The sequence below is a fragment of the Cryobacterium soli genome (genome assembly GCF_003611035.1).
In the GTDB taxonomy this organism is placed as follows: domain Bacteria; phylum Actinomycetota; class Actinomycetes; order Actinomycetales; family Microbacteriaceae; genus Cryobacterium; species Cryobacterium soli.
Window position 1 is genome coordinate 114,011 of record NZ_CP030033.1, and the last position, 57,107, is coordinate 171,117.

Annotated in this window: 49 protein-coding genes, 7 tRNA genes and 2 pseudogenes (1 of these 58 cut by a window edge); 43 read left to right on the forward strand and 15 right to left on the reverse strand. The window is 67.8% G+C overall.

Annotated elements, in window-relative coordinates; genetic code table 11:
• Positions 1–140: 140 nt before the first annotated feature.
• A complete protein-coding gene (locus DOE79_RS00580; protein WP_066599570.1) occupies positions 141–434 on the forward strand; it encodes a DUF4193 domain-containing protein in 294 nt (97 codons plus the stop codon).
• Between the two features lie 6 nt (positions 435–440).
• Here the strand turns inward: DOE79_RS00580 and DOE79_RS00585 are convergent, their stop codons facing one another.
• Complete coding sequence (locus DOE79_RS00585; protein ID WP_120336852.1) at positions 441–896, reverse strand: DUF3093 domain-containing protein; 456 nt, start codon at positions 894–896, stop codon at positions 441–443.
• A gap of 38 nt (positions 897–934) precedes the next feature.
• Here DOE79_RS00585 and dut point away from each other — a divergent pair, with 38 nt between their 5' ends.
• The 5 genes from dut (at position 935) to dxs (ending at position 8,190) form a co-directional block, all read left to right on the forward strand.
• Complete coding sequence (dut, locus tag DOE79_RS00590; RefSeq protein ID WP_120336853.1) at positions 935–1,444, forward strand: dUTP diphosphatase; 510 nt, start codon at positions 935–937, stop codon at positions 1,442–1,444.
• Entirely contained in the window at positions 1,441–2,142 is a 702-nt protein-coding gene (locus tag DOE79_RS00595; RefSeq protein WP_245977048.1) for a DUF3710 domain-containing protein, read from the forward strand. Before dut ends, DOE79_RS00595 begins: the two co-directional genes overlap by 4 nt.
• Positions 2,143–2,216: 74 nt before the next feature.
• The gene (locus tag DOE79_RS00600) at positions 2,217–3,014 is read left to right on the forward strand and encodes a DUF3159 domain-containing protein (RefSeq protein WP_120340070.1); all 798 of its coding nucleotides are present in this window, start codon (positions 2,217–2,219) and stop codon (positions 3,012–3,014) included.
• A 251-nt stretch (positions 3,015–3,265) separates the two neighbouring features.
• On the forward strand, positions 3,266–6,085 hold the full coding sequence (locus DOE79_RS00605) for an aconitate hydratase (protein WP_120336854.1): 2,820 nt from the start codon (positions 3,266–3,268) through the stop codon (positions 6,083–6,085).
• Between the two features lie 119 nt (positions 6,086–6,204).
• Positions 6,205–8,190: a 1-deoxy-D-xylulose-5-phosphate synthase gene (gene dxs / locus DOE79_RS00610; RefSeq protein ID WP_120336855.1), complete on the forward strand. Its 1,986-nt coding sequence runs from the start codon at positions 6,205–6,207 to the stop codon at positions 8,188–8,190.
• 114 nt (positions 8,191–8,304) lie between these two features.
• Here the strand turns inward: dxs and DOE79_RS00615 are convergent, their stop codons facing one another.
• The 4 genes and pseudogenes from DOE79_RS00615 to DOE79_RS00630 all read right to left on the reverse strand — a co-directional run.
• Complete coding sequence (locus DOE79_RS00615) at positions 8,305–10,485, reverse strand: 3-hydroxyacyl-CoA dehydrogenase NAD-binding domain-containing protein (protein WP_245977049.1); 2,181 nt, start codon at positions 10,483–10,485, stop codon at positions 8,305–8,307.
• Positions 10,482–11,687, reverse strand: a complete 1,206-nt coding sequence (locus DOE79_RS00620; RefSeq protein WP_120336856.1) for a thiolase family protein — start codon at positions 11,685–11,687, stop codon at positions 10,482–10,484. Before DOE79_RS00620 ends, DOE79_RS00615 begins: the two co-directional genes overlap by 4 nt.
• Positions 11,688–11,764: 77 nt before the next feature.
• Complete coding sequence (locus tag DOE79_RS00625; RefSeq protein ID WP_120340072.1) at positions 11,765–12,961, reverse strand: HRDC domain-containing protein; 1,197 nt, start codon at positions 12,959–12,961, stop codon at positions 11,765–11,767.
• A 655-nt stretch (positions 12,962–13,616) separates the two neighbouring features.
• Positions 13,617–14,171: pseudogene (locus DOE79_RS00630) on the reverse strand (DUF3000 domain-containing protein); the annotation flags it as partial.
• A gap of 214 nt (positions 14,172–14,385) precedes the next feature.
• Between DOE79_RS00630 and DOE79_RS00635 the strand changes: the two are divergent.
• Positions 14,386–15,537, forward strand: coding sequence for an alpha/beta hydrolase family protein (locus DOE79_RS00635; RefSeq protein ID WP_245977050.1), 1,152 nt, complete (start codon positions 14,386–14,388; stop codon positions 15,535–15,537).
• A gap of 62 nt (positions 15,538–15,599) precedes the next feature.
• On the opposite strand, the gene DOE79_RS00640 is transcribed toward DOE79_RS00635, so the two are convergent.
• Together DOE79_RS00640 and DOE79_RS00645 are read right to left on the reverse strand one after the other, a co-directional pair.
• A complete protein-coding gene (locus tag DOE79_RS00640; protein WP_120336858.1) occupies positions 15,600–16,046 on the reverse strand; it encodes a SufE family protein in 447 nt (148 codons plus the stop codon).
• A 43-nt stretch (positions 16,047–16,089) separates the two neighbouring features.
• Positions 16,090–16,992, reverse strand: coding sequence for a sulfurtransferase (locus DOE79_RS00645; protein ID WP_120336859.1), 903 nt, complete (start codon positions 16,990–16,992; stop codon positions 16,090–16,092).
• Between the two features lie 253 nt (positions 16,993–17,245).
• Here DOE79_RS00645 and zapE point away from each other — a divergent pair, with 253 nt between their 5' ends.
• The 7 genes from zapE to DOE79_RS00680 all read left to right on the forward strand — a co-directional run bounded on the left by zapE (position 17,246) and on the right by DOE79_RS00680 (position 26,233).
• Positions 17,246–18,292, forward strand: a complete 1,047-nt coding sequence (gene zapE / locus DOE79_RS00650) for a cell division protein ZapE (RefSeq protein WP_120336860.1) — start codon at positions 17,246–17,248, stop codon at positions 18,290–18,292.
• A gap of 300 nt (positions 18,293–18,592) precedes the next feature.
• Positions 18,593–19,813 (forward strand): ammonium transporter, encoded by a 1,221-nt coding sequence (locus tag DOE79_RS00655; RefSeq protein ID WP_066595753.1) that lies wholly within the window; start codon positions 18,593–18,595, stop codon positions 19,811–19,813.
• Positions 19,814–20,273: 460 nt separating this feature from the next.
• Entirely contained in the window at positions 20,274–23,000 is a 2,727-nt protein-coding gene (locus DOE79_RS00660; protein ID WP_120336861.1) for a helix-turn-helix transcriptional regulator, read from the forward strand.
• A gap of 82 nt (positions 23,001–23,082) precedes the next feature.
• Entirely contained in the window at positions 23,083–23,505 is a 423-nt protein-coding gene (locus tag DOE79_RS00665; protein ID WP_120336862.1) for a DUF6325 family protein, read from the forward strand.
• 57 nt (positions 23,506–23,562) lie between these two features.
• Positions 23,563–23,880, forward strand: a complete 318-nt coding sequence (locus DOE79_RS00670; RefSeq protein WP_245977051.1) for an SHOCT domain-containing protein — start codon at positions 23,563–23,565, stop codon at positions 23,878–23,880.
• A 124-nt stretch (positions 23,881–24,004) separates the two neighbouring features.
• Positions 24,005–25,450 (forward strand): flotillin family protein, encoded by a 1,446-nt coding sequence (locus DOE79_RS00675; RefSeq protein WP_162942559.1) that lies wholly within the window; start codon positions 24,005–24,007, stop codon positions 25,448–25,450.
• Between the two features lie 39 nt (positions 25,451–25,489).
• Positions 25,490–26,233 carry a YqjF family protein gene (locus tag DOE79_RS00680; protein ID WP_245977052.1) on the forward strand — a complete coding sequence of 248 codons (744 nt, stop codon included), beginning with the start codon at positions 25,490–25,492 and terminating at the stop codon, positions 26,231–26,233.
• Between the two features lie 33 nt (positions 26,234–26,266).
• On the opposite strand, the gene DOE79_RS00685 is transcribed toward DOE79_RS00680, so the two are convergent.
• From DOE79_RS00685 to DOE79_RS00695, 3 genes are all read right to left on the reverse strand, one after another.
• A complete protein-coding gene (locus tag DOE79_RS00685; RefSeq protein ID WP_120336866.1) occupies positions 26,267–26,932 on the reverse strand; it encodes a class I SAM-dependent methyltransferase in 666 nt (221 codons plus the stop codon).
• Positions 26,929–28,167, reverse strand: coding sequence for an NAD(P)/FAD-dependent oxidoreductase (locus tag DOE79_RS00690; protein WP_120336867.1), 1,239 nt, complete (start codon positions 28,165–28,167; stop codon positions 26,929–26,931). The genes DOE79_RS00685 and DOE79_RS00690 overlap by 4 nt, the downstream gene beginning before the upstream one ends.
• Positions 28,168–28,290: 123 nt before the next feature.
• Complete coding sequence (locus DOE79_RS00695; protein ID WP_120336868.1) at positions 28,291–28,581, reverse strand: antibiotic biosynthesis monooxygenase family protein; 291 nt, start codon at positions 28,579–28,581, stop codon at positions 28,291–28,293.
• Between the two features lie 179 nt (positions 28,582–28,760).
• Between DOE79_RS00695 and glpX the strand changes: the two genes are divergently transcribed.
• The gene (glpX, locus tag DOE79_RS00700; RefSeq protein ID WP_120336869.1) at positions 28,761–29,651 is read left to right on the forward strand and encodes a class II fructose-bisphosphatase; all 891 of its coding nucleotides are present in this window, start codon (positions 28,761–28,763) and stop codon (positions 29,649–29,651) included.
• A 91-nt stretch (positions 29,652–29,742) separates the two neighbouring features.
• Here the strand turns inward: glpX and DOE79_RS00705 are convergent.
• Positions 29,743–29,815, reverse strand: a tRNA-Val gene (locus DOE79_RS00705).
• A 159-nt stretch (positions 29,816–29,974) separates the two neighbouring features.
• Here DOE79_RS00705 and DOE79_RS00710 point away from each other — a divergent pair.
• The 6 genes from DOE79_RS00710 to DOE79_RS00735 all read left to right on the forward strand — a co-directional run bounded on the left by DOE79_RS00710 (position 29,975) and on the right by DOE79_RS00735 (position 30,792).
• Positions 29,975–30,046, forward strand: a tRNA-Gly gene (locus tag DOE79_RS00710).
• A gap of 83 nt (positions 30,047–30,129) precedes the next feature.
• Positions 30,130–30,203: transfer RNA gene (locus tag DOE79_RS00715), tRNA-Cys, on the forward strand.
• Positions 30,204–30,240: 37 nt separating this feature from the next.
• Positions 30,241–30,312, forward strand: a tRNA-Val gene (locus DOE79_RS00720).
• A gap of 181 nt (positions 30,313–30,493) precedes the next feature.
• Positions 30,494–30,565 (forward strand) — tRNA-Gly (locus DOE79_RS00725).
• A gap of 56 nt (positions 30,566–30,621) precedes the next feature.
• Positions 30,622–30,695 (forward strand) — tRNA-Cys (locus DOE79_RS00730).
• A 25-nt stretch (positions 30,696–30,720) separates the two neighbouring features.
• Positions 30,721–30,792, forward strand: a tRNA-Val gene (locus DOE79_RS00735).
• Between the two features lie 144 nt (positions 30,793–30,936).
• Here the strand turns inward: DOE79_RS00735 and DOE79_RS00740 are convergent.
• A complete protein-coding gene (locus DOE79_RS00740) occupies positions 30,937–31,581 on the reverse strand; it encodes a hypothetical protein (protein ID WP_120336870.1) in 645 nt (214 codons plus the stop codon).
• 259 nt (positions 31,582–31,840) lie between these two features.
• Between DOE79_RS00740 and DOE79_RS00745 the strand changes: the two genes are divergently transcribed.
• The 15 genes and pseudogenes from DOE79_RS00745 (at position 31,841) to DOE79_RS00815 (ending at position 47,147) form a co-directional block, all read left to right on the forward strand.
• Entirely contained in the window at positions 31,841–32,485 is a 645-nt protein-coding gene (locus tag DOE79_RS00745) for an RNA polymerase sigma factor (protein WP_220094270.1), read from the forward strand.
• A complete protein-coding gene (locus tag DOE79_RS00750; RefSeq protein ID WP_120336871.1) occupies positions 32,472–33,077 on the forward strand; it encodes a hypothetical protein in 606 nt (201 codons plus the stop codon). The genes DOE79_RS00745 and DOE79_RS00750 overlap by 14 nt, the downstream gene beginning before the upstream one ends.
• 145 nt (positions 33,078–33,222) lie before the next feature.
• Complete coding sequence (gene thrS / locus DOE79_RS00755) at positions 33,223–35,256, forward strand: threonine--tRNA ligase (RefSeq protein WP_120336872.1); 2,034 nt, start codon at positions 33,223–33,225, stop codon at positions 35,254–35,256.
• 2 nt (positions 35,257–35,258) lie between these two features.
• Positions 35,259–35,879, forward strand: coding sequence for an HIT family protein (locus DOE79_RS00760; RefSeq protein ID WP_120336873.1), 621 nt, complete (start codon positions 35,259–35,261; stop codon positions 35,877–35,879).
• Between the two features lie 91 nt (positions 35,880–35,970).
• Entirely contained in the window at positions 35,971–36,873 is a 903-nt protein-coding gene (pdxS, locus tag DOE79_RS00765) for a pyridoxal 5'-phosphate synthase lyase subunit PdxS (RefSeq protein ID WP_120336874.1), read from the forward strand.
• A gap of 10 nt (positions 36,874–36,883) precedes the next feature.
• The gene (gene pdxT, locus DOE79_RS00770) at positions 36,884–37,477 is read left to right on the forward strand and encodes a pyridoxal 5'-phosphate synthase glutaminase subunit PdxT (protein ID WP_120336875.1); all 594 of its coding nucleotides are present in this window, start codon (positions 36,884–36,886) and stop codon (positions 37,475–37,477) included.
• Between the two features lie 31 nt (positions 37,478–37,508).
• Positions 37,509–38,105, forward strand: a complete 597-nt coding sequence (locus tag DOE79_RS00775) for a DUF1697 domain-containing protein (RefSeq protein ID WP_120336876.1) — start codon at positions 37,509–37,511, stop codon at positions 38,103–38,105.
• A gap of 143 nt (positions 38,106–38,248) precedes the next feature.
• Complete coding sequence (locus tag DOE79_RS00780) at positions 38,249–39,013, forward strand: YebC/PmpR family DNA-binding transcriptional regulator (protein ID WP_120336877.1); 765 nt, start codon at positions 38,249–38,251, stop codon at positions 39,011–39,013.
• A 7-nt stretch (positions 39,014–39,020) separates the two neighbouring features.
• Complete coding sequence (gene ruvC / locus DOE79_RS00785) at positions 39,021–39,674, forward strand: crossover junction endodeoxyribonuclease RuvC (RefSeq protein WP_120336878.1); 654 nt, start codon at positions 39,021–39,023, stop codon at positions 39,672–39,674.
• On the forward strand, positions 39,671–40,315 hold the full coding sequence (ruvA, locus tag DOE79_RS00790) for a Holliday junction branch migration protein RuvA (RefSeq protein WP_120336879.1): 645 nt from the start codon (positions 39,671–39,673) through the stop codon (positions 40,313–40,315). Before ruvC ends, ruvA begins: the two co-directional genes overlap by 4 nt.
• A complete protein-coding gene (ruvB, locus tag DOE79_RS00795) occupies positions 40,315–41,349 on the forward strand; it encodes a Holliday junction branch migration DNA helicase RuvB (protein ID WP_120336880.1) in 1,035 nt (344 codons plus the stop codon). The genes ruvA and ruvB overlap by 1 nt, the downstream gene beginning before the upstream one ends.
• Positions 41,350–41,519: 170 nt before the next feature.
• Complete coding sequence (gene yajC, locus DOE79_RS00800; protein ID WP_245977053.1) at positions 41,520–41,936, forward strand: preprotein translocase subunit YajC; 417 nt, start codon at positions 41,520–41,522, stop codon at positions 41,934–41,936.
• Positions 41,937–42,001: 65 nt separating this feature from the next.
• Positions 42,002–43,752, forward strand: a pseudogene (gene secD, locus DOE79_RS00805) (protein translocase subunit SecD).
• A complete protein-coding gene (secF, locus tag DOE79_RS00810) occupies positions 43,752–44,798 on the forward strand; it encodes a protein translocase subunit SecF (RefSeq protein ID WP_120336882.1) in 1,047 nt (348 codons plus the stop codon). The pseudogene secD and the gene secF overlap by 1 nt, the downstream one beginning before the upstream one ends.
• 96 nt (positions 44,799–44,894) lie before the next feature.
• Positions 44,895–47,147, forward strand: coding sequence for a RelA/SpoT family protein (locus tag DOE79_RS00815; RefSeq protein ID WP_120336883.1), 2,253 nt, complete (start codon positions 44,895–44,897; stop codon positions 47,145–47,147).
• Positions 47,148–47,176: 29 nt separating this feature from the next.
• Here DOE79_RS00815 and DOE79_RS00820 read toward each other — a convergent pair whose 3' ends face one another.
• The 3 genes from DOE79_RS00820 to DOE79_RS00830 form a co-directional block, all read right to left on the reverse strand.
• Positions 47,177–47,743 carry a type IV toxin-antitoxin system AbiEi family antitoxin gene (locus tag DOE79_RS00820; RefSeq protein ID WP_120336884.1) on the reverse strand — a complete coding sequence of 189 codons (567 nt, stop codon included), beginning with the start codon at positions 47,741–47,743 and terminating at the stop codon, positions 47,177–47,179.
• A gap of 96 nt (positions 47,744–47,839) precedes the next feature.
• A complete protein-coding gene (locus DOE79_RS00825) occupies positions 47,840–49,072 on the reverse strand; it encodes a DUF349 domain-containing protein (RefSeq protein ID WP_120336885.1) in 1,233 nt (410 codons plus the stop codon).
• Between the two features lie 209 nt (positions 49,073–49,281).
• Positions 49,282–50,082 (reverse strand): peptidylprolyl isomerase, encoded by an 801-nt coding sequence (locus tag DOE79_RS00830; protein WP_120336886.1) that lies wholly within the window; start codon positions 50,080–50,082, stop codon positions 49,282–49,284.
• Positions 50,083–50,298: 216 nt separating this feature from the next.
• Between DOE79_RS00830 and DOE79_RS00835 the strand changes: the two genes are divergently transcribed.
• The 7 genes from DOE79_RS00835 to mltG all read left to right on the forward strand — a co-directional run.
• Positions 50,299–51,636, forward strand: coding sequence for a replication-associated recombination protein A (locus DOE79_RS00835; protein ID WP_120336887.1), 1,338 nt, complete (start codon positions 50,299–50,301; stop codon positions 51,634–51,636).
• Between the two features lie 252 nt (positions 51,637–51,888).
• Positions 51,889–52,518 (forward strand): 30S ribosomal protein S4, encoded by a 630-nt coding sequence (rpsD, locus tag DOE79_RS00840; RefSeq protein WP_066595696.1) that lies wholly within the window; start codon positions 51,889–51,891, stop codon positions 52,516–52,518.
• Positions 52,519–52,624: 106 nt separating this feature from the next.
• The gene (locus DOE79_RS00845) at positions 52,625–52,990 is read left to right on the forward strand and encodes a DUF948 domain-containing protein (RefSeq protein ID WP_120336888.1); all 366 of its coding nucleotides are present in this window, start codon (positions 52,625–52,627) and stop codon (positions 52,988–52,990) included.
• 105 nt (positions 52,991–53,095) lie between these two features.
• Complete coding sequence (locus tag DOE79_RS00850) at positions 53,096–53,317, forward strand: hypothetical protein (protein ID WP_066595691.1); 222 nt, start codon at positions 53,096–53,098, stop codon at positions 53,315–53,317.
• 120 nt (positions 53,318–53,437) lie between these two features.
• Positions 53,438–56,092, forward strand: coding sequence for an alanine--tRNA ligase (gene alaS / locus DOE79_RS00855; protein WP_120336889.1), 2,655 nt, complete (start codon positions 53,438–53,440; stop codon positions 56,090–56,092).
• Between the two features lie 3 nt (positions 56,093–56,095).
• Positions 56,096–56,572 (forward strand): Holliday junction resolvase RuvX, encoded by a 477-nt coding sequence (gene ruvX, locus DOE79_RS00860; protein ID WP_181445841.1) that lies wholly within the window; start codon positions 56,096–56,098, stop codon positions 56,570–56,572.
• Positions 56,573–56,574: 2 nt separating this feature from the next.
• Positions 56,575–57,107: the beginning of an endolytic transglycosylase MltG gene (mltG, locus tag DOE79_RS00865; protein WP_245977054.1), read on the forward strand. The gene runs 1,075 nt beyond the window's last position; 533 of the gene's 1,608 nt are visible here — the first part of the coding sequence; it begins with the start codon at positions 56,575–56,577; its stop codon lies beyond the right edge, outside the window.

A 57,107-nucleotide genomic window follows, 5' to 3' on the forward strand; every position in this document is an offset into this window, starting at 1 on the left:
TTCCGGGGAATACTGCGGGCGTGCCGGAAGTTGCTCCCATTGCCAACCTGAGAGGTTGGTGATTGGTTTGCTATTCCGAACGGATTGTTGCAAACTATGGCCGCCGATTTCGTTTATCGGCGTTAATGAAATGGATGGGCATGGCAACCGACTACGACGCACCGCGAAAGACCGAAGACGACTCAGAGTCGATTGAGGCCCTCAAGGAGCGTGTACCCGACAAGATGTCCGGTGTCGTTGATGTTGACGACTCCGACAACCCCGGTGGTTTCGACCTCCCGGGCGCCGATCTGTCCGACCTCGACCTCGACGTCGTCGTCCTGCCTCCGCAGGCCGACGAGTTCACCTGCGTGGAGTGCTTCCTCGTGAAGCACCGTTCGCAGATGTCGCACGAGACCAAGCTCGGCCCGGTCTGCCTGGAGTGCGACGCCTAAGCGCGCTTAGTTACTTGATGCTGGCCGTCGCGATCGATTGATCGCGGCGGCCATTTTCTGTGGCTGGCGACTGGAGACCAGCCAGTACGGCGCCGGGTCGGTGGGATCCTCGAGCGGGATACGCACGACCCCGGGGACCCAGCCGCGGATCAGCAGCCACGCACGGGCGTCGAGCCGCGGCCCGCGCTCGGCCGTGGCATCCGCCCCGTCGAAGGCAACGGCCTCGCCCAGCAGCGCGGTGTCGATGGTGGCCCGGCCGGCCGTGAGCGTGCCGCCAGAGACCTGCACGGTCGGGGAAGCCAGGACCACCAGCAGTGCACTGCCGAGGTAGAGCCCCGCCGCCGTCAGGACGCCCGCGAGCATCGATATCGGCAGGAAGACCAGCAGGCTCGCGGGAATCACGAGAGCGATGATGACGAACAGCCAGGGGGACGGCCGGAGTTTTTCGCGATATTCGGGCATGGCTCTATTCGACCAGACTTCTGCACTACCCTCGACACGTGTCTGAAAGCGTTGAAGTCCTGATAGCCGCGCCCGTTCTCCCCACTTACGCCCATCCAGGCGACGCTGGAGCCGATCTCCACTCGGCCGAGGCCCTCGTCCTGGCTCCCGGCGAACGGGCCCTCGTGGGCACCGGTGTGTCGATCGCGCTGCCCGACGGCTACGCCGCCTTCGTCGTTCCGCGCAGCGGGCTTGCCGTCAAACACGGCATCACCATCGTGAACTCGCCGGGCACCGTCGACGCGGGCTACCGCGGGGAGATCAAGGTCTGCCTGCTCAACACCGACAGCACTGCCCCCTTTGAGATCCAGGCCGGCGACCGGATCGCCCAGCTCATCGTCGCGCCGGTGTCGCGTGCCGTGTTCGTGCCCGTCGAACGCCTGCCCGGCAGCCTTCGTGGCGCCGGTGGCTTCGGCTCAACGGGCATTGCGCAGCAGGCTGCCGACCTGGCCCCCCATTCCCCAGCGTCCGCACCGGCGGATGCCCACCTGAGCGGAGAAACCCTGTGAGTGACAACGTGAATCCCGGCACGGGCTCGAACAGCGACGGCCCCGAGCCCGCTGAGTCCGAGCTCACCGAGGCAGAGCTCACCGAGGGCGAGCCGGCACCGGACCCGCACGCGAAGTCTGCCCCTGACGACCGCGAGGTCGACGGCCCCCTTGACGAGTCAGAGGCCAACCCCGTTCGCCCGTATGTCGACCTCGGCGGCGTGAAGATCCTGCCCCGCGAGGGCCTGCACCTGCGTCTCGAGATCGAAGAGGGCAGCAAGCGCGTCGTGGCCATCGGCCTGGACTACGCCGGTTCCACCCTGCAGGTCCAGCCGTTCGCGGCACCGCGCTCAAGTGGCCTGTGGCATGAGATCCGCAGCCAGATCGCCGACCAGATCGCCCGCCAGGGTGGTTCGACCACGCCGCGGGAGGGTCCGTTCGGCCCTGAGCTCGTCGCCGAGATCCCTGTAGCCGCCGGCCAGGGCCCGAGTGGGACCACCCGGTTGGCCCGCTTCATCGGCGTGGACGGCCCGCGCTGGTTCCTCCGCGGTGTCATCGCCGGCGAGGGTGCCATCAACCCGGATGCCGCCGCGCAGATCGAAGACCTCTTCCGCAGCATCGTTGTCGTGCGCGGTTCTGCCCCCATGCCGCCGCGTGACCTGATTCCGCTGCGAATGCCGGCGACCCCGGCCGGCAACCCCGAGCCCAGCGGCGCCTAAGCACCCGCTCGGAGCCGACCGGCGTGCGGCCACCGTTCGACACACCGTCCGACACCTCACCGAAAGCCCCCATGATGACGGATTCCACCTCCCGGCCCGAGCCCGACCAGTCCACGCCCGACGATGGGGCAGCCTCCGTCGCCGCAGAGACGCCGGCGGCGGCCCCGACGGAACCGACGGCAGGCAGCGCACTCGCCGACGGGATGGCCGCCGCCGCCCGGCGCGCCGGATTCAGTCCGGCCGCCGACGGCGAGCCGATCAGCGGCCACGCCCTCCTGGCCGCCATGGGCGGAATCCGCGGTCTGGTCGAGGCCGTGCTGCCCGGTCTGGTCTTCCTGGTCACGTATACGTTCACCCGGGAGCTGATCCCGTCCCTGGTCGCTCCGGTGCTCATCGGCCTGGTCTTCTTCGCACTCCGGCTGGCCCGCAAGCAGACCGTCACGCAGGCCGTCGGCGGGCTGGTCGGCATCGCCATCAGTGCGGTGCTCGCTCTGCTCACCGGTCGCGCCGAGGACTTCTACCTGCCCGGGTTCTGGACCAACGGCGTGTACGGCACCGTGCTCCTGGTGTCGGCCCTCGTCGGCTGGCCCCTCATCGGTGTGGCCGTCGGGTTCCTGATGGGGGAGCAACTCGCCTGGCGCTCCGACCCGTCCAAACGCCGGGTGATGACCATCCTCACCTTCATGTGGGCCGGCCTGTTCATCCTCCGCCTCGCGGTGCAGCTTCCCCTGTACTACGCCGGGAACGTCGAGTGGCTGGGCGCGACCAAGCTGTTGATGGGGATTCCGCTCTATGCGCCGTTGCTCGTACTGTCCTGGCTGATGGTGCGCTCGGTCTATGCGGCGACGGCCGCGCAGGAGTCCAGCGACTAGTCCCGCCACACCCGCGCCGGCAAACCTGTTCGGGCGCCGTGTCGCCCGGGCGGGGGACCCCATCGGTGCTATTGTTATCTCGACGTCAAGATAGTTTGGCGACGGTGGCTGCCCCGGTTCGCCCGTGGGTCATCCCAGCGGCGCAGGCACTGCGCGGTAAGGCTACCCTTGCTGGCAGAAGCGGGCGTCACTTGGTCAGGATTGAGGATTGCGGACGGGATCCCGTCGGTTTCCACGAAGGAGAGGACATCGTGTCTGCTGTAAATAGTTTTGGAGCTCGGGACACCCTGCGCGTCGGTTCGACGGACTACGAGGTCTTTCGCCTGGACGCCGTCGAGGGATTCGAGAAGCTGCCGTTCAGCCTCAAGGTCCTGCTGGAGAACCTGCTCCGCACCGAAGACGGTGCGAACATCACCGCGGAACACATCCGCGCCCTCGGTTCCTGGGTGCCGACCGCTGACCCCGACACCGAGATCCAGTTCACGCCGGCCCGCGTGATCATGCAGGACTTCACCGGTGTTCCCTGCATCGTCGACCTCGCCACCATGCGTGAGGCCGTCGCCGACCTCGGTGGCGACCCCAACACGATCAACCCGCTCGCCCCGGCCGAGCTGGTCATCGACCACTCCGTGATCGCCGACCTCTTCGGCAGCGACAACGCCCTCGAACGCAACGTCGAGATCGAATACGAGCGCAACGGCGAGCGCTACCAGTTCCTCCGTTGGGGCCAGACCGCCTTCGACGACTTCAAGGTCGTTCCGCCGGGAACCGGCATCGTGCACCAGGTCAACATCGAATACCTGGCCCGCGTCACCTTCACCCGGGAAGTGGGCGGCGTCCTCCGCGCCTACCCGGACACCTGCGTCGGCACCGACTCGCACACCACCATGGTCAACGGCCTCGGAGTGCTCGGCTGGGGCGTCGGCGGCATCGAAGCCGAGGCGGCCATGCTCGGCCAGCCCGTCTCCATGCTCATCCCCAAGGTCGTCGGCTTCAAGCTCAACGGTTCCATCCCCGCCGGCGTCACGGCCACGGATGTCGTGCTCACCATCACGCAGATGCTGCGGAAGCACGGCGTCGTGGGCAAGTTCGTCGAATTCTACGGCGAGGGCGTCGCCCAGGTCCCGCTGGCCAACCGCGCCACCATCGGCAACATGAGCCCGGAGTTCGGCTCCACGGCCGCCATGTTCCCCATCGACGACGTCACCCTGGGCTACCTGCGCCTCACCGGCCGCAGCGAGGACCAGGTGGCCCTGGTCGAGGCCTACTCCAAGCTCCAGGGCCTCTGGCACAACCCGGAACAGGAGCCCGTCTTCAGCGAATACCTGGAGCTGGACCTCGGCACCGTCGTGCCCTCCATCGCCGGCCCGAAGCGCCCGCAGGACCGGGTCGAACTCAGCAACGCCAAGAGCCAGTTCGAGATCGACCTGCAGAACTACGCCACCCACGACCTGTCCATGGTGGATGCCGCCGTCGAGGCGTCATTCCCGGCGTCAGACCCCATCGGATTCACCGCCCAGGACGAGCAGACCGCTCACCAGATCTCCCACCAGCACGTGAGCCACGCTCCCGTCTCGGTGTCGAGCCCGGTGCCGATCACCACCGCGGATGGTGCTCAGTACACCCTCGACCACGGCGCCGTGGCCGTCGCGGCCATCACAAGCTGCACCAACACCTCCAACCCCTCGGTCATGCTCGCCGCGGGCCTGCTTGCCCGCAACGCGGTGCGGAAGGGCCTCACGTCCAAGCCGTGGGTCAAGACCACCCTGGCTCCCGGCTCCAAGGTCGTCACCGACTACTACGCCAAGGCCGGCCTCACGGGTGACCTCGAGGCCCTGGGCTTCTACACCGTCGGTTACGGCTGCACGGTGTGCATCGGCAACACCGGTCCGCTCATCGACGAGGTGTCCGCCGCGATCAACGAGAACGACCTCGCCGTCACAGCCGTGCTCTCGGGCAACCGCAACTTCGAGGGCAGGATCAGTCCAGACGTCAAGATGAACTACCTGGCCAGCCCGCCGCTGGTCATCGCCTACGCCCTGGCCGGGTCGATGAACTTCGACTTCGACACCGACGCTCTCGGCGTCGGCAGCGACGGCACCGAGGTGTTCCTGAAGGACATCTGGCCCGACTCCGCCGAGGTGCAGGCCACCATCGACAGCTCCATCGACACGGCCATGTTCACCAAGGAATACGGTGAAGTGTTCGCCGGGGACGAGCGCTGGCGCTCCCTGCCCACGCCCGACAGCGAGGTGTTCCAGTGGGACCCCGAGTCCACTTACGTGCGGAAGCCCCCGTACTTCGACGGCATGACGCTGGAGACCACTCCGGTCTCCGACATCGTCGACGCGCGGGTGCTGGCGAAACTGGGCGACTCGGTCACCACCGACCACATCTCCCCGGCCGGCAACATCAAGGCCGACAGCCCGGCGGGCGCGTACCTGATGGAGCACGGCGTCGAACGCGGCGACTTCAACTCCTACGGCTCGCGTCGCGGCAACCACGAGATCATGATCCGCGGTACCTTCGCCAACATCCGGCTGCGCAACCAGCTGCTCGACGGCGTCGAGGGCGGGTATACCCGCGACTTCACCAAGCCGGATGCTCCGCAGTCGTTCATCTACGACGCCAGTCAGAACTACCAGGCGGGCGGAACGCCCCTGGTGATCTTCGGCGGCAAGGAGTACGGCTCCGGGTCGTCCCGCGACTGGGCGGCCAAGGGCACCAGCCTGTTGGGCGTCAAGGCCGTCATCACCGAGAGCTTCGAGCGTATCCACCGCTCCAACCTGATCGGAATGGGCGTTGTCCCGCTCCAGTTCCCGGCCGGCGAAAGCTGGGCGTCACTGGGCCTGGACGGCACCGAGAGCGTCTCCATCACGGGCCTCGAGGAACTCAACGCGGGCACGACGCCCAAGACCGTGCACGTCGTCGCGACCCCCACGGCGCACTCGGCACCGGACAAGGCCGTCGTCGAGTTCGACGCCGTCGTGCGCATCGACACCCCCGGTGAGGCCGACTACTACCGCAACGGCGGCATCCTGCAGTACGTGCTGCGCTCCCTGGTGGCCTAACCGGGAATTCGCAGAGACAGCGGTGGGCTGGCGCGTAGACTCGGGGAATCCGAACTGCGCGCCAGTTCTGCGTTCCGGCGGTGCTCGTTCGGGCTCCAATATCGTGAAAGGCTGGCCACATGACCCTTCTGGAGACGATCCACGGTCCCAGGGACCTCGACGGTCTCACGAAGGAACAGCTCGTCGAGCTGGCCGCCGAGGTCCGCGCCTTCCTGGTCGCGGAGATCTCGAAGACCGGTGGGCATCTGGGGCCGAACCTGGGCGTGGTCGAGATGACCATCGCCATCCACCGCATCTTCGACTCGCCCCGCGACGCCATCGTCTTCGACACCGGGCACCAGTCCTACGTGCACAAGATGCTCACCGGTCGGCAGGACTTCAGCCGCCTCCGCCAGACCGGCGGCCTCGCCGGCTACCCGCAGCGGTCCGAGTCCGAACACGACATCGTGGAGAGCTCGCATGCGTCGAGTTCGCTGTCCTGGGCCGACGGCATCTCCCGTGCGTTCGAGATGACCGGGCAGAGCGACCGCAACGTCATCGCCGTCGTCGGCGACGGCTCCCTCACCGGCGGCATGACCTGGGAAGCGCTGAACAACATCAGCGACGACAACAACCGCCGGCTCATCATCGTCATCAACGACAACGGCCGCTCCTACGCGCCCACCATCGGCGGCATGGCCCGGTTTCTCAACACGGTGCGGCTGCGCCGCAGCTACAAGGCGGCGTACATCACCAGCCGCCAGGCCTTCGACCACATGGGCGCTCCGGCCCGGGCGATCTTCCGCGGCGTGCGCGGCGGCCTGCACGGCTTCCTGAGCCGGTTCTCCAACAACGAGGCCCTGTACTCCAACCTCGACATCAAGTACATCGGGCCGGTCGACGGCCACGACATGGAAGCCATGCTCGAGGCGCTCACCCAGGCCAAGGAGTACGGCGCCCCGGTTATCGTGCACACCATCACCCAGAAGGGCAAGGGCTACGACCCGGCGGTCCAGGACGTGGCCGACCAGTTCCACGCCGTCGGCGTGATCGACCCCGAGACGGGCGAGCCCACCGAATCCGCCGGCGCCCCCTCCTGGACCTCGGTCTTCGCCGATGAACTGCTGAACCTCGCCACCGACAACCCCAAGCTGGTGGCCATCACTGCCGCGATGTTGCGGCCCACCGGACTGCACAAGATGGCCGAGCGCTTCCCCGAGCGCGTACACGACGTCGGCATCGCCGAGCAGCACGCGGTCACCAGCGCCGCCGGCCTCGCCTTCGGCGGCCTGCACCCCGTCGTGGCCCTGTACGCCACGTTCATCAACCGTGCCTTCGACCAGGTGCTGATGGATGTCGCCCTGCACCGCGCGGGTGTCACCTTCGTGCTCGACCGGGCTGGTGTGACCGGACCGGACGGACCCAGCCACCACGGCATGTGGGACCTCGCGATCCTCCAGGTCATCCCGCATATCCGTCTGGCGGCACCGCGCGACTCCACGCGCCTGCGCGAAGAACTCGCCGAGGCCGTCGTGGTCGATGACGGGCCCACCGTGCTGCGCTTCCCCAAGGGCAGTACCGGCATCGAGTATGACGCCGTCGAGCGGCTCTCCGACGGCGTCGATGTACTGCTGCGGAGCGCGCAGCAGGATGTTCTCATCGTGACGGTCGGCCCCATGGCCGGCATGGGCCTCGAGGTCGCCGCCCGACTCGCCGCGCAGGGCATCGGTGCAACTGTCGTCGACCCACGCTGGGTGGTCCCTGTTCCGCAGAGCATCATCGGGCTCGCCGCCGCGCACCGTATTGTGGTGAGCATCGAGGACGGCGTCCGGGTCGGCGGCATCGGAACCCGCATCCGCCAGGACCTCCGCGAAGCCGGCGTGGACACCGCCGTGACCGAGCTGGGCCTGCCCGACGAGTTCCTCGACCACGGCACCCGCGCCGAGATCCTCGAGCGCGTCGGTCTGACCCCGCAGCACATCGCTCGCGACGTCGTCGCGATGGTGCTGGGCAGCAAGCTGCCGCATGCCAGGGCCCTTCCGGCGGATGACGATCGCAGCGAGGCCGGCTCAGACACGGGCTCAGATACGGGCTCCGTCCCCGTGCGGCGCGCCCCCCGCGACTAGTCCCGCTCAGCCCCGCGCGAGGGCAGGTCCACCCGGAGCTGTTCCCGAAACGGACAAATGCGGCCGGTACACCGGCCGCATTTGTCCGTTCGGGCAACAGTTGAGCTGGTTGGGCTAGTTCAGGACGGCCGTGGCGGCGCTCACGCCTCGGATCATCGGGGTGTGGAAGGTACCGCCGAAGACCCGCTCACTCGCTCCCACCCGGTCGAGGTAGGGCGTGACGCCGCCCATCTGGAACGGCCAGCCCGCACCGAGGAGCATGCACAGGTCGATGTCCTCCGGGGCGTGCACCACGTCGTCGTCGAGCATCCGCTTGATCTCGTCGGCGAGGCCGTCCTCGACCCGCCGCAGGATCTGTTCTGCGGTCATCGGCGTGGTTCCGCCCGCCACGATCTTCTGGGCGCCCTTGTTGAACCCGGTGACCTGGCCCTTGGCGTTGCGGTCCAGGATAGTGCCGTGCTCCGCGAGGCGGTGCAGATTGGTGCTTTCGAAGAAGCGGTCGGGGAAGGCCGCGTGGTGGGTGTCCAGCACGTGGGCGCCCACCTTGAGGCCGACCAGCTCGAGAAGCTCGAACGGTGTCATCGGCAGGCCGAAGGGCGAGAGGGCGCCGTTGACGATCTCGAAGGGGGTGCCGGTGTCCACGGCGTGCATGGCCTCGCCGAGAAGCTTGGCCAGCACCCGGTTGACCACGAACCCGGGGGTGTCCCGGGTGATGACGGCATTCTTCCGCAGCTTGGCCGCGATCACCATCGCGGTGGCGAGAGTGACCTCGTCGGTCGCGGGCGTGTTGACGACCTCGATCAACGGCATCACTGCCACAGGGTTGAAGAAGTGGAACCCGACGAGCCGTTCCGGATGCTCAAGCTTCGCCCCGATCTGCTCCACCGAGAGGGACGAGGTGTTCGTGGCCAGGATCGCGGTGGGGGAGATGTGCTTCTCGATCTCGGCGAACACCTCCTGCTTGACGCCGAGTTCTTCGAACACGGCCTCGATGACCCAGTCAGCGTCGGCGAAGTCGGCCTTGTCGGTGGTGCCCGTCACGAGGGCCCGCAGCCGGTTGGCCTCGTCGGAGCTGATCCGGCCCTTGTCCTGCAGGGTCTTGATCTCGCCGTGGATGTAGGCCACGCCCTTGTCGACCCTGGCCTGGTCGAGGTCGGTGATCACGACGGGAACGCGCAGCCGCCGCACGAAGAGCAGCGCGAACTGGCTGGCCATGAGTCCAGCCCCGATCACGCCGACCTTGCCGATCGGTCGGGCGAGCGCCTTGTCCGGAGCCCCCGCAGGGCGCTTGGCGCGCTTCTGCACCAGGTTGAACGCGTAGATGCTGGCCGGCAACTGGTCGCCCGAGATCAGGTCGGCGAGCACGTCGTCCTCCCGGGCGAATGCCTCGGCCTTGCTGCCGCTCTTGGCGGCCTTGAGCAGGTCGAGGGCTGCGTAGGGGGATGCGGCCACCTCGCCGATGCGGGAGGTCAGCATCTTGCGGGCGATGCCGATGGCGGCATCCCACTTGACCAGGCGCTCGATCTTGCCGGGGACATGCGGGCGCGACACGGCTGTGGTACCTGCGATGACACCGTCGGCCCACGAGATCGACTCCTCCAGGAAGGTAACCGAACGGAACATCACGTCGGCGATTCCCAGCTCCAGGGCATCGGCGCCCGTGAGGGTACGGTTGTTCTTGAGCGGGTTCTCGATGATCACCTTGAGGGCGTTCTCGATGCCGACGAGGTTGGGTAGCAGGTAGGAGCCGCCCCAGCCCGGAATCAGCCCGAGGAAGACCTCCGGCAGGGCGATCGCTGGCGCCGTCGCGTCCACCGAGCGGTAGTCGGCGTTCAGGGCGATCTCCAACCCGCCGCCGAGCGCGAGTCCGTTGATGAAGACGAAGGACGGGACACCGAGGGTGCTGAGCTTGCCGAGCGCGTGGTGGCCGAGTTGGGCGAGTAGCTTGCCCACCTCGCGGGAGGGGATCTCACCCACCTTGCTGAGGTCGGCGCCGGCGGCCAGGATGAACGGTTTGCCGGTCACGGCCACTCCGTGGATCTCCCTGCGGGCCGCACGCCCGGCCAGCTCGTCCAGGGTCGCGGCGAATTCCAGCAGGGTGATGGGCCCCAGCGTGTTGGGGCGGGTGTGGTCGCGCCCGTTGTCCAGGGTGAGCAGGGCGAGCGTGCGGCCGCCGGACAGCGGCACGTCGCGCACCAGGGAGTGGGTGACGACCTCGTCGGCGGAGATCGCAACGAGCGGGCTGAAGTCCACGCCGGCGTAGTCGGTGGACATGGCGGAGGAGGTGTCGGTCATCGCTTGGCTGCCTTCTTGTTGAAGTGCGGGTTTTCCCAGATCACTGTGCCGCCCTGGCCGAGCCCGATGCACATGGCAGTCACGCCGTACCGCACCTCGGGGTGCTCCGCGAACTGGCTGGCGAGCTGGTTCATCAGGCGCACACCCGATGAGGCCAGCGGATGCCCGATGGCGATGGCGCCGCCGTACTCGTTCACCCGGGGATCCTCGTCGTCGATGCCGAAGTGGTCGAGGAAGGAGATGACCTGTACGGCGAAGGCCTCGTTGAGTTCGAACAGGCCGATATCGGTGATGGACAGGCCGGCCTTGCGCAGGGCCTTCTCGGTGGAGGGAACCGGTCCAAGTCCCATCACCTCGGGCTCGACACCGGCGAAGGCGAAGCTCACCATCGTCATCTTCACGCTGAGGCCGAGTTCCTTGGCGGTCGCTCCGCTGGCCAGCAGGCACGCGGTGGCGCCGTCATTGAGGCCGGAGGCGTTGCCGGCCGTGATGCGCCCGTGCGGGCGGAACGGCGTCTTCAGGCCCGCCAGACCCTCGAGGGTGGTCTCGGGACGAGGTGCTTCATCGCGGGTCGCCAGGCCCCAGCCGGCGTCGCTGCGGGTGGCAACCGACACCAGGTCGGGCTGGATCTTGCCGGCAGCGTAGGCGGCTGCGACCTTCTGCTGGCTACGAAGCGCATACCGGTCGGAGCGGTCCTTGGTGTACTCGGGGAACCTGTCATGGATCCGCTCGGCCGTGGCGCCCATGTTCAGGGCGTCTTCGCTGACCAGCCGTTCGCTGAGGAACCGCGGATTGGGGTCGACACCGGCCCCCATCGGGTGCCGGCCCATGTGCTCGACACCGCCGGCGATGGCCAGGTCGTAAGCGCCGAAGCCGATCGCCGAGCCCATCGTGGTGACCGACGTCATCGCACCGGCGCACATGCGGTCGATGGCGAAGCCGGGCACCGAGACCGGCAGGCCCGCCAACAGAGCGGCGGTACGGCCCAGCGTGAGTCCCTGGTCGCCGGCCTGCGTTGTCGCGGCTATCGCGACGTCGTCGATCCGTTCACCCGGCACGTTCGGATTGCGTTCCATCAACCCGGTGATCGCCTTGACCACCAGGTCGTCGGCGCGGGTATTCCAGTACATACCCTTCTCGCCGGCCCGACCGAACGGGGTGCGAACCCCGTCCACGAAGACGACATCAGTTCTCTCGGCCACTTTGCCTCCATCACTCAAAACAGGTATCGCACGATCCTAGGGTGAGGGATTAACCGGTGTGAATCCTTTGACTGTTCCTACGAATCCACGTCGGAGGGCACGGCGCTCGTTTGGTGGACTTCCACAAAGGCATCAGCGATTAGTTGTGCGGTGGCCTCAATCTGCCAGGCCCGTGCGCCGAGCAGCGCGAGAGTCTCGCCCACGGTCGCCGCATCGGCGGGTTCCGGCGGCTGCCAGGCGACGCGACGCAGGTGTTCCGGGGTGAGCAGATTCTCGAGCGGAACCATCCGCTCCTCGGACACGGCCAGGAGCGCGGCCCTGGCCGCCTTGAGCCGGAGATCGGCGTCTGGGTTACGATCGGCCCAGGCACGCGGCGGCGGCAGGGCGTCGCCGTTCGGTTTGGCCGACGGCAGGTCGCCGCTGGCCAGGCCGGCCTGAATAGCCTTCCACCAGCGGTCGAGTTCCGTGCGGCTGGCGCGGCCGTTGAATTCGCGGAGCTCGGCCAGCGCGTTCCGCGAGACCGGCAGGATGCGCGCCGCGGCCACCAGGGACGCATCGGGAACCAGCCTGCCCGGTGACACGTCGAGTTCCTGAGCGAGGGCGTCCCGGGCCACCCACAGCTCGCGGGCGACGGCTAGGTTGCGCTGGCCCCGGACGGCGTGCAGCCCGGACAACCGGCGCCACGGTTCGGCACGCGCCGGCTTGGCCTCGCGGGCCAGCACCGCGGCGAACTCTTCGTCGGCGATGGCGGTCTTGTCCGACTCGACGAGCAATTCGGCCATCCGCTCACGCAGGTCAGGCAGCAGCTCAACGTCGAGGGCCGCGTACACCAGCCAGCTCTCCGGCAGCGGGCGGGTCGACCAGTTGGCGGCGGAGTGCTCCTTGGCCAGGTGGATGCCCAGGAGCTCTTCGACGACGGTTCCCAGTCCCACGCGGGGCAGACCGAGCAGCCGCGCCGCGAGTTCGGTGTCGAAGATGCGGGCCGGGTCCAACCCGACCTCACGGAGGCAGGCCAGGTCCTGGCTGGCGGCGTGCAGGATCCACTCCTCGTCGGCCAGGGCGTCATTGAGCTCGCTGAAGTCGCCGATGGGTGGGGGATCGAAGAGGAAGGTGCCCGCGCCCCGGCGATAGATCTGGATGAGGTAGGCACGTTGCGAGTAGGTGAACCCTGAGGCGCGCTCGGCATCGATGCCGATCGGTCCGGTGCCGGCCAGCAGCTCATCGATCGCCGCGAGGTAGGCCGCGCGGGTATCGATGACGCTGTGGTCACCCACGGGCGGCACGGCGGGCCGAGAGATCGGCGACCGCCAGAGTGGGGGCGGCGGGGTGTCCGGCGGCGCTCAGTCCCACGGAGCTCGGCCCAGCGGCCTTCATGCCAGCGGCGTCTGGTTTCACGGCGTTGATTCCCACGGCGTTGATTCCCACAGCGCTGATTCCCACAGTGCTCATTCCCACGGCGTTGCTTCCAACGGCGTTCAGTCCCACGGCGTTCATTCCCACGGTCTCCCTGCCGACACGAAGAGTGCCGAGCGGATCTGGGCCGGCGGTATCGACACCGACCGTTTCCATGCCTCCGGAATCGAGCCCGGTGGCGGTCACTCCCAGCGTAGGGAGTCCAGGGCCGCTTCGCCGCATCGAGGCGCTGGACGGACCGATCGAATCCAGGGGGCCGACGCTTATTCCGCCGGTGCCGTATGCCTCGTCGTGACGGGCGTCGCGTGGTTCCGTCACGTCGTGAGGCGTTCCGGCCTGGTGCGTTCCCGAGCGGTGCGAGCCGGCTTCGTGCGCGCCGGGATGGTGCTCGCTGCCCTGGTGGGTACTGCTTCGATTTGTGCTGCCGTGACTCGTGCCGCCGTTGTTCGTGCCGCCGTCATACGTGCTGCCCGGATTCGACCCCGACGGGTGGCTCCGGCGGTGCAGCGTGGGCAGGTCGCCGGTCGGCGGCAGGCCGGCGAGCATGCAGAGCAGTTCTCCCCAGCCCTCGACGTGCGCACCGAGGTCGTTGTCCAGTGGACTCCACGATGCGCGGAGCTCGATCTGGGCGCCGTCGCCCTGGTGCGCCAGCTCGCCGAAGCCGGAGGAGAGGATCTTGGTGGCCGTTCCGGATGCGGCGGTGTAGCGTGCGCCGCGGGCGTCGAGGGCGTCGACGAGCCAGGCCCATGCCACCTCGGCGAGGAACGGATCGACTCCGATGTCGGTCTCCAGGGGAGCCTGGGCGAAACAGACCACCCGGAAGGGGCCTCCCCAGCTCTCGGGTTCGTCGGGGTCGTAGAGCAGGATGAACCGACCGGTGCCGAAGTCGGAATCGCTCCCGTGGCGAACCGGAGTCACGTCGGCGGAGAGTGCGACGGAGTAGGGCGCAAGGTTTCCCGGCGCTGAAATCTCGGTGACGATCAACTCGGCCCGCGGGGTGGCGTGACGGATAGCGTCGAGCGCCGCGGCAAATTGCGCAGGGCGCTGGGGCTGATCCTCTGAATCGGGCACGTCTGCAGACTAGAGTTTTTTCCGTGCGCTGGTGCGAGGCACGCCGAACAACCGGAGGTCAGGCATGACGGGACGCCAGCTGGGACACTCCCGACCGAGCCGCAGCATCGCAGGGACGGGCACGACGGGGAACGGCGGGACAGGACGCGGGGAATCTGGGCGACGTCCGACACGCGGGCTCGCCTCCGCCGGTCTCGTGGTCGCCGGGGGAGCCGTGGCTGTCACAGCGGCCGGCAGCCTCGCCGTTGCGGTGCTGGCCGGTGTGATGGCCCGGCGCGTAGTGACGCCGTCCTCCTCACGCGCCGACGACACCCGGGTGTTCGACGTCGACCTGGCGGCGGGCACCATCACGCTGCAGGCCACGGCAGACGCTGTGTTGCCGGGCGACTACAGCTTCTGGTTCGCGGCCGAATCGGGCCACGCAAGGCTCGGCGGCATCGTGTCCCGGACGCCCACCACCGTGACTCGGCGCATTCTGGGCGTGGACTTCGGCGACCTTGCCACCGTCCGGTCCGGACGCCTCGGCGGCTATTCCTTTCTGGGCCCCTGGGACCTCGGGCTGGACTTCACGAATGTTTCCGTGGCCACCGACCGCGGCGACGCCCCGGCCTGGCTCATCCCCGCCGCGGAACCGTCCGGGCGATGGGTGATCCAGGTGCACGGGCGTGGTGTGCGGCGGCAGGAGACCCTGCGGGCAGTGCCGGTCTTCCACGCGGCCGGGTACACGGCGCTGCTCGTGTCCTACCGCAACGACGGGGACGCGCCCGCCAGTGCCGACGGACGTTTCGGCCTGGGCGACACGGAATGGCGCGATGTCGAGGCGGCGATCGCCTTCGCCGCCGACAAGGGGGCCACTCAGATCGTGCTGATGGGCTGGTCGATGGGAGGCGCGATCGTTCTGCAGGCGGCCACCCGAGCAGCCCACGACGGCCGGCTCACCGGGATCGTGCTTGATTCTCCGGTGATCGACTGGGCGGATGTCGTGGCGTACCAGGCTCGACTGCTGCACCTGCCGCAGGTCGTGGTCAGGGGGGCACTCGTCGTGATGGGCCGGCGGTGGGGCCGCGCCGTGACCGGTCTGCACTTCCCGATCGATTTCCCGCGACTGGACTTCGTCTCCCGCGCTGCGGACCTCAATCTCCCGATCCTCATTCTGCACAGCGATGACGACGGGTACGTGCCGTCAGCCCCGTCGCGGTCCCTCGCGACGAGGCGGCCGGACATCGTGACGCTGGTGCCGTTCTCGGTCGCCAGGCACACCAAGCTCTGGAACTACGACCCCTCGGCCTGGAACACGGCCATCCTGGGGTGGTTGACCCGCCTCGGGGCGGAACATCCTGCTGTCGAGGCCGCCCACGAGGGCTGACCGGGGCGGGCCACTCCCCGACCAGGCAGCCCCACCGGGCGGCCCTGACGAGGCGGCCCCGATCAGGCTCTCGCGGCCACACGCTCCCGCAGCTGCCGTTTGGTGCGCCCGAGCATGGCCGTCATGCCGCGCAGCCGCAGCGGCGACACCGCCTGGGTGAGGCCGATCGACTGCGGGTAGTCCTCGGGGACGGCCAGGACCTCGTCGACGCTGAGGCCGTCGAGGCCCTGGGCCAGGATCGACGCGAATCCGCGCGTTGTGGGCGACTCGGCCGGCGCTGTGGCGTACAGGTGCACCGCGCCGGCCTCGTCCACTTCCACGAAGATGTAGACGGGTGACTGGCACTCCACTACCCGTTCGAACAGATCGGGGTGGTCGCGGTACCGTTCGGGAAGTTCCGGAAGCGAATTGGAGAATTCGAGCAGGAGGAGCAGCCGGTCGCTCTGTTCGAGTGCCAGGAAGTCCTCGCGGATGTCGGCCAGCGGCTCGGGAAGGTCGGTGGGAGTCATTGCACCAATTCTGCCACGCCAGGCGGGGCAACTGGCCGGGAGATCATCGAGCCTCGGGCACGGGGCCGGGGTCACTGCCCTGCACGATGGGAACCCGCACGGCACTGCCCCATTCTGTCCAGGAGCCGTCGTAGTTCCGCACATCCTCGAGGCCGAGCAGATGGGTGAGCACGAACCAGGTGTGACTGGACCGCTCTCCGATGCGGCAATACGCGATGACGGGCTCCTCACCGGTGAGGCCGGCTTCGTCGCGGTAGATGGCATCGAGTTCACCGCGCGGCTTGAACGTGGCATCGTCCGCCGCAGCCCTGGCCCAGGGCACCGAGACCGCTGAGGGGATGTGGCCGGCCCGCAGGGACCCCTCCTCGGGGTAGGCGGGAGCAGTGGTGCGTGCACCGCTGTATTCCTCCGGCGAACGCACGTCGACCAACGGGTTCCCGAAGTGTGCCAGCACGTCCTCCTTGAAGGCGCGGATCGGGGCGTCGACCCGCTCCACCACTGGGTATTCCACGGACACGGCGGACTCCCGGGCGGTCGTCACCTCTCGGTCTTCGGCGAGCCATTTCTGTCGCCCGCCGTCGAGCAGGCGAACGTCCTCGTGGCCGAAGAGGGTGAACACCCACAGCGCGTAGGCGGCCCACCAGTTGCTCTTGTCGCCGTAGATCACCACGGTGCTGTCGCGGCTGATGCCCTTCCGGCCGACCAGCGCGGCGAAGGCCGCACCGTCGATGTAGTCGCGTTCGACGGGGTCGTTGAGGTCGGTGTGCCAGTCGATCTTGACCGCACCGGGGATGTGGCCGCTCTCGTAGAGGATCACATCCTCGTCGGACTCCACGACGACCAGGCCGGGGGTGCCGAGGTGGGCCTGCAGCCACTCGGTCGAAACCAGACGTTCCGGATGCGCGTAGGCGGCGAACGCGGGGGTTGGATCGGTCGGGACGGTCATGGTTTCCTCCTGGTGGACGGGTAACGGCCGGCTGGTGCTCCGCGCCGCGCCGGTGGCGGCGCGACCCCTGCATGAGTGCATTTAGGCTGGTGGACATCCCGCGACCCGAATCTACCGGCGTCACCCGGCTCGCGCCGGGTCCGGCGCCGAAGATTACCTCGCGAGGCGTATGTCCCCAAGGTTTGCAAGGACGAAAACCCCACCGTTATTCCGCCAGGATGCCGGTTGCACAGACAGGAACCGGATGCCAGACATGGTCGACCAGACCCCGAAGAGCCCCGTTCGGTTGATCGACAGGTCGCCGTCGATCACGGGCGCAGAGATCGTCGCCGAGCTGGTGCCGCCCCCGCAGTTCGAGCACGCCTCCTTCGAGTCCTACCGCCCGGACCTCGACTACCCCTCCCAACTCGCCGCCGTCGAACGGTTGAACTCCTTCGCCGCCTGGCGGGCACGGCCGGGCGGGTTCTTCTCACGCTCCCGCCGCACCAAGGCCGAGCTTCCGGGCGTCTACCTCGACGGCGGCTTCGGCGTCGGGAAGACCCACCTTCTTGCGGCGCTCTGGCACGGAGCCCCTGGCCCCAAGTACTTCGGAACCTTCATCGAGTACACCGCGCTGGTCGGCGCGTTGGGCTACGCCGACACCGTCGCGCAACTCACCGGAGCCAAGCTCATCTGCATCGACGAGTTCGAACTCGACGACCCGGGCGACACCATGCTGATGACACGGTTGCTCGGCGAGCTCATCGCCTCGGGGACCCGCGTTGCGGCCACCTCGAACACGCCGCCGAACTCGTTGGGGGAGGGCCGTTTCGCGGCCGCGGACTTCCTGCGCGAGATTCAGGCGATGTCGGCCAACTTCGAAACCGTGCGCATCGACGGGCTCGACTACCGCCGTCGCGACGCATCGGGGCACGCGCAGACCGTGCTTCCGGAGGAACTCGATCGGATGAGCGCGGCTCTGGCCGCTCGCGGCAACCGGGTGTCCGTCGATGATTTCGGCACCCTGATGAGACACCTCAGCACCGTGCATCCGTCGAAGTACATCAAGATGATCGCCGAACTCGACGTGATCGCGCTGCGAAACGTCTACCTGCTGACCGACCAGACGGATGCCCTGCGTCTTGTCGCCTTCATCGACCGCGTCTACGACGCCGAGATCCCGGTCATCGCCAGCGGTGTTCCCCTGCACGACGTGTTCGACGCCGAGATGCTGCAGGGCGGATATCGCAAGAAGTATCAGCGGTCGCAATCGCGCATGGTGGCGCTGACCACCGGAGAGTTGCCACCGCACGCCGACTGACCGCACGCCGACTGTCCACGGGCCGGCCGTCCACGGGCCGACTGTCCGCGGGTCGCTGAGCGCAAGCGGAGCGGCGGGGCGTCACGCCCGCGCCCGTTCTGCAGGGAGGTTCGCGGCCGCTGGAAACACGTTCTTAACGTTGCGGGCGGTTGCGTAACCTGCCTGAAACACGACGGTGCGGCTCTTGAAACGTCCTGGTCGGAGACTGAGTGGCGTACCCGGGACCGATACAGCACCCAGCACGCTCGTCATGAGGCTTCGCGGTACACCCAGCTAACTCGAGAGGTGTGAGGACAATCTATGGATACGGGAAGCATTGCATGGGGGTTGACGGCAACCGCACTTGTGCTGTTCATGACTCCGGGAGTCGCGTTCTTCTACGGCGGACTGGTCAAGGCCAAGAGCGTCGTCAGCATGATGATGATGAGCTTCGGAGCCCTCGGGCTCATCAGCGTTCTGTGGATCCTCTACGGATACAACATGAGCGCCGTGGACGGGCCCACGCAGTTCGCGGGTAACCCCTTCTCGGACTTCGGTCTCGGAGCCCTCGCCACCGGCGAGACCGGCAGCACCGATCTCCTCGGCGCCACCTACGGCGCCACCTTCGCGATCATCACCGTCGCGCTGATCTCCGGTGCCGTCGCTGACCGCGCCAAGTTCGGCTCCTGGATGATCTTCGCTGGTATCTGGGCCACCCTGGTCTACTTCCCCGTCGCCGCCTGGGTCTGGGGCGGTGGCTGGATCATGAGCCTCGGCGAGACCCTCGGCCTGCCGGGAGTCATCGACTACGCCGGTGGTACCGCTGTGCACATCAACGCCGGTGCTGCTGCGCTGGCTCTCGCACTCGTCCTGGGTAAGCGAATCGGCTTCCAGAAGGGCATCACCAAGCCGCACAACGTGCCGCTGGTCCTGCTCGGCGCAGCCATCCTCTGGTTCGGCTGGTTCGGGTTCAACGCCGGCGCCGAATGGCTCAACGGCCTCGCCAACGTCGGCCTCATCGTGGTCAACACCCTCGGTGCTACCGCTGCGGCCATCCTCGGCTGGATGATCGTGGAGAAGATCAAGGACGGCAAGGCCACCTCGGTCGGCGCCGCATCCGGTGCCGTCGCCGGTCTCGTGGCGATCACCCCCGCCTGCGCCAACCTCGAACCCGGCTGGGCCCTGCTGCTCGGTGTCGTCGCCGGTGCCGTGTGCGCCATGGCCATCGAGATGAAGTTCAAGTTCGGCTTCGACGACTCCCTCGACGTTGTGGGCATCCACCTGGTCGGTGGCATCATCGGCACCCTGTACCTCGGCTTCTTCGCCATCGGCACCGGCCTCTTCGTCGGTGGGGACCTGGGCCAGCTCGCCGTGCAGGCCATCGCAGCCTTCGCCGTGTTGATTTATTCGTTCGTCATCGCGTACGTGCTGGGCCTCGCCATCGAGAAGACCCTGGGCTTCCGCATCAAGAACGAAGACGAAGTAGCGGGCATCGACACCGTCGTACACGGTGAAGAGGGTTACGCGCTGGACCGCGTCTAACCTGACTGCGGCCGACCAGGCCGTCAGGCTCACGCCTCCGGGGCGGTGAGGAAGTGTACGGGTGCGTCACGCACCCGACGCCTTCTCACCGCCCTTCGTCGTTGCCCCGGGGAGGACGAAGGGAAACGACCCCCGGGTTGCGCCCCTTGACCGTGGGCACGGGCCGCGGCATCATCACCTCACTGGCGGTGACCCGAACACCGCGAGAAGCTCCGTCAAGGTCCCGGGAATCCGGGACCTTGACGGTGCCGGTGAGTTCCACGCACTTCCCGCACATCCGCAGCGCCGCAGCCGGCGCCCCCAGGATCGAGACTCGGGCACCACCTACATCCAGGACGCAAATCGAGGGCACTTCCCGATGGATCCCGCACCCACTCCGTTACCCCGTGAGCCGTGGGGACCTCCGGGGCTCGCCTCAGAGCCGGAGTGGTACCTGCACAGGCCGCGTCTGGACGAGCTGATGGTCCGGCTTCAGGGCGCGGATGCCCGCGTTCTCCAGCTCTGGGACGCCGCAGGGTCGGGCAAGACCACCCTGCTCGCCGGCTGGGCGCGCCGGCTGACCGCCGAAGGCGCCGAGGTGCGCTGGTTGACCGGAACGGATCTCGTCGCAGATCCTGACCCGGATTCCGTGTGGACTCTGTGTGCGGCCACCCGGGCCGACCAGGCGCTCAACGAGGCGGCTCACGGCACCGCTCGGCCGGACACGGCTCTGCGCTACGTGTTCATCGATGATGTCGACCGGCCTCGGGGGCCAGCCGAGAGCGGACAGGCGCTTCCGGACGGATGGTGGCCGATGATCTCGCTGGCGCCCCCGGAGCTCCGTGTCATCGTGGCGGGCCGCAGCCGCCTCGGCACGGGTACGGCACCACTCCTGGCCGCCGGAGTGCTGCTCGACTGCCCGGAGAATATGCTCGCCTTCACCCTCGAGGAGACCATCGAATTGGCCGCGCGACGGCATCTGCGGGTGTCGACGGAGGACGCGACCGTCCTGTGGCGCAACACCGGGGGATGGGCGACGGCACTCGCCTTCGCCCTGGCCGGACAGGGACAGGACCGCGACGACACGGGCGCGATCGGGGGCGGTCCTGCCGGGGGCGGTACTGCCGGGGACGGTCCCGCCACGGATGGTGATCCCGGCTTCATCCTGACGGACGTCGATGGGGCCACTCCCGCCATCGCAGACTACGTGGCGACCGAAGTGCTGTGCGGAGTCGACGACGACGAACGAGAGGTTCTGATGCGCTCGGCCCTCTCGGCCCAGGTTCCCCTTGAGCTGGCGGTCTTGGTGACCGCCCGGAGCGATGCCGGCGATGTTCTGGCGCGGGTGGCCCGGAACACGGGGCTGGTCGTGAGGGTGCCGGACGTCTCGCACAGAAGCGGTGCGGCCAGGAGCGGTGCACGGGGGAGCGGTGCGGGCTCGGCCGATTCACCCGTCACCGGCTTGGGCGCCGGTGCGGGAGGTGCCGGCTGGGGCGGCGGGGCCGGAGAGGCCTACGGCTTCCACCCCATCCTGTTGAGCTACCTGCGGTCGGCGGCCCGCGGGCACGACGCCGATGCCGCCAACGCTCGGCACATCGTGGCCTGCCAGTGGTACTCCGCCAGATCCGACGGTGTGGGCGCGCTGGACCAGGCGTTGCAGGCACGCGACGCCACCCTCGTGGGGGAGACGCTCGACCGGTTCGGCCTGGCGCTCGTTCTGGCCGGCGACACCGAGCTGGTGGGGCGGGCACTCCGGCGCCTCGACACCCCGGTCCCGTGGACGGCGGCATTGGCACTGCGCGTGCTGTTGGACGCGCCGGCCTTCGCCGCCCGGCGGCGGGCGCACCAGCTCCTCGCTGCCGCCGGCGACACGTCCGGCTGGTCCGGGCTCAGCCCGCCGCATCGCCCGGAGTTGTGGCCCGCCGTGATCGAGATCCTGCAGGCCCTGCTGGCGACCGAACCGGCCGAGGTGGCGAGACGGTTACACGCCCTGCAGGGCCATCGGGTGGGGGAAGCGGCACGGCTCGATCTCGCGATAGATCTCCTCACCGGAATGGCTGAGGGGCGCTGCCTCGACAGACTCGGCCTCCCTGGGCCGGCGGAGGACATCCTGCGGGACGTCGCCGAAGCAGCCCGGATGGCCGGCTACGGCTGGCTCTTCCTCGTGGCGAGCGACCTGGCGGCCACGGCGGCGGCCCATGCCGGCAGGTGGCTCCAGGTGGCGATGCTGGAGAGCCAGATGGCGGACGCGCCAGCGCTGCCCGGGTCTGTCGACCAGGCCGGTAGCCGGGCCGTTCTCTACACGATGATCCGGCGGTACGAACGCTGCCAATCGCTCGACCTCGACGTCCTGGAGAAGTTGAGCGGGCATCCGCAGCTCGCCTACGATGCCGGCGTCAGCGTGCCGGCTCAGGTCCTGGTGCTGCTGAACGGTTTCGACAGCGACCCTCATTCGCGTCGCACCATGGATGCCCTGATGCTGCTGATGCGCGAAATCGGTGGCGATCATCCCCGCGCGCTGAGCCTGTGCTGTGTGTCCCTCCTCGAGGTGAGCAGCGCCCTCGACGGCCGTGCGGAAACCCACGCTGTGGTGCGGCTGGCCGAATCGGTGCTGGGTGAAGATTCCCTCGAAGCTCTCCTGCTCCGCTTCCTGGTGGTGCCGCCCTCACGGTCCGGGCATCCGGCCGAAGAGCGCTTGCGCGAGGCCGCAATCGACGAACGAACGGCCTGGCGCGGCTCGACCATCGTGAGCGCCTGGATCGCTCTCGCCCAGGTCGCGGAGGTATCGGGCCGGCATGTCGAGTCGGATGCGCGCGTGCTCAAGGCTCTGCGTCTGGCCAGTCAGTTCGGCACCGAGCGGGCGTTCCTCGCCATGGGCGGTCAGGGCACCGCGCTCATCCGGAGCCGGTTGGGCCGGCTCGGCGATCTCGATGAGTTTGCGCGCCACATCCTGCGATGCGCCGCCCGAACGCGGCCGGGCGGTGTCGGACCCGCCTCAGAGGTCGGCCGCAGCGGCCCGCACCTCACGCAGCGTGAGCGTGAGGTGCTGAGGGAGTTGCCGGTGCACCAGTCGGTGGCCGATATCGCCCGCAAACGCAACGTGAGCCCGAACACCGTCAAGACCCATCTGCGCAACATCTACCAGAAGCTCGAGGCGGCGAACCGGGCGGATGCCGTGGCGATCGCCCAGGAGCGGGGCCTGCTCTGAGCTAGATTCACCCGGATCGGGTGACTCCACTCGGTGCACCCGCGGCGACACTGCAGCCACACGACACGCGAAGGGATCTGCCATGGAGGAATACACATACGGACCGGTGGAGCTCCTCCTCATCTCGTTCGACGGGGACCGCCCGGGGCCGGCACTGCGGCAGGCGCTTCTCGACTTGATCGAGGAACGCACCATCACCCTGCTCGATCTGATCTTCGTCAACCGAACCGCTGCGGGCGAGCTACAGATCGTCGAGATGGAGGACCTGCCGGACAAGGCGCAGCTACCGGACCTCGATCTCGGCGAACTGGGCCTGGCCGGCATCGACGATGTGGAGGAGCTCGCTGCTGAGCTCGCGCCGGGCACGTCGGCCGCCGTGCTCGTTGTAGAACTCACCTGGGCCCGGCATTTCGCGTCGGTCCTTGCCGCGTCGGGGGGTGCTGTGCTGCACCAGGAACGCATCCCCGCCGCCGCGGTGAACGCCGTTCTCGAGGCCGCGCGCTGACCCGCGAACCGGCACACGGTCCACCCACACCCACACCCACACTCTGAGGAGTCGAAAATGTCCCCACGTCGGATGGGCCGCCCCGGCCTGATCGGAATGGCCGCCCGCACTGCCGTGGTCGCCGGTACGGCCACCGCCGTCAGCGGCACTGTGTCCCGCAGGCAACAAGCCAGGGCCCAGGACGCCCAGGCCCAGGCAGATGCGCAGGCGCAAGAGGCGCAGTATGCGGCCCAACAGCAGTACCAGGCCCAGCAGGCTCCGGCAGCCAATGATTCGGGCATGCTCGCCCAACTGAACCAGTTGTCGCAGCTTCACAATGCAGGTGTACTCAGCGACGACGAGTTCACGGCGGCGAAGGCGAAACTCCTGGCCTGATCCGGAAAGAAATCCGTCGAACAGCCCACGCGGGAGTGCCGGGACGCTAGCCTACTGGGAGGTTCGGGGGCCCTTCTGCCTCGCGCGCCGAGACGTTCGCTTCGCGCGGACCGGAAGGAAGCCCATGTTATTCGATCTCCTCAGCCTCCCCATCGTCGGAATCGTCCTCCTGGTCCTGGTGGTCGGAGTGGTCGTGCTGGTCTACGCCCGCACAATCTACAAGAACGCCGGCCCTGACGAGGCCCTCGTCATCACGGGGAAGAAGTCCAAGAAGACCATCGTCGACGGCGCCACCCTCGAGGAGTCCGGCCAGCGTGTCGTGCACGGCCAGGGGGTGTTCATCACCCCGTTTTTCCAGAAGGCATTCAAGATCAGCCTGCGCAGCCGCGCCATCGAGATCACCGCCGTGGCGCAGGACCGCAATGGGATCACCCTCACGGTCGAGGCCGTCGCCATCGTCAAGGTCGGGGACGACCCGACCGCCATCCGCGCCGCCGCCCAACGGTTCCTCGGCCAGGACAAGAACATCGACAACTTCGCGCAGGAGGTCCTCAGCGGATCGTTGCGGTCGTCGATCGGCGCCACCGACGTCATGACCATCATCCAGAAGCGCGATGAACTGGGTTCGTCCGTCCTGGCCACGGCGCGCGAATCCCTGGCCAACCAGGGTGTGGACGTCGACTCCTTCGAGATCAAGGGCATCACCGACGAGAACGACTACATCCGGGACCTCGGACGCGCTGAGCAGGCCAAGGTGCGCCGCCAGGCCGAGGTCGCCGAACACCAGGCCAACCGGGAAGCCCAGGAGGCGTCGATCATCGCCGAACAGGCCGTGGCCGAAGCCCAGAACACTCTGGCACTGCGCAAGGCCGCCCTGCAGCTCGACACCGACAAGGCGGCCGCAGAGGCCGCGGCGTCGAAGCCACTCGCGGAGGCCAAGGCCCAGCAGGCCATCGTGCAGGAACAGGAACTGACCGCCAAGCGCCGCGCCAGCCTGCGCAAGGCCGAGCTCGACTCCGAGGTCAACGCCGTGGCCGACGCCGACGCGTACCGCGTGCGGGTGTCCGCCAACGCGGCCGCCGAAGCCCGGGTGTCCGCCGCCAACGCAGACCGGGACAGCCGGGTTGCGTCCGCCGAGGCCATCCGCGCAGAGGGCCAGGCCAACGCCGACGCCATCCTGGCCCGTGGCTCGGCCGAGGCGGAGGCCACCCGCTTGAGCGCTCAGGCCGTCGCCGAGCAGTCCGAGGCGCTCATCCAGCTGCGTCTGGTGGAGATGCTGCCGAAGATCGCCCACGAGCTCGCGGCACCGATGGGCAACATCGACCAGCTCACGGTCATCTCGACCGACGGCGCGAGCCAGCTCAGCAAGAACGTCGCCTCGGGCTTCTCCGAGGTGGACGCCGTGCTGGCCTCCACCATGGGCGTCGGCATCAAGGACCTGCTCGGCGGCCTCATCGGCGGAACCGCAGCAGGGACGGCTCTGGCCCGGACGCGCGCGACCGAGGGCTTCCTGTCCGCGGACGAGGCTTCGGGCGTGCCCGACGCCCCTGTCGCCGCGGATGCCGTCTAACCTGACACCGTGAACGGTACGGGGATGAACGGTACGGGGATGAGCGCAGCCGGTATGGGCGAGGCCTGGCCGGTCTCCGCCGTGGCGCCCCCTCTGGCCGGCCGGGCGACGGCCAGCCAGCGGTGGTCCCACCTCGCCTTCCTGCACTGGCGGGTGGATGCCGCGGTGGTCGCGCCGCTCCTCCCTGCCGGGCTCCGGCCCGATGAGTTCGGCGGCTCGAGCTGGGTGGGTTTGATCCCGTTCGTGCTCGACCGGGCCACGGTGTTCGGCAGCCCGCCCGTGCCGTACTTCGGCAACTTCGTCGAGGTCAACGTGAGACTGTACGCCGTGGATGAGAAGGGCCGACGTGGCGTCGTCTTCGTCTCCCTCGAGGCGTCCAGGCTTGCGGCGGTGTTAGCGGCGCGTGCGCTGTTCTCGATTCCCTACATGTGGTCACGCACCCGGCTACAGGTCACGGCGGGAGACTTCCACTATTCGTCGACCCGCCACTTCGCGGCAGGCGCGCACAGCGACATCGTGATCCGGCCCACCACGACACCCGTGGTGGGCGATCCCGTCGCCGACTTCCTCACGGCCCGCTGGGCCTTGTTCACCCGCGTGCGCGGCCGCACCGTACACCTCCGCAACCACCACGAACCCTGGACGCTCTTCACGGCTGAGCTCGTCTCGCTGGACGACTCGCTGCTGGCCACGGCAGGCTTCCCGGGACTGGCCGGCAGCCGGCCGCCGGACTCCGTGCTCTATTCGCCGGGTGTCACCACCTGGTTCGGCACCCGCGGCTAGCCGGACTGTTCCGACAGCTGCGTGAAGCGCAGCTCACCGGCGCGAGGCCTTGAGCACGGCGTCGGCGACGGTGACCGCCGTGCCGACCGGGTCCTGGGTCACTCGTGGCCGCGTTTCGGCGATCTCGATCCGCCACCGACGCGTGTCCAGAGTGGCGGCGAGCTCCGGCGCGGTGAAGAACAGGTCGGGGTCGGGCATCCGGTGCACCGTGGTGTGCACCTCGGACACGTCATGGCCGACGATCAGCAACGTCCCGCCGGGCGCCACGGCGTCGGCGAGCCGAGCGAACAGGCCCGTGCGCGCCGAGGAGGGCAGGTGCATGTATTGCGCGGTCACCAGATCGAAGGAAGCGGCCGGGGGCGCCCACTCGGTGAGGTCGTGCTGGTCCCACATCAAGCGGTCGGCGATCGTGCCTCCGGTGGCCGAGTTGTGTGCGGATGCCGGATCGTCGCTGGTCTGCCTGGCGCGCTCCGCGGCTCGCGCCAGGGCGACACCGGAGAAGTCCACGCCCGTGACCTGCCACCCCCTGGAGGCCAGCCAGATGGCATCCGCACCCTCGCCGCAGCCGACATCCAGCGCTCGTCCGGCCGGCAGGGCCAGAGTCTCGGTCATCAGCACCGGGTTGGCCAGGCCGCTCCAGACCCCGTCCGTGCTGCCGTAGCGCGTGTCCCAGTACTCCTGGCCGAATTCTTCGCTCATCGGGTGAGTCCCATCTCTTCTGTCGCGACTGTTTCACGTGTGGTGCCTGACTTTGACGTCGCGCCTGAATCATCCGGCACGTCGATCGGGAGTCCGTGGCGGCGGTCGCCGAGCAGCCTCCGCGCGTTGTCGGCTTCGGCAGCAACCGAGAACGGATGCCGATAGGCCGCCACGGCGGTCTCTATCTCTTCACCGATTAGGTGCGCATTGATGGCAGCGGCCACGGAGATTCCCGCGGCGGCGGCGACCATCACCTGTGCCATGGGGTTGGTGGCGTTTCCCGCCGTCCAGAGACCGGGCACCACGCGGCCGCCGCTGCGCACCCGTCCGGTCTCGTCCGAGTCGAGGTGGGTGCCGACGCCGAGCGGATGCGCCGTGGCCTGCACCCCCAGACCGTCGAGGAACCCGGCACGGGCGTTGAGGCCCGTAGCAACGACGAGGGCCTGAATCGGTATCGAGTGCCCACTGGCCAAACGGACCCCGGTCAGGGCGTCATCGGTCACCTCCAGGGCGTCCACCGGTCCGATCGCCACCCCGATTCCGCGAGCCGCAAGCTGCTCCCACTCGGCTTCCGTCGGCCCATGATCGGTGGAGAGGTCCCCGGCGGCGTCGAGCATCTCGGTGTGGAGGAACAGGGTGACGTTGTCGCTCCACTGGCGGAACAGGAGCGCCTGGTGTACGGACCTGGGGCTGGTGCCCAGGATGCCGATGGCCTGATCCCGGACCTCCCAGCCGTGGCAGTAGGGGCAGTGCAGCACATCGATGCCCCAACGTTCGTGCAGGCCGGGCACCTCGGGCAGGGCATCGATGAGCCCGGTTGCGACCAGGAGGCGGCGCCCGGTCGCCCGGGTGCCGTCCTCGAGCACGACCTCCAGGCCGGCGTCGGTGCGCCGGGCTTCAGCGGCCCGACCGCTGAGGAACCGCGCACCATAGGACTGCGCCTCGGCGCGACCGAGGCGCACCAACTCAGCAGGGCTGAGCCCGTCCCGGGTGAGGAAGCCGTGCACGCCCTGAGCGGGTGCGTTGCGTGGTTCACCGGCATCGATGACGAGCACAGAGCGGCGGGCGCGGACCAGCACCACAGCGGCGCTGAGGCCAGCAGCGCCCCCGCCGACGATCACGACGTCGTAGACCTTCGTGTGCTCTGAACCGGCCGCCGCCGGGTCTGGCAGGGCAGGATTGGCGGCGTGGGGGGAGGTGTCGGGGGAGGCTTGTGCGCGTTCAGGTCTGGTCATAGGACCATGTTGGGATGCTGGCGAGCAGATGACAAACGGAATTGCCGATCCGGCAAGTTGACGCGAGCGTCGAGGCGTTGGAGCCGGCTGCGTGACCAGTTGTGGAGGTGGAGTGGTGTCTGGTCAGCCGATCTCCACGAAGTGCCGCACCTCGGGGAACGGCTCGTAGAACGGGTGCAGGAGCGCCTTCCAACGGGTGTACTCGGGGGACCCACGGAAGCCTTCGGTGTGGTCCTCCAGCCGGTCCCAATCCACGAGGAGCAGGAAAGACGTCGGGCACTCCACAGACCTCGACAGGCTGAGCGCCCGGAATCCGGGCATCGACTCGATGAGTGGCCGTGCTGTGCGGAATGCCAGCAGGAATTCCGCCTCGCGGCCGGCCAGTACGGGAAGCACAGCGTGTTCTCTGATCATCCGTCGAGACTAACGGCCGCCGTCAGGCCGGAGGCAGTCGCCTGAACAGAGCGTCTCCGGAACACGGCGTCTCCGGGGATCGGCGAGTAGCATCGACCGGGTGCGCCCGGCGACGGGTCGACCCCGAACCCGGCAGCGCGCCCGTCGCCGGATCCCACCGAGACGGGACACCGCTTCAGATGAACACCCCAGCAGCAGCAGCAGCAGGCGACACCAGGGCGAGCACCGTGCTCGGCGCCGACCACTACTCCGACGAACTCGTCTTCGCCGTGCGGGCGGCGACGGAGGCGGCGGCGCACGCAGCCGGGGCCTGGTTCGGACGTGGGGACAAGAACGCGGCCGATGCGGCAGCCGTCGCAGCGATGCGTGAGGTTCTCCTCCCGGCCCCCTTCGCCGGAGTCGTCGTGATCGGCGAGGGCGAAAAAGACGAAGCTCCGATGCTGGCCAATGGCGAAGAACTCGGATCCGGCCGGGGACCGGCTTGCGACATCGCCGTCGACCCGCTCGACGGCACCCGGTTGGTGCAGGAGGGCCTGCCCGGGTCGGTGAGCGTGATCGCCCTGGCCCCGCGTGGCACCCTCTTCGACCCCACTGATGTCTTCTATATGGACAAACTGATCTCCTCGGCGGCGGCGCGCGGAGTGTTGGACCTGAGAGCGAGCCCGGCAGACAACGTCGTGCGCTTGGCAGCAGCCCTGGGAAAGCCGGTGCACGACATCACCGTGGCCGTCCTCGACAAGCCGCGGCATCGAGCGCTGATCGCCGAGCTGCGGATGGTGGGCGCCTGCGTCCGGCTCGCGGGGGAGGGGGACGTGTCTACGGCGGTCACCGCGGCAACGCCCGGCAGTGACATCGACATCGTGATGGGTATCGGGGGAACACCCGAGGGCGTGCTGACGGCCTGCGCCGTCCGGGCGCTGGGCGGGTTCATGGAGGGCCGACTGGCACCCCAAGGCGACGTACAGGTGCGCACCGCGCTGGCCGCTGGCCACGACCTGACGCGGGTTCTCTCGCTCGACGACCTGGTTTCCACCGACCGAGTGCTCTTCGCATCCTCGCCGATCCGGTAGACAGCCGCTCCGGGGCGGTGGCCGTCCAGAGCCATCATGGACACAGGGCGGCTTGGGCACAAAAAAACCCCGCCGGGAGCGGGGAATTCTGTGGGCGATGCGGGACTCGAACCCACGACCTCTTCCGTGTGAAGGAAGCGCGCTACCAACTGCGCCAATCGCCCGAACCACATTCGAAACCCTCTCGACTGCGACATCTGATACTAGACCAGACCGGGTGCCCAGCGCACATCGAGAGGCCGCGACACGCGGCATTCGCTCGGTTTGAATTCGCGTCGCACTATCGGCTAGAGTCTTCAAAGCACGCAGGAATGCGAGCAGTTGCGGATGTGGCGCAGTGGTAGCGCATCACCTTGCCAAGGTGAGGGTCGCGAGTTCGAATCTCGTCATCCGCTCGAATTGAGTCGGCCGAAAGGCCGACTCTCTTTGGTAGTAACCCACGCATGATCGGGTGCTGCAGGCACGGTTTTACAAGCACGGTGGATTGGCCGAGAGGCGAGGCAGCGGCCTGCAAAGCCGTATACACGGGTTCGAATCCCGTATCCACCTCCAGCCTGAGAAGTACTGATGTCGAGTGCTTGCAGGATCTGGGCGATTGGCGCAGCGGTAGCGCGCTTCCCTGACACGGAAGAGGTCACTGGTTCGATCCCAGTATCGCCCACACAGAGTCTCATAATGAAAAGAAAACCCCCGGTAAACCCGGGGGTTTTTTGTTTTTCCCCCGTAATCACGGGGCAGAACGGCTGTTTTGGCCCCCTCCGGAAGCCCTACGACGCGTCATGTGCACACGGGCTCTCCAAGATCGGGTAGAGTCTTCCAAGCACGCAGAAATGCGCGCAGTTGCGGATGTGGCGCAGTGGTAGCGCATCACCTTGCCAAGGTGAGGGTCGCGAGTTCGAATCTCGTCATCCGCTCGAAGTTGATCGGCCGAAAGGCCGATTTTCTTTGGTGTACACGTTTGACCGAACACGGTGGATTGGCCGAGAGGCGAGGCAACGGCCTGCAAAGCCGTCTACACGGGTTCGAATCCCGTATCCACCTCCAGACCGCGAGATTTCTTAGCGGGCCTGGGCGATTGGCGCAGCGGTAGCGCGCTTCCCTGACACGGAAGAGGTCACTGGTTCGATCCCAGTATCGCCCACACTCACACCCCCGCTCGCAGCGGGGGTTTCGTGTTTAACGGCCTGCACGGTTTGTGCGATCCCAGGAGTTGTGTGCGGTCGCAGAAGTCCCGCGCGGTGGGAGCTGCGCACGCCACACCGAGGCGATCAGTAGGTCGAGGTGCTCAATGCACGCTCCAGGAACTCGCCTGATCGTTCATTCCGCCCAGCCCGCTCGCGTTGGTGGCGTACCCCGTGGAGGAGCCGGTGTAGTTCTCGTTGGCGAAGAGCGCCGTGGTGCACCCGTTGTAACTGCGGTAGGACGACGCACGGTCATTCCAGCCGAGTGAACCGAGGCTCGTGAAACCCCACCCGCACCCGCTCGAGATCGACAAGGCATACGAGCCGCCTCCGTACCCGCTGTTGTCGTAGATCACCGAGATCACGGTGGACGCGACGAGCGCCGTGCCGCCGGTGCCCGCGCCGGCGCTGGCCTGTCGCGCCGATTCCGGCAGCGACCCGGGAATGGCACCGTCGGGTGCCTTCAAGAGCACTCCGCGTTCGCGGGCCACGGCGGCGACGAGATCGACGCCCCGGTCCACACATAGGCTGGCGCCGGTGCCGAGGTCGGCCCAGCAGGAGTAGTCCGCGTTCGGCAGGCTCGCAGCGCTGGCCGGGCTCGCGGCGCCCGCGTAGGCGACCGCCAAGGCGAGTGCCACGACCGCCAGGCCTGCTTGTGCTCGCCGGCCGGCGCTCCGGGGCGAGTCGCCGCCGCGTGCCCCGGTGACGTGCCCGAACGGCCCGAAACGGGTCGCAGTGTGATTGTCCATCAGGTGCTCCTTGCCTTCAAGGCGCCCTCGGCGGGCGACGACGCGCTCACTCAACACGTCGCCGGCAGACGCCGTCAAGACATTTCGGGCGGATCGACCCGAACTGGGGTGGGACGATCATGGTGCACACTCGCGACGCTGAGACGATGGGGCGGGCCGCGGACACTACCGGTTAAGGGGCCGCGGTGTAGCGGCACACGCGGGGGATCGGCGTGACGAGAAGTGTGGCGAGAAGGAGGGGGATCAGGTGGGGGACCAGGTGAGTGAGCAGGCCGGTACCGTCGCGGACTCAGAACCGTCGCCCCACTCTGACCTGCCTGCGCCCGGGACATCGAGCTCCAGGTCCGACGTCATTCTGTTCGCGCGCGTGCAACACGGCGACCGTCGCGCGTTCCAGGAGTTGTTCCGGCGCCACCAGCGCGCCGTCTATTGGGCAGCATTCTCGGTGCTGCGTTCTCGGCCAGACTCCGAGGAGGCCCTCCAGGACGCGTTCCTGACCCTGTGGAACAAACGACTCGGTGTGGACCTTGTGGGGGAATCGGTGTTGCCCTGGCTAGTCACGACCGCCAGGTACGTCGCACTGAACCGGCGCCGCGCGGAGATACGCCGGCCACGGGACAGCCTCGACGACCGTGCCGAGCTGGCCGATCCCGCGCCCTCACCGGAGAGTGCGGCAATAGCGGACGAGGCTCGACGGCACATCCAGGAGATCATGGCTGCGCTACCGGAGGTAGACCGCCGGATCCTCGAGCTGTGCCTGCTGGACGACCTCAGTTACGGGCAGGCCGCCCACCGTCTGGGGATCACCCACGCCACCCTCCGCAACCGACTTTCCCGACTCAAAGTGCGTCTACGCGCTGAACTCACCCTGTTGAAAGGAGAACCGCACCATGCTGCCCAGTAACCTGCTCACGCCTACCGACCACGACTTTGCTCGAATCGAGGAACGGCTCCTCCAGACCATCGATGCCCAGCAGACCCACCAGATGAACCGGCATCGTGCCGTCGCGCTGGCCTCGGCGGTCGTGCTCCTCGCGGGCGGGGGAGCCACCGCCTGGGTCACACTGGCCACGCCCGAACTCCGCGCCACCTCGGCATACTGCTATTCCGCGGCGAGTACGGACTCCGCCTTCACCCAGGTCGGGACCCCCAGCGATCAGATCGCACCTGACGGCACCGTCACCCCTGTCTCACGAGAACCCGATCCGGCGGATGCGGCGTTGTCGAACTGCGCTGCCGTCTGGGCGATCGACTTCTTCGGCGGCGGACGCCCGCTCCAGGAGGCCCGGAGCGACGGCGCACTGGACGACGGCGCAGTGGACGAAGGCAGTGCCGGCGCCGACACCCGTCCGGCCTTCGCCGTGCCGCCCTTGCTGGCCTGCCTGCGCCCGGATGGCGTGCTCGCAGTCTTCCCCGCTGCCGCCACCGACCCGAATTCGAACGACCCGGACGCCTTCTGCACGGCCCTGAACCTCCAACCGCCCTACCTGCCCTGATCACCGCGAACCCGCCTGGTCGCACGTCCCCCTCGCAAATCTGGTTCCCCCGGGCGGGCGCGCGGGTATGCCTCGCACGCTCCGTCACCGCGCGCACTCCCGCCCGCTAAAGTTGAATGATTCGTAATTCAAGGGAGCTATACACGTGGTTGACGGTTTCGAGCTATTCACCGACCGATCCGTTGTCGCCATGCGCGTCAACGGTGTCCTCACGGACCTCGCCGCACAGGTGACCGCGACGGATGACGTCACCCCGGTCACCATCGATTCTCCCGACGGCCTGAGCATCCTGCGCCACTCCGCCGCTCACGTCCTCGCCCAGGCCGTGCAGACCGTCAACCCGGCGGCGCGCCTGGGCATCGGCCCGCCCGTCACCGACGGCTTCTACTACGACTTCGACGTGGCCGAGCCATTCACCCCCGAGGACATCAAGTCCCTCGAGAAGGCCATGGACCGCATCATCCGCCAGGGCCAGCGCTTCGTGCGCCGTGTCGTCACCGACGACGAGGCCCGCGCAGAGCTCGCCGCTGAGCCGTACAAGCTCGAGCTGATCGGTCTCAAGGGGGTCTCAACAAGCTCGACCACCGAGACCGGAGACAACGAGTCCGTCGAGGTGGGCGGCGCCGAGCTGACCATCTACGACAACGTCGACCCGAAGACCGGCGAAACAGTCTGGAAAGACCTCTGCCGCGGCCCGCACCTGCCGAACACCCGCATGATCGGCAACGGCTATTCGCTCACCCGGCTGGCCGCCGCCTACTGGCGCGGCTCGGAGAAGAACCCGCAGCTGCAGCGCATCTACGGCACCGCGTGGCCCACCAAGGACGAACTGCGCGCGTACCAGGCCCGCCTGGCCGAGGCTGCCAAGCGTGACCACCGCAAGCTGGGCCAGGAGCTGGACCTGTTCTCGTTCCCCGAGGAAATCGGCTCCGGGCTCGCTGTCTTCCACCCCAAGGGCGGCATCATCCGCGCCGAGATCGAGAACTACATGCGTGAGCGCCTGCTCGCCAACGGTTACGACCTCGTCAACACCCCGCACATCACCAAGGGGCACCTCTTCGAGACCAGCCAGCACCTCAACTGGTACCGCGACGGCATGTTCCCGCCCATGCACCTCGACGAAGAGGTCGACGCCGAGGGCAACGTCACCCGTCAGGGCCAGGACTACTACCTCAAGCCCATGAACTGCCCGATGCACAACCTGATCTTCAAGGCCCGGGGCCGAAGCTACCGCGAGCTCCCGTTGCGCCTGGCGGAATTCGGCACCGTCTACCGCTACGAGAAGAGCGGCACGCTGCAGGGCCTGACCCGCGTGCGGGGCCTCACCCAGGACGACGCGCACATCTATGTCACCCAGGACCAGGTCAGGGCCGAGGTCGCCAGCCAGCTCGAGTTCGTCTTCGAGACCCTCCGCGGCTACGGCCTCACCGACTTCTACCTGGAGCTGTCCACCCGCGACCCCAAGAAATCCGTCGGCACCGACGAGCAGTGGGAGGCCGCAACCGACACGCTGCGCCAGGTGGGACTGGACTCGGGTCTGGAACTGGTTGCCGACCCAGGCGGAGCGGCGTTCTACGGTCCGAAGATCTCGGTGCAGGCCCGCGACGCGATCGGCCGCACCTGGCAGCTGTCCACCGTTCAGCTCGACTTCAACCAGCCGGAGCTGTTCGGACTGGAGTACACGGCGCCCGACGGCTCCCGTCAGCAGCCCGTCATGATCCACCGTGCCCTGCTCGGATCCATCGAACGTTTCTTCGCCATCCTGCTCGAGCACTACGCGGGCGCGTTCCCGGTCTGGCTCTCGCCGGTGCAGGTCATCGGGATCCCTGTGTCCGAGCAGTACGAGGACTACCTCTGGGAGGTCCTGGCCACGCTCAAGACCGCCGGGGTGCGCGTCGAGCTCGACTCCTCGAGCGACCGGATGCAGAAGAAGATCCGCAACGCCACCCTGCAGCGGATCCCGTTCCAGCTCATCGTGGGTGAAGAGGATCGTGCCAACAACGCGGTCAGCTTCCGGTTCCGCGACGGGACCCAGGAAAATGGTGTGCCCGTCGACGACGCTGTCCGCCGGATCATCGCGTCTATCAGGACCCGTGCCCAGGTTCTCGGCGATGCCGACTTCACCGAGGCGGACGCCTCGCTCGCAGCGGTCGGCGCCACCGCCACGGAACTGGCCTGACGATGACGGAAACGTCTGATGCAGGCCCCCGGGACACTCCATGGGACCGGCTGTCCGGCAGCCCGCAGGATGCCGCCCACGGAGTCCAGGTGGAGAACTCCGGCGACTTCGCCGCGGTTCCGGATGCGTTCCAGCGCCTCTGGACGCCGCACCGGATGGTGTACATCCAGGGCGGGCAGCAGCCGCATCCCGATGACTGCCCGTTCTGCATCGCACCGTCCATGGACGACGAGAAGGCGCTCATCGTGGCGCGCGGCACGCACGCCTACGTGCTGCTGAACCTGTTCCCGTACAACAGCGGCCACTTGCTGGTATGCCCGTATCGGCATGTTGCGACGTATGACGAGGCCACGCCTGAAGAGGTCGCCGAAATCGGTAGCCTGACCCAGACGGCCATGCGGGTGCTCAAGGCCACCAGCGGCTGCGACGGGTTCAACCTCGGGATGAACCAGGGACGCATCGCCGGTGCCGGGATCGCGGAGCATCTGCACCAGCACATCGTGCCGCGGTGGGCGCTCGACTCGAACTTCTTCCCGATCATCGCCGGCACCAAGGCGATACCCCAGCTCCTGGGCGACGTGCGCCGCTCGGTCGCGGAGGGCTGGCCCGCCGGCGAGTCCTGACCCTTCACCGCTTGGGCGTCGGTTTATCAGCAGTGTCCCTCGTGCCGGCACCCGAACGGCGGCACCCCACGCAAGGAATAGAATCGAAGTTATGACTGACACCACAACTCCTGAGCAGTTCGGCTCGAGCCGCGTCAAGCGCGGACTCGCTGAGATGCTGAAGGGCGGCGTCATCATGGACGTCGTCAACGCCGATCAGGCCCGCATCGCCGAGGACGCCGGCGCCGTCGCCGTCATGGCGCTCGAGCGCGTTCCCGCCGATATCCGCTCGCAGGGTGGTGTCGCCCGCATGAGCGACCCCGACCTGATCGACAGCATCATCGCCGAGGTCTCCATCCCGGTGATGGCCAAGGCCCGCATCGGCCACTTCGTCGAAGCGCAGGTGCTGCAGGCCCTCGAGGTCGACTACATCGACGAGTCCGAAGTGCTCAGCCCGGCCGACTACGTCAACCACATCGACAAGTGGAACTTCACGGTTCCGTTCGTCTGCGGTGCGACGAACCTGGGTGAGGCGCTCCGCCGCATCACCGAGGGCGCCGCGATGATCCGCTCCAAGGGCGAGGCCGGCACCGGCGACGTGTCGGAGGCCACCAAGCACATCCGCACCATCAAGGGCGAGATCGCCCGGCTGTCCTCGCTCACCAAGGACGAGCTGTACGTGGCCGCCAAGGAGCTGCAGGCGCCGTACGAACTGGTCGCCGAGATCGCCTCGACCGGCAAGCTGCCCGTCGTGCTCTTCACCGCGGGCGGCGTGGCCACCCCGGCCGACGCGGCCATGATGATGCAGCTCGGCGCCGACGGCGTCTTCGTGGGTTCGGGCATCTTCAAGTCCGGCAACCCGCAGGAGCGCGCCAACGCGATCGTCAAGGCCGTCGCGTTCTACGACGACGCCAAGATCATCGCGGATGTCTCCCGCGGCCTCGGCGAAGCGATGGTCGGCATCAACGTGGCCGACCTCCCCGCACCGCACCGCCTCTCCGAGCGCGGCTGGTAACACCAGCTTCATGACCGTTGGAGTACTCGCCCTGCAGGGCGACTTTCGCGAGCATGCCGCGATGTTGAGTTCGCTCGGCAGCGAGGTGCTCCTCGTGCGCCGCCCGGAGGAGCTGGCCGTCGTCGACGGCCTGGTGATCCCGGGCGGCGAGTCCAGCGTGATGGACAAGCTGACCCGCCTGTTCGGCCTGTCCGAACCGCTGCGGGCGGCCGTGGGCGCAGGGCTGCCCGTGTACGGCACCTGCGCCGGGCTGATCATGCTGGCCGACACCGTCCTCGACGGCATCTCCGGGCAGCAGAGCCTGGGCGGGCTCGACATCAGCGTGCGCCGCAACGCCTTCGGCTCGCAGACCGCCTCGTTCGAGACCGATCTCGATGTACCCGTGCTCGGCGGCCCACCGGTGCACGCCGTGTTCATCCGTGCGCCCGTCGTGGAGAGCGTCGGACCGAACGCCACGGCCCTCGCCACGGTCGCCGACGGCCGCTGCGTCGCGGTGGAACAGGGCAACCTGATCGGCACGTCCTTCCACCCCGAGATCACCGGGGAGCACCGATTCCACGAGTACTTCCTTCAGAAGGTCCGGAGCGCCGGCTTCCGGTCGTGACGTACCGTTCTTGCTGCGTCAGACTGGGCGCATGACCCGTTACATCGCACTCCTGCGCGGCATCAACGTCGGCGGCATCAACATCCGCATGGCCGAGCTCGCCGAGACGGTGCGCAGCCTCGGCCACACCGGAGTGACGACGGTCCTCGCCAGCGGAAACGTGGTCTTTGAGACCTCTGAGACGGATGCCGCCGTCAAATCCGGCCTGGAACGCGCGCTCTCCGACCGGTTCGGCTACGAGGCTTGGGTGGTGCTCGTGGCCTGGCCCCGACTAACGGGCACCGTCGCGGAGTACCCATTCGAGGATCGCGATGGCTGGCATTCTTACGTGCTGTTCGGCTCCGAGCCGACCAGCATCGATGGTCTGCTCGCGGCCGCACCTGAGCTGGATCCGAACGACGAGAGGGTGCAACGGGGCACGGACGTCGTCTACTGGCAGGTGCGACGTGCGGTAGGTATCAAGAGTCCCTTCAGCGTTCTGTCGGGCAAGGCGCGTTTCAAGTCCACCACGACCACCCGCAACCTGCGGACGCTGAGGAAGATCCTGGCTGTACCTGTGGGCGCTCTACCTGACGGCGCTGCACCTGAACCCGTCGTGTCCAAAGCCGGTCCCAACCCCGCGGGCTAGACTGGGATCGCACCAGCGTTCGAGGTCGTTCGCTGTGCCACCACGCTTGATGAACAGTTCAACACCAGGCAGTGCAGCGATGCACCGCATCCACCCTGCGGCGCGCGACAGCGTCGCACGACTAAGCGACACACGGGAGATTCATGTCCGGGCACTCCAAATGGGCGACAACCAAGCACCAGAAGGCCGTCACCGACTCGCGTCGGGCCAAGGCGTTCGCCAAGCTGATCAAGAACATCGAGGTCGCGGCCCGCATGGGCGGCGCCGACCTGTCGGGTAACCCCACTCTCGTCGACGCCATCCAGAAGGCCAAGAAGACCTCGGTCCCCAACGACAACATCGACCGCGCCGTCAAGCGCGGCGCCGGCCTCTCCGGCGAGGTCGTCGACTACACGACCATCATGTACGAGGGCTACGCCGCCAACGGCGTCGCGATCATGATCGAGTGCCTCACCGACAACAAGAACCGCGCGGCCGCCGAGGTGCGCACGACAGTCAGCCGCAACGGCGGCAACATGGCCGACCCGGGCAGCGTCGCCTACAACTTCCACCGGAAGGGCATCGTCGTCGTCCCCAAGGGCAACGATGTCACGGAAGACGATGTGCTCGCCGCCGTGCTCGATGCGGGAGCCGAGGAAGTCGTCGACGACGGCGAGAAGTTCGAGGTCTTCAGTGAAGCCCACGACCTCGTCGCCACCCGTACCGCGCTGCAGACCGCGGGCATCGACTACGACTCGGCCGACATCGCCTTCGTTCCGCAGCTCAAGATCGAGGTCGACGCCGAGACCGCCCGCAAGGTGTTCAGGCTCATCGACGCCCTCGAGGAGCTCGACGACGTGCAGAACATCTACAGCAACTACGACGTCACGCCCGAGGTGCAGGCCGAACTCGAATCCGAGAGCGAATAGCACACCCATGACGGTCAGGGTGCTGGGCATCGACCCCGGCCTGACCCGCTGCGGCGTCGGCATCGTCGACGTCGCAGCGAACCGCTCGGCCACACTGGTGGACGTGCAGGTGCTGCGCAGTTCCCCCGACCTGAGCCTCGAGCGCCGACTTTTGCTCATCGGCGAAGGACTCGAGGAACTGCTCGACCGGCACCAACCCCAATTCGTGGCCATCGAGCGCGTCTTCGCCCAGCAGAACGTAAGCACGGTGATGGGCACGGCGCAGATCAGCGGCGTGGCCCTCATGCTCGCCGCCCGGCGTGGCCTCACCGTGACCCTGCACACCCCCAGCGAGGTCAAGGCCGCCATCACCGGGTACGGCTCCGCCGACAAGAAGCAGGTGGGCACCATGGTGGCCCGGGTGCTCGGACTGGCGGAGATCCCGAAGCCGGCGGATGCCGCCGACGCGCTGGCGCTGGCCATCTGCCACGCCTGGCGGACCGGCGTCGGCGGCGGAGTGCTGCCCACCAGCGGCACAGTGGCGGCCGGCAACAGGTCCACCCCGGCCCGCAACCCCGGAGCCCTCACCCCGGCGCAGAAGGCCTGGCGGGATGCGGAGCGCGGCAACGCGCCGGGCGCGGCGGCGGCAACGTCGGCGGCGCACCGTAGGCTGAATACGTGATCTCTTCAGTGCGTGGCCCTGTCCTGTCCGCCCTGGGTTCCACGGTGGTCATCGAGGTCGGGGGAGTGGGACTGGCCGTGCAGGTCACCCCTCCGACGGCCCTGGCCGCCCGGGTCGGCACCGAGACCCGGCTGTCGACCACACTGATCGTGAGGGAGGATTCCCTCACGCTGTACGGGTTCCCCTCCGCCGACGAGCTGGCTGTCTTCGAACTTCTGGTCGGCGTCACCGGGGTCGGACCCAAGTCGGCCCTCGGCGTGCTGGCCGTCCTCAGCCCCAACCAGATCGCGCAGGCCGTGTCCGCCGAAGACGACTCGGTCTTCCGCAAGGTGAGCGGTATCGGCCCCAAGACCGCCAAGCTCATCGTGCTGTCCCTAGCCGGCAAGCTCGTCGTCACCGCCGCATCCGCCACGCCAGGCCGCCCGAGTGCCACGGCCGCTGTAGGCACCAGCGTGCAGACCGCCCTGATCGGTCTCGGCTGGTCCGAGAAGGTCGCCGCTCAGGCCGTCGAGGAGATCCTGGCCGGCAGCAGCGCCGAGTTCGACGCCGAAGAAGCCGGCGTCGCTGCCGTCCTGCGTCTGGCCCTGGCCCGCCTCGGTCCGGCCCAACACGCCGGCGCCGCAGACGGGAGCCACCGCTGATGACGACGGATCCCGGAGTCGAACTGGCCAACCCGGCCCTGGCCGGCGATGCCGAACTCGCCTTCGAAGGCGCCCTGCGTCCCAAGAGTCTCACCGAATTCGTGGGCCAGCAGAAGGTACGCGGCCAGTTGCAGCTTCTGCTCACCGCCGCGTCCATGCAGCAGCGCACCCCCGACCACATTCTCCTGGCGGGTCCTCCCGGCCTCGGCAAGACCACCCTGGCCATGATCATCGCCTACGAGGGCAACCGCCCCCTGCGCATGTCGAGCGGCCCGGCCATCCAGCACGCCGGTGACCTCGCCGCCGTGCTCTCGTCGCTTGTGCCCGGCGAGGTGCTCTTCATCGACGAGATCCACCGCATGGCACGGTCCGCCGAGGAGATGCTCTACCTGGCGATGGAGGACTTCCGCATCGACATCATGGTGGGCAAGGGCGCGGGGGCCACCTCGGTGCCGCTCGACCTGGCCCCGTTCACTCTCGTGGGTGCCACCACCCGCTCGGGGATGCTGCCCAACCCGTTGCGGGACCGGTTCGGTTTCACCGCGCACCTGGAGTTCTACGCCGACGACGAACTCGAACAGGTGCTCACCCGGGCTGCGAGACTGCTCGGCCTCGTCATCGACCGGGAAGCCATCGCCGAGATCGCCGGCCGCTGCCGCGGAACTCCCCGGATCGCCAACCGGCTGCTGCGGCGGGTGCGCGACTACGCCTTGGTGCACGGCGGCGACGCCGACCTGGCCGCCGTCCACGCCGCGTTGGAGCTGTACGACGTCGACGAGATCGGCCTCGACAGGCTCGACCGGGAGGTCATGAACATCGTGCTGACCCGTTTTGGGGGTGGCCCGGTCGGCCTCAACACCCTGGCTGTCTCGGTGGGGGAGGAACCGGACACCATCGAATCGGTCGTCGAGCCCTTCCTGGTACGGATAGGCTTCCTCACGCGTACCCCGCGAGGGCGGGTTGCCACTCCCGCAGCGTGGCGGCACTTCGGACTGAGTGATCCTCAGGCTGCGTTCACCTTGGATGTTCTATAATTCAAGCTGGTCAGGCACGCCCGTCAGGCGTGTAACCCAGTGCTCGGCCCGTCGAAGCTCCGCTCCTCGACAGCTCAGCACACAAAAAGCTCTGCACATCCCCAACACTGCACCGGCATGTCCCAGGTGCGGGAAGGTCTCACAGTTCTATGGATCCGTTGACTCTTGTCATGCTCGCCGTTTTGGCGCTGCTCGTGTTCTTCATGTTTCGCAACGGCCGCAAGCGCCAGAAGGACACCCTGGCCCTGCAGTCGAAGATGGTGGCCGGCGCGGACGTCATGACCAACTTCGGTCTCTACGGCACCATCGTGTCCATCGACGAAGAAGAGAACAAGGTCGCTCTCGAGATCGCACCGGGAACCATCGTGCAGATCCACCGTCAGACCATCGCTCGCGTCGTCGAGCCCACCGTCGTGGGTGACGACGTCGTCCTCGACGACACCGTCGATGAGACCGCCGGCACGCCGGCCATCGTGGGCGAGCCGGAATACGGCCAGCGCACCGAGACGGAGCCGACCGATGACTCGGCGTCTGACAGCACGACCGTGACCGACACAAACACCGAACCCAAAAAGGGCGACGCGTAACACATCCCCTCTCCGTGCCCACGCCCATCGGCGTGGGCACGAGCAAAGAAAGCTGAGTTCAATAGGTGGCTAAGTCGTCTCCGACCAAGAAGGCCTGGCGCTCGCTGACCTGGCTTGGCGTGATCATCGTCGGTCTCATCGCTCTGAACGGGGCCGGAGTGCTCTCCGGCGGCGGGTCCTGGACCCCCAAGCTGGCTCTCGACCTCGAGGGCGGAACGCAGATCATCCTGGCTCCCAAGCTCGAGTCGGGCCAGACGGTCTCGTCCGAACAGCTGAGCCAGGCTGTCTCGATCATCCGCCAGCGCATCGACTCTGCCGGTGTCTCCGAATCGGAGATCAACACCCAGGGCGGGGAGAACATCGTTGTGTCGATCCCCGGCACCCCCGACGACGCCACCCTGAACCGCATCCAGTCCTCGGCCAAGCTCGAGTTCCGCCCGGTCCTGATCGCCTCAGCTCCTTCCGCTGACAGCGTCGGCGCCGATGGTTCCACCGCCACTCCCGGCGCCACGGATGCTGCGACCGATGCTGCGACGGATGCCGCCACCCCCGCTCCGGAGACGACCCCGTCCGTCGCCCCGACCGACGCCAGCGACCTGAACAACATCACCCCTGCCCTGCAGGAGGAGTTCGACACCTTCCAGTGCAGCGACATCGACACCACCACCGTCGCACCGGCCGATCAGCCCCTGATCACCTGTGAGACCGACGGGAGCGTCAAGTACATCCTCGGCCCGGTCGAGGTCAGCGGCGAGAACATCTCCGACGCCACCAACGGGCAGGTCACCACGCAGAGCGGCGCGACCACCGGCGAGTGGGCCGTGAACATCGTCTTCGACGGCACCGGAACCCGGGCCTTCGCCGACGTCACGACCCGCCTGAGCGGCCTGGAGGGCGCGCAGAACCAGTTCGCCATCGTGCTCGACGGCAAAGTCATCTCCGCTCCGCGCACCCTCGCCGTGATCACCGACGGCAAGCCGCAGATCACCGGCTCTTTCGACCAGGACACCTCGAAGGCTCTCGCCGACCAGCTCAAGTTCGGCGCCCTGCCGATCAGCTTCACCGTGCAGAGCCAGGACACCATCTCGGCCACCCTCGGATCCACCCAGCTGCAGAGCGGACTCATCGCCGGTCTGATCGGACTGATCCTGGTGGTCCTGTACTCCCTGGCGCAGTACCGTCTGCTCGGCCTGGTCACCATCGCGTCGCTGGCCGTCGCCGCGGTGATCACCTATTTCCTGATCACCCTGCTGTCCTGGCGGGAGGGCTACCGGCTCTCGCTCGCCGGTGTCGCGGGCCTCATCGTGGCCATCGGTATCACCGCGGACTCCTTCATCGTCTACTTCGAGCGGGTGCGCGACGAGTTGCGCGACGGCAGGGGACTCGTGTCGGCGGTCGAGTCCGGCTGGCGTCGCGCCATCCGCACCATCATCGCGTCCGACACGGTCAACTTCCTCGCTGCAGCCGTGCTCTTCATCCTCGCCGTCGGCAACGTCCGTGGCTTCGCCCTCACCCTGGGCCTGACGACCCTCGTCGACCTGCTCGTCGTGGCCATGTTCACCCACCCCACGCTGCAGCTTCTGGCCCGCACCAAGTTCTTCGGTGAGGGCCACCGCTTCAGCGGGCTGGATCCCGCGCGCTGGGCGCCGTCTATCGCGGCCGGGCGCAGTTCGCGGCCCCCGCCGCACCGGGCACGTCGCGCAAGGGTGCTTCCGCCAGCAAGGAAGCCGTCAAACGTCAGACCATCGCCGAACGCAAGGCGGCTGAGCTCATCGGATCCGGCTCGAGTAAGCCGACCGACGGGAAGGATTCCTAATGGCCAGCTTCAGCCAGTTCGGCAACGACCTGCACACGGGCAAGCGCTCGTACAACATCGTCGGCCGTCGGAAGCTGTGGTATTCGATCGCCGCCGTGATGATCCTCGTCGCGATCCTGGGTCCGGTGCTGCGTGGTGGATTCACCTTCGGCATCGAGTTCACCGGTGGATCCGAGTTCGTCCTCTCCGACACCAGCACGCTGGACCAGGGCCCCGCGGCCGCGGCCGTGGCCGACGTCGTACCGGCTGCCGTACCCAAGATCTCGGCCGTCGGCAGCGATGGCATCCGGGTGCAGACCGACCAGCTCACCGACACCGAGAGCCGCGAGGTTCGCGCTGCCCTCGCCTCGGCGTACAGCATCGAACCTGCCCAGGTGACGTCGTCGTTCATCGGCCCGTCCTGGGGCCAGGACATCACCGGCTCCGCCATCCGCGCCCTGTTGACCTTCCTCGTTCTTGCCGGCGCCGTCATGGCCCTGTACTTCCGCACCTGGAAGATGGCGGTCGCGGCCATGGTGGCGCTGCTGCACGACCTCGTGATCACCGCAGGGTTCTACGGCATCACGGGCTTCGAGATCACCCCAGCGGCCGTGATCGGCTTCCTCACCATCCTGGGTTACTCGCTCTACGACACCGTGGTGGTGTTCGACAAGATCCGCGAGAACACCAGCGAGGACGGACCGGAGTCCCGGCGCACCTTTGCCGAGTCGGTCAACCTTGCGGTCAACCAGACCCTTGTCCGGTCGATCAACACCTCGATCGTGGCCGTGCTCCCGGTGGCTTCCATCCTCGTGATCGGCGCCTTCGTACTCGGCGCAGGTACCCTGCGGGACATCTCGCTCGCTCTGCTGATCGGCATGCTCGTGGGTACCTACTCCACGATCTTCATCGCGTCGCCGCTCTACGCCCAACTGCGTGAGAACGAGCCCGAGATCCGCAAGCGCGACAAGAAGGCGCTGGCTCTCAAGGCCAAGGCCGCCGGAACGTCGACGACCACGGTGTCGGACGGGGTCGCCTCGAACACGCACGTGGACGCCTCCGCGTGAGCAGCGCCCAGACGCGGGAATATCCGGTGGCATCGCCCGGTTTACCGTTTATCCGCTAGTACAGGGATAATTGGCGCCAGGGAATGAGGTAACGAGATGACCGAGACAACAACGCCATCGCCTGCGTCCCTGCGCCGCCTGGTCCCGCGGATCTTCTCCCGCGCCCAGCCGGCAGGTGCCGTGGACACGCTGCTTCGGACGGTGCGCACGCACCACCCGAAGGTGGACCTGTCCATCATTGAACGGGCCTACACCGCCGCCGAGCGCGCGCACGAGGGCCAGAAGCGCCGCAGCGGCGAGCCGTACATCACGCATCCCGTCGCCGTGGCCCAGATCCTGGCGGATCTCGGTATCGGCCCCAAGACCGTGGCCGCTGCCCTGCTGCACGACACTGTCGAGGACACGGACTACACCCTCGATCAGTTGCGCGCCGATTTCGGCGACGAGATCACCATGCTCGTCGACGGGGTCACCAAGCTCGACAAGGTCAAGTACGGCGACAGCACCCAGGCCGAGACCGTGCGCAAGATGATCGTCGCGATGTCCAAGGACATCCGGGTTCTGATCATCAAGCTCGCCGACCGTCTGCACAACGCCCGCACCTGGGGTTTCGTCCCCGCCGAGTCGGCGATCCGCAAGGCCACCGAGACCCTCGAGATCTACGCCCCGCTGGCGCACCGGCTCGGTATCCAGACCATCAAGTGGGAACTGGAAGACCTCTCCTTCGGCGTGCTCTACCCCAAGCTGTATGCCGAGATCGAAAGCCTCGTCAAGCAGCGCACCCCGCAGCGCGAAGAGTTCGTGCAGTACGTCATCGACGCGATCAACGACGATCTGAAGGCCGCACGCATCCGCGGTAAGGTGGCCGGCCGGCCCAAGCAGTACTACTCGATCTACCAGAAGATGGTCGTGCGCGGCCGCGAATTCGACGAGATCTACGACCTCGTCGGCATTCGCGTTCTGGTCAACTCGGTGCGCGACTGTTACGCCGTGCTCGGCGCCATCCACGCTCGGTGGACCCCGCTGCCCGGTCGGTTCAAGGACTACATCGCCACACCCAAGTTCAACCTGTACCAGTCGTTGCACACGACAGTTCTCGGCCCGAGCGGTCGTCCGGTCGAGATCCAGATCCGCACGCAGGAGATGCACGAGCGCGCCGAGTACGGTGTGGCCTCGCACTGGAAGTACAAGGAGCAGGTCAACGGCAAGAGCTCTGGACCTGGTCCGCAGAGCGACACCGACATGGCCTGGCTCGCGCACATTTCCGACTGGCAGGCCGAGACGGCCGACCCGAACGAGTTCCTCGACTCCCTACGCTATGAGATCGGCGCCAAGGAGGTCTACGTCTTCACCCCCAAGGGTCGCGTGATCGGGCTCCCCGCCGACGCCACCCCGGTGGACTTCGCCTATGCTGTGCACACCGAGGTGGGCCACCGCACCATGGGCGCGAAGGTCAACGGTCGTCTGGTGCCCCTGGAGAGCTCGCTCACCACGGGCGATGTCGTCGAGGTGTTCACCTCGAAGAACCCCGACTCCGGCCCCAGCCAGGACTGGCTCAACTTCGTCAAGAGCCCCCGGGCGCGCAACAAGATCCGGCAGTGGTTCACCAAGGAACGCCGCGACGAAGCGATCGAGCAGGGCCGTGACGCGATCGCCAGAGCGATGCGCAAGCAGAACCTGCCGCTGCAGAAGCTCATGAACCAGGACTCCTTCGCCGAGGTCGCCGCGGTCATGCGCTACGAAGACGTGTCGGCGCTCTACGCCGCCGTCGGCGAGGGTCACGTCTCCACCCAGTCCGTCCTGGAGAAGGTCGTCGCCACGCTCCAGAGCGTGGAGGAGAGCGACGCGACCGACCTGCCGTTCACCCCGAACGGCCGCACCCAGACCCTCCGCAACAACGACTCCGGCATCCTGGTGCGCGGTGCGCCCGATATCCTCGTCAAGCTCGCCCGGTGCTGCACCCCGGTGCCGGGCGACAAGATCGTGGGATTCATCACGCGCGGCTCCGGAGTCTCGGTGCACCAGTCCGACTGCCACAATGTGCAGTCACTGCTCAAGGAACCCGAGCGGATGATCGACGTGGACTGGGCGCCGACCTCCAAGAGCCTCTTCTTGGTGCAGATCCAGATCGAGGCCCTTGACCGGTCCGGTCTGCTGTCGGATGTGACCCGGGTGCTGTCCGAGCACCACGTGAACATCCTCTCGGCCACCGTGAACACCTCCAGCGACCGGCTGGCCATCAGCCGGTTCGTCTTCGAGATGGGTGACACCACCCACCTGGACCGGGTGTTGAACGCCGTGCGGCGTATCGACGCCGTGTATGACGTGTACCGCGTCAGCGACGGCTGATATTCGGGTGAGACCCGTCGGTCCGTGCGTCACCCGCACAGCCGGCGGCGGGCCTGGCTCAGTTCGGCGGCAGCGACGCGGCTGAACGAGATACCCGGGCGCCAACTGGGCACCTCGTCGGCGCTGTGCGAGTCCCCGTCGTAGGACAGCAGCGCAGCGAGCAGCTCGGTGTCGGCCCTAGCACCGGGTGAGCAGCCCCACCGAGCCAGGTCCACCGCGGTGCGCCGGGGCACCGTGACGGGCAGTCCGCCCACGTCCCGCACATCGTGGTGCCTCAGCCGCACTTCGCGCAGCTGGGCATTCGGCCCCGTGGACTTCTGGATGCGTGCCGTCACGTCGACGCAGAACTGGTGTTGCGCCGGCTCCGGGGCGAGACCGTAGATCCACGCGGCGGTCATCCGCTCGGCGACGAGGCGACCGGAGGCGGACCGGGCGAGTCCGGCGACTGCGGCCGCACGCATGGCCGGACCGTCGGCAGCGTCGACCGGGCACCACGACCCGGCCAGGGAGAAGAGCTCGCCGTCCAGACGGGCTCCGCACAGTTCGGCGATCGGCAGGTCGGCACCGGTCAAGGCAACGGGAACGAGAGGAGTCATCTCCTCAGGCTGCGGGGTCCGGGGATGCAACTGGAAACGGGACCGGGAATCTGTGGACAGATCCCCGGTCCCGTGACCGATGTGCAGAGGCGTCGGCTACTGGCCGATGGCCTTCAGCCATGCCTTGCGGGTCTCGAGCGCCTCGGTGGCGTCCTTGATCTTGCGGGCGTCCGTGGTCTCCTGCGCGGCGGCCAGTTCGGCCTCGAGCTTGGCGATCGCGTCGTGCAGCTGACCGGCGAGGCCCTCGGCTCGGGCCTTGGTTTCGGGGTTGTTGCGCTTCCAGTGGTCGTCGTCGAGCTTGCGCACTGCGGCTTCGACCTTGCGCATGCGTTCCTCGACCGGCTTGACCTGGTCGCGGGGGACCTTGCCAGCTGCGTCCCAGCGACGCTGGATCGAGCTGAGCAGCTCACGGGCCTTGACGCGGTCGGTCTCCGTGAGGAGGGTCTCCGCCTCGGTGAGAAGTTCGAGCTTGACGACCAGGTTCGCGGAGAACTCCTCGTTGTCGGCGACGTCGATCTCGCTCTTCACGGAGTAGAGCACGTCTCCGGCTGCTTTGAACTTCGCCCACATGGCGTCGTCCTGCTTCTTGCCGGAGCGACCGGCGGCCTTCCAGTCCTCGAGCAGGTTGCGGTAGGCCGGAATGCCGTCTGCTCCCTGCGGAGCAAGGGCCTCCGCCTTCTCGATGAGTTGCTGCTTACGGTTGCGGACGTCCTTGTGGGCACTGTCCAGCTCGGCGAAGAAGGCCTTGCGGTTCTGCTCGATGGTCGTGCGCGCGGCGCGGAATCGCTTCCACAGCTCGTTGGCCTCACCCTTGGGGATCCGCGGAGCATCGTGCTGGTGTGCCTGCCACTTGGCGAAGAGAGCGTCGAGGGCGGCGCTGGTCTGCTTCCACTGGGTCTTGGCGGGGTCCTCGGCGGCAAGGCGTTCGGCCTCTTCGACGATGGCGGCACGTTCAGCCAGGGCGGCGGCGCCGGCAGCCTTCGCCTCGACGCCCTGCTGCTCGGTGAGCTCGCTGACGGTTCCGCCGAGGGCGCCGAGGCGCTCAGCGAGGGCCGCGAGGTTGCCGACGGCGTTGGCCGTCGCGACCGACTTCGAGAGGTTCGCCACCGACTTGGCGATGTCGGCGGCAGGGGCGCCGCCCTTTGCGCGCTGTTCGAGCAGGGTGACCTGTCCGTTCAGCTCCACATACTTGCGTTCGAAGTAGGCGAGCGCCTCTTCCGGCGTCGCGTCGGGGTACTGCCCGACGGCACGCTCGCCGTCGGCTTCGCGCACGTAAACCGTGCCGGTTTCGTCTACGCGACCCCATGGTTGCTGATCTGTCGTAGTCAAGAGCCTCACCTTAATGATTTGGTTGATTCGCCGTGCGGTGACGTACCCCAGTGGAGTACTGCAGCGGACGAATCCCTGAACGAGCCAGTACGGGCTGAAGCCAATACGGGCACAAGCCTATTGCAAGCGTGCCCGAGGTTCAGCGGAATCGACCGAACTGTTATGACCGAGGGCGTCTACCGCACCGATTATCTCGGCATCGAGAACCGTTACTGCACCGAGAACGAGGTGATCGTGGTGGGCACCACAGGGGCCCCATCGGTTGAACCGTCGGCCACGCCCGCGTCGGCGATCTGGCTGGCGAGCTGATCGAGGCCACTGGTGACCGTTCCGATCACCGAGTAGCCGCCGGCCTCGTTGGCGGGAATCGTCGTGTCGCCGTAGACGATGAAGAACTGGCTGCCCATGCTGTAGCCGTCTGTGGACCTGGCCATCGCGATGGTGCCCGCCGGGTACACGTTGTCGGCGGGAGCGTTCTCGACGGGACCGTAGCTGTAGCCGGGGCCGCCCGTGCCGTCGCCGTTCGGGTCGCCGCACTGCAGCACGGAGAAGCCGTCGCCCGTGGTGAGGCGGTGACAGCTGAGCCCGTCGTAGAAACCGGAGTTCGCGAGGCTGAGTGTCGAGGACACCGCCTGGGGGGCCAGCGCGCCATCCAGCTCCACGCCCAGGGGAATGTCGTTGAGCGTCAGGGTTCCGGTCCAGGTGCGGCCTTCGGCCAGGTCGCTGGAGGGGACGTCGCCGGAATTGGCGCCGGGAGTCGCCGAAGCAGTGGGCGTGGGCTCGGCCGTGGAGGAGGCCGATGGCTCCGGAGTACCGGGACCGCCGCCGAAGTAGAACAGCTGGGCGCCCACGAGCACGGCCAGCACGACGACCAGGATGCTTCCGGCGAGAATGTTGTCGCGCACCCGGCGCTTGCCCTGCAGCGTGTGCACGGTCTGCCTGGCCTGATAGGCGCGAACGCGGCCACGTGCTTCGCGGGCTTCGCGATCCTGTTTACTGCTCGGTGCCACGGGAATCCTCCAGGTGCCGCCTGCGGCGGAATCAAAGCGTGCGGGCGACAGGGCCCGGGTCACTGTGAACTCTACGCATCCCGCGGCGGCGGGAACAATTGAGCCGCTCAGCGCCCGCGTCGGGCATGTGCAGCGGAGCGAGTGGGGCGAGTGGGGCGCGGGGGCCGGGGAGCCAGGGCGCCACCCGGTGTCGGCGGCACAAACTACGCTGGGACCATGTCTTCCGTTCAACCAGGCCTGCGCACGGGCGCGACGCCGCTTGCCGTTCGGATGCGCCCGAAGAGCCTGGCCGAGGTCGCGGGCCAACGACACCTGCTGACCCCGGGGTCCCCCCTGGTCAGCCTCGCCAACGACAAGACGGGGGAGCAGGGCTCGGTGTCGGTCATCCTGTGGGGCCCGCCCGGAACCGGCAAGACCACGCTCGCCCAGACCATCGCGCACAGCTCCGGCCGGCGGTTCGTCGAGCTGTCCGCTGTGTCCGCGGGCGTGCGGGATGTGCGTCAGGTGATGGAGGAGGCCCGCACCAGCCGGGACCTGTACGGGTTGTCCACGGTTCTGTTCCTCGACGAGATCCACCGGTTCAGCAAGGCCCAGCAGGACGCCCTGCTCCCCGGCGTGGAGAACGGCATCATCATCCTTGTGGCGGCGACCACCGAGAATCCGTCGTTCTCGGTGATCTCTCCGCTGCTGTCGCGGTCCCTCCTGCTCACGCTGGAGACGCTGAGCGACGACGACCTCGGCATCGTGGTGGACCGTGCCGTCACCGACCCCCGGGGACTGGCCGACAGGTTCGTTCTGGACCCGGAGGCCCGCGGTGCGATCATCCGGCTCGCCTCCGGAGACGCACGCCGGGCACTGACCGCGCTGGAGGCGGCCTCGGTGTCGGCCGCGACGACCGAGACCGTGGCCGGCGACAAGCCCGTCATCACCACCGAGATCGTCTCCCTTGCGGTGGACCGGGCGTTGCTTCGCTACGACCGGAACGGCGACGAGCACTACGACGTGATCAGCGCCTTCATCAAGTCCGTGCGCGGGTCGGACGTCGACGCCTCCCTGCACTACCTGGCCCGCATGATCGAGGCCGGTGAGGACCCGCGATTCATCTGCCGGCGCATCATCGTGCTCGCCTCCGAGGACATCGGTATGGCCGACCCGCAGTCACTTGTGATCGCCATCGCGGCCGCCGACGCTGTGCAGTACATCGGTATGCCCGAGGGCCGCATCCCGCTCGCCCAGGCCGTCGTGCACCTGGCCTGCGCCCCCAAGTCCAACGCCGCGTACCTGGCCCTCGACGCGGCCATCGCCGACGTGCGGGCCGGCAACACCGGCCGGGTGCCCAAGCACCTGCGGGACGCCCACTACCCGGGCGCCAAACGGCTCGGCCATGGCAAGGGCTACAAGTACCCGCACGACGACGCGCTCGGCGTGCTCGCGCAGGACTACCTGCCCACCCAATTGCGGCGTACGCAGTACTACCAGCCCACCGAACACGGCAACGAGCGGGATGTGTCGGCCCGGCTGGCCAAACTGCGCCGGATCATCCACGGCGAGTAGCAGCGCCCTGATGAGTGCTGTCGGCCCCTGAATCAGCGCTGAATCGCAGCCCCGTTGTGCTAGCCTTGACCTCGCCTACAACTGGTTTCGTCATGCGGCTGCGTCGCGAAACGTGTGTTGGAGTGGATTCGCCCTGTAGCCGGGCGGCCCGTGGCACCCACCCCTCTGATCTCCCATGACGTGCTGTGCCGGCCCTCACCGGCCGGACCCGCGCCCTGGTATCCATTTTTCAGCTCCATCCGAAAGGACACTGTGTCTACCAAGTCACGTACCCGCAGTAAGACCCGCCTCTCGCGGGCCCTGGGCATCGCCCTGACCCCGAAGGCCGCCAAGTACCTCGAGAAGCGTCCCTACGCTCCGGGCGAGCACGGCCGCACCAAGCGCAAGACCGACTCGGACTACGCCGTGCGCCTCCGCGAAAAGCAGCGCTTACGCGCCCAGTACGGCATCCGCGAAGCCCAGCTCAAGATCGCCTTCGAAGAAGCGCGTCGCCGCCAGGGCCTGACCGGTGAGAACCTGGTCGAGATCCTCGAGACCCGTCTCGACGCCCTCCTCGTGCGTTCGGCGATCGCCCGCACCACCGCCCAGGCCCGTCAGATGGTTGTGCACCGTCACATCCTGGTCGACGGCCAGCTGGTCGACCGTCCGTCCTTCCGCGTGAAGCCGGGTCAGCTCATCCACGTCAAGGCACGCAGCGAGGGCACCGAGCCTTTCCAGGTTGCCGCGGCCGGCGGTCACGTCGACCTGCTGCCCAAGCTCCCGCCGTACCTCGAGGTCGAACTCGACAAGCTCCAGGCCCGCCTCGTGCGCGCCCCGAAGCGCATCGAGATTCCCGTGACCTGTGAAGTCCAGCTCGTCGTGGAGTACTACGCAGCACGCTAGTCATCTCACGCGCGACTCTCTCGTGCGGAACTGAACTACGCTGGAGGGCGGATCACCTAGGTGATCCGCCCTTTTCTCGTACCCGAGACCCGAATGGAAGTGTCGAATGACTGGTGGAGATATTGCCGGGCTGATTGCCGCGGGCGTGTTCGCCGTCCTGGTGGCGTTCCTCGCCATCCCGCTGATCAAGCTGGGGAAGGTCTTCGACGAGACCACCCACGCCATCCGCGATCTCAGCGAGAACGTCACTCCGCTGCTCGAGGAGACCACGAGCACGATCGCCCAGACCAACCACCAGCTGGCCACGATAGACACCATCACGACCAATGTGGCCGAGGTGACGGGCAATGTGTCCGCACTCGTCGCCCTCGTGGCCGCCACCGTGGGCGGTCCGCTGATCAAGATCGCCGGTTTCTCCGCGGGTGTGACAGCGGCCTTCCGCGCCGCGCGTCCCCGGCGCACCCGGAAGTAGTCCACTACGCTGGGAACCAGACTGTCCGCTTCTCGCGCACCGGTTTCCACGCGCACACAGTTTCTCAACACACACCAGCTTCACCGAATTCAGGGAGCACATGCCATGAAGAACTTCATCTGGTTGGTCGTCGGCGTCGGCGTCGGCTTCGTCGTCGCCCACGAGGTCAACAAGACCCAGCAGGGCAAGCGTTTCTTCACCGATCTGGACGCCAAGACCCGCGAGTTCGGCGAGGCCATCTCGGAGGGCTACCGCAAGCGCGAAGCCGAGCTCCACGCCGCCCTCGGCGACGCTGAAGACACCATCGAAGAGCTCTCCAAGCCCTGAGCCTCGCTCCATCGCTCTCTGGCGACAGCGTCACGTTCCACCGCGCCACCTCCCCCCACTTCTCCCTCCCACCGCATCCCCGATCGGACCCCTCCGATCCCCAGCAATAGTACGGACCCCATGCAGACTGCCGACATCCGCGGGCGCTGGCTCGACTTCTTCGCCGACCGTGGACACACCGTTGTCCCGTCGGCGTCGCTCGTGAGCGATGACCCCACCCTCCTCTTCACCGTCGCCGGCATGGTGCCGTTCGTGCCGTACCTCACCGGACTGGTGCCCGCACCGTACCCTCGTGCCACGAGCGTGCAGAAGTGCATCCGCACCAACGACATCGAGGAAGTCGGTAAGACGCCGCGGCACGGCACCTTCTTCCAGATGAACGGCAACTTCTCCTTCGGCGACTACTTCAAGGAACAGGCGATCAGCTACGCCTGGGAGCTGCTCACCTCCAGCGAGGCCGACGGCGGCTACGGTTTCGCCGACAAGGACCTCTGGGTGACGGTCTACGAGAACGACGACGAGGCCTTCGGCTACTGGCGCGCGCTGGGACTCCCCGAGCACCGCATTCAGCGCCTCGGTATGGACACCAACTACTGGTCCACCGGCCAGCCCGGCCCGGCCGGGCCCTGCAGCGAGATCTTCTTCGACCGCGGTCCCGCCTACGGCATCGACGGTGGCCCAGCCACCGACGACGACCGCTACGTGGAGATCTGGAACCTGGTCTTCATGCAGTACCTCCGCGGCGAGGGCACCGGCAAGAACGACTTCCAGATCCTCGGCGACCTGCCCAAGAAGAACATCGACACCGGCATGGGCCTGGAGCGCGTCGCGTTCCTCAAGCAGGGCGTCGAGAACATGTACGAGATCGACCAGGTGCGCCCGGTCCTCGACCGTGCAGCCGCGCTCTCCGGCCGCCGTTACGGCGCCGTGCACGACGACGACGTGCGGATGCGCATCGTCGCCGACCACGTGCGCTCCTCCCTCATGCTGATGAGCGACGGGGTGATGCCGTCCAACGAAGGCCGAGGCTACATCCTGCGCCGCCTGATGCGCCGGAGTGTGCGCGCCATGCGCCTGCTCGGCGTGGATACCGCGTCGTTCACCGAGCTGTTCCCCGCCTCCCGCGACGCCATGAGCGCCGCCTACCCCGAGGTCGCCACCGACTTCGACCGGATCAGCCAGGCCGCGTACGCCGAGGAAGAGACCTTCCTGCGCACCCTCGCCAGCGGCTCGAGCGTGCTCGACCTCGCCGTGGCGAAGACCAAGAGCGCCCAGAAGGCAGAGCTGCCCGGCGACACCGCGTTCCTGCTGCACGACACCTACGGTTTCCCCATCGAGATCACCCTCGAAATGGCCGAGGAGGCCGGCCTCAGCGTCAACCGCGAAGCGTTCGACACCCTCATGGCCAAGCAGCGCGCCATGGCCAAGGCGGACGCCAAGGCCAAGAAGACCCACCTGGCCGACCTGTCGGTCTACAGCGCCTTCCGGGCGCACGGCGAGACCGTCTTCACCGGCTACGACATGCTGCAGACCGAGTCCAGCATCCTGGGCCTGATCGTCGACGGCGCCTCCGTGAACCGGGCCGTCGCCGGTGACATCGCCGAGGTCATCCTCGCCGAGACCGCGCTGTACGCCGAATCGGGCGGCCAGGAAGCCGACGCCGGCCTCATCGTGGGCCCGGGCTACGAGCTCGAGGTGCTCGACGTGCAGAAGCCCGTCAAGGGACTGATCAGCCACAAGGTGCAGGTCACCAGTGGCGAGGTCGGCGTGGGAGACTCCGCCACGAGCGTCGTCGACCCGGATTGGCGCCGCGGCGCCCGGCAGGCGCACTCGGGCACGCACATCCTGCACGCGGCCCTCCGCCAGGTGCTCGGCCCGAACGCTCACCAGTCCGGTTCCTACAACAAGGCCGGCTTCTTCCGCCTCGACTTCTCCTGGAACCAGGCGCTCTCCCCGGCCACGCGCAGTGAGATCGAGGAGATCTCCAACAACGCGATCCGCGACAACCTGCAGGTCACCACCCGCGAGCTGCCACTGGCCGAGGCCAAGGCCCTCGGGGCGATGGCATTGTTCGGCGAGAAGTACGGCGACCGGGTACGTGTCGTCGACATCGGCGGCCCCTGGTCGCGCGAGCTCTGCGCCGGCACTCACGTGTCCACCAGCTCCGAGATCGGGATGATCAACCTGGTCAGCGAGGCGTCCGTCGGTTCGACCAACCGACGGGTCGAGTCCCTCGTCGGGCTCGAGGCGTTCCGCGACCTGGCCGCGGAGCGCGCCATCGTGTCGACGCTCACCAGCAACCTCAAGACTCCGCGCGAGCAGCTGCCGGCGAAGATCATGGACCTCATGCAGAGCCTCAAGGCGGCGGAGAAGAAGATCGCCGGATTCGAGGCCAAGGCGCTCAGCGACCGGGTCCCCGCCCTCGTGTCCGCGGCGACCCGGATCGGCGACCTCGCTGTGGTGGCCGAGGATCTGGGCGTGCTCAACTCGGCCGACGACGTGCGGATGCTCGTCACCGGCACCCGGGAACGCCTCGGCTCCGCGCCGGCTGTCGTGGCCCTGGCCGCCACGGTGGCCGACAAGCCCGTCGTGATCGTGGCGACCAACGCCGCGGCCCGTGACGCCGGTGCGAAGGCCGGCGCCCTGGCCAAGCAGCTGGCCGGCATCCTCGGCGGCGGCGGCGGCGGCAAGGACGACCTGGCGCAGGGCGGCGGAACGAACGTGGCCGCTATCCCCGAGGCGCTCAGCACGCTTCGCACGCTGGTGGCCCGCTAACCCATGCGAACCGGTGTGCGGGTGGGAGTCGATGTCGGAACCGTGCGAATCGGCGTTGCCCGCAGCGATTTCCATGGCATGCTCGCCACCCCCGTCGAGACAGTGCCGCGGCAACGCGGCACTGCAGCGCCCGACGACCTCGCACGGCTCACCGCTATCGTGACCGAGCTCGACGCCGTCGAAGTGATCGTGGGGCTGCCGCTCGCGCTGTCCGGGCGTCACACCGCCTCCACGGAGGACGCCGTCGCCTTCGCCGCGGCATTGGCCGGTGCTCTGACGGTACCCGTGCGTCTCGTCGACGAGCGCCTGTCCACGGTGTCCGCTCAGGCCGCGCTGCGTACAAGCGGACGCAGCACCCGCACCCAACGTCCAGTGGTCGACCAGGTCGCCGCGACTATCATCTTGCAGCACGCTCTTGATACGGAACGGGCCTCGGGCAAACCGGCCGGCGCGCCTGTCGACACCACCGGAAGGCCGTAATCGTGGCAGTTAGTCCGCCGGAAACACCCGACACCAACCCGTCGGGCGCCCAGGGCGAGCGCCCGCCGACCAGCCGCCGAGCGCTGCGTGAGGCCCAGGCGGCCCGGGAAGCGCAGGCGGCGCGGGAGGCCCAGCCCGGCACCGACGCGGGCAGCGTTGCCGGCAGCGATGCCGGTGCGGCGGACCGTGCGGCGGATGCTGCGGCTCGGCAGCAGCACGAATCGGACGCCGCAGGTGCAGAGGAGACCGGTCCACACGAGACCGGCCCAGACGAGACCGGCCCAGACGAGACCGGCCCAGACACGTCCACGTCGGCTCCGCTACCCGCCGACAGCTCGTCCGCGGCGTGGGCAGCGGAGAACAACCCGTTCGCGGGTCTCGGATTCGCGGTCCCGAGCAGCGCGCCGGACGCATCCGCCGACGCCGGCGATCGACCGGCGGCAGCCTTTTCCGACGAGTCCGGGTCATCCGCCCGCTCCGGAGGCTCGGCCTCACGGGCCAACCGCCGGGCCCAGCTCTCCGGCCTGCCCGCCGA

What these genes read in the sequence shown, in the direction of transcription:
- DOE79_RS00580 (WP_066599570.1), top strand. Translation starts at nt 141, where the DNA reads ATGGCAACCGACTACGACGCACCGCGAAAGACCGAAGACGACTCAGAG.
- DOE79_RS00585 (WP_120336852.1), bottom strand. Translation starts at nt 896, where the DNA reads ATGCCCGAATATCGCGAAAAACTCCGGCCGTCCCCCTGGCTGTTCGTC.
- DOE79_RS00600 (WP_120340070.1), top strand. Translation starts at nt 2,217, where the DNA reads ATGACGGATTCCACCTCCCGGCCCGAGCCCGACCAGTCCACGCCCGAC.
- dxs (WP_120336855.1), top strand. Translation starts at nt 6,205, where the DNA reads ATGACCCTTCTGGAGACGATCCACGGTCCCAGGGACCTCGACGGTCTC.
- DOE79_RS00615 (WP_245977049.1), bottom strand. Translation starts at nt 10,485, where the DNA reads ATGACCGACACCTCCTCCGCCATGTCCACCGACTACGCCGGCGTGGAC.
- DOE79_RS00640 (WP_120336858.1), bottom strand. Translation starts at nt 16,046, where the DNA reads ATGACTCCCACCGACCTTCCCGAGCCGCTGGCCGACATCCGCGAGGAC.
- DOE79_RS00645 (WP_120336859.1), bottom strand. Translation starts at nt 16,992, where the DNA reads ATGACCGTCCCGACCGATCCAACCCCCGCGTTCGCCGCCTACGCGCAT.
- zapE (WP_120336860.1), top strand. Translation starts at nt 17,246, where the DNA reads ATGGTCGACCAGACCCCGAAGAGCCCCGTTCGGTTGATCGACAGGTCG.
- DOE79_RS00655 (WP_066595753.1), top strand. Translation starts at nt 18,593, where the DNA reads ATGGATACGGGAAGCATTGCATGGGGGTTGACGGCAACCGCACTTGTG.
- DOE79_RS00660 (WP_120336861.1), top strand. Translation starts at nt 20,274, where the DNA reads ATGGTCCGGCTTCAGGGCGCGGATGCCCGCGTTCTCCAGCTCTGGGAC.
- DOE79_RS00665 (WP_120336862.1), top strand. Translation starts at nt 23,083, where the DNA reads ATGGAGGAATACACATACGGACCGGTGGAGCTCCTCCTCATCTCGTTC.
- DOE79_RS00670 (WP_245977051.1), top strand. Translation starts at nt 23,563, where the DNA reads ATGTCCCCACGTCGGATGGGCCGCCCCGGCCTGATCGGAATGGCCGCC.
- DOE79_RS00675 (WP_162942559.1), top strand. Translation starts at nt 24,005, where the DNA reads ATGTTATTCGATCTCCTCAGCCTCCCCATCGTCGGAATCGTCCTCCTG.
- DOE79_RS00680 (WP_245977052.1), top strand. Translation starts at nt 25,490, where the DNA reads ATGAGCGCAGCCGGTATGGGCGAGGCCTGGCCGGTCTCCGCCGTGGCG.
- DOE79_RS00685 (WP_120336866.1), bottom strand. Translation starts at nt 26,932, where the DNA reads ATGAGCGAAGAATTCGGCCAGGAGTACTGGGACACGCGCTACGGCAGC.
- DOE79_RS00690 (WP_120336867.1), bottom strand. Translation starts at nt 28,167, where the DNA reads ATGACCAGACCTGAACGCGCACAAGCCTCCCCCGACACCTCCCCCCAC.
- DOE79_RS00695 (WP_120336868.1), bottom strand. Translation starts at nt 28,581, where the DNA reads ATGATCAGAGAACACGCTGTGCTTCCCGTACTGGCCGGCCGCGAGGCG.
- glpX (WP_120336869.1), top strand. Translation starts at nt 28,761, where the DNA reads ATGAACACCCCAGCAGCAGCAGCAGCAGGCGACACCAGGGCGAGCACC.
- DOE79_RS00740 (WP_120336870.1), bottom strand. Translation starts at nt 31,581, where the DNA reads ATGGACAATCACACTGCGACCCGTTTCGGGCCGTTCGGGCACGTCACC.
- DOE79_RS00750 (WP_120336871.1), top strand. Translation starts at nt 32,472, where the DNA reads ATGCTGCCCAGTAACCTGCTCACGCCTACCGACCACGACTTTGCTCGA.
- DOE79_RS00760 (WP_120336873.1), top strand. Translation starts at nt 35,259, where the DNA reads ATGACGGAAACGTCTGATGCAGGCCCCCGGGACACTCCATGGGACCGG.
- pdxS (WP_120336874.1), top strand. Translation starts at nt 35,971, where the DNA reads ATGACTGACACCACAACTCCTGAGCAGTTCGGCTCGAGCCGCGTCAAG.
- pdxT (WP_120336875.1), top strand. Translation starts at nt 36,884, where the DNA reads ATGACCGTTGGAGTACTCGCCCTGCAGGGCGACTTTCGCGAGCATGCC.
- DOE79_RS00775 (WP_120336876.1), top strand. Translation starts at nt 37,509, where the DNA reads ATGACCCGTTACATCGCACTCCTGCGCGGCATCAACGTCGGCGGCATC.
- DOE79_RS00780 (WP_120336877.1), top strand. Translation starts at nt 38,249, where the DNA reads ATGTCCGGGCACTCCAAATGGGCGACAACCAAGCACCAGAAGGCCGTC.
- ruvC (WP_120336878.1), top strand. Translation starts at nt 39,021, where the DNA reads ATGACGGTCAGGGTGCTGGGCATCGACCCCGGCCTGACCCGCTGCGGC.
- ruvB (WP_120336880.1), top strand. Translation starts at nt 40,315, where the DNA reads ATGACGACGGATCCCGGAGTCGAACTGGCCAACCCGGCCCTGGCCGGC.
- yajC (WP_245977053.1), top strand. Translation starts at nt 41,520, where the DNA reads ATGCTCGCCGTTTTGGCGCTGCTCGTGTTCTTCATGTTTCGCAACGGC.
- secF (WP_120336882.1), top strand. Translation starts at nt 43,752, where the DNA reads ATGGCCAGCTTCAGCCAGTTCGGCAACGACCTGCACACGGGCAAGCGC.
- DOE79_RS00815 (WP_120336883.1), top strand. Translation starts at nt 44,895, where the DNA reads ATGACCGAGACAACAACGCCATCGCCTGCGTCCCTGCGCCGCCTGGTC.
- DOE79_RS00820 (WP_120336884.1), bottom strand. Translation starts at nt 47,743, where the DNA reads ATGACTCCTCTCGTTCCCGTTGCCTTGACCGGTGCCGACCTGCCGATC.
- DOE79_RS00835 (WP_120336887.1), top strand. Translation starts at nt 50,299, where the DNA reads ATGTCTTCCGTTCAACCAGGCCTGCGCACGGGCGCGACGCCGCTTGCC.
- DOE79_RS00845 (WP_120336888.1), top strand. Translation starts at nt 52,625, where the DNA reads ATGACTGGTGGAGATATTGCCGGGCTGATTGCCGCGGGCGTGTTCGCC.
- DOE79_RS00850 (WP_066595691.1), top strand. Translation starts at nt 53,096, where the DNA reads ATGAAGAACTTCATCTGGTTGGTCGTCGGCGTCGGCGTCGGCTTCGTC.
- alaS (WP_120336889.1), top strand. Translation starts at nt 53,438, where the DNA reads ATGCAGACTGCCGACATCCGCGGGCGCTGGCTCGACTTCTTCGCCGAC.
- ruvX (WP_181445841.1), top strand. Translation starts at nt 56,096, where the DNA reads ATGCGAACCGGTGTGCGGGTGGGAGTCGATGTCGGAACCGTGCGAATC.